22 protein-coding genes and 2 pseudogenes are annotated in these 44,295 nt (G+C 64.2%); 19 read left to right on the plus strand and 5 right to left on the minus strand.

The window, feature by feature from the left end; genetic code table 11:
- Positions 1–113: 113 nt before the first annotated feature.
- The 5 genes and pseudogenes from XnspCFBP7698_RS21920 to XnspCFBP7698_RS20610 form a co-directional block, all read right to left on the minus strand.
- Positions 114–392: pseudogene (locus tag XnspCFBP7698_RS21920) on the minus strand (hypothetical protein); the annotation flags it as partial.
- 690 nt (positions 393–1,082) lie between these two features.
- Positions 1,083–3,698 (minus strand): DEAD/DEAH box helicase, encoded by a 2,616-nt coding sequence (locus XnspCFBP7698_RS20595; RefSeq protein ID WP_104581466.1) that lies wholly within the window; start codon positions 3,696–3,698, stop codon positions 1,083–1,085.
- Positions 3,695–4,642 (minus strand): DUF1837 domain-containing protein, encoded by a 948-nt coding sequence (locus XnspCFBP7698_RS20600; protein WP_199680256.1) that lies wholly within the window; start codon positions 4,640–4,642, stop codon positions 3,695–3,697. Before XnspCFBP7698_RS20600 ends, XnspCFBP7698_RS20595 begins: the two co-directional genes overlap by 4 nt.
- 228 nt (positions 4,643–4,870) lie before the next feature.
- Complete coding sequence (locus XnspCFBP7698_RS20605; protein WP_146093272.1) at positions 4,871–5,281, minus strand: hypothetical protein; 411 nt, start codon at positions 5,279–5,281, stop codon at positions 4,871–4,873.
- A gap of 171 nt (positions 5,282–5,452) precedes the next feature.
- Complete coding sequence (locus XnspCFBP7698_RS20610) at positions 5,453–8,617, minus strand: TonB-dependent receptor (protein WP_199680257.1); 3,165 nt, start codon at positions 8,615–8,617, stop codon at positions 5,453–5,455.
- An 823-nt stretch (positions 8,618–9,440) separates the two neighbouring features.
- Here XnspCFBP7698_RS20610 and XnspCFBP7698_RS20625 point away from each other — a divergent pair.
- The 19 genes and pseudogenes from XnspCFBP7698_RS20625 to XnspCFBP7698_RS21825 all read left to right on the plus strand — a co-directional run.
- Positions 9,441–10,181 carry a flagellar motor protein gene (locus XnspCFBP7698_RS20625; protein ID WP_039565224.1) on the plus strand — a complete coding sequence of 247 codons (741 nt, stop codon included), beginning with the start codon at positions 9,441–9,443 and terminating at the stop codon, positions 10,179–10,181.
- A 6-nt stretch (positions 10,182–10,187) separates the two neighbouring features.
- Positions 10,188–11,162 carry a flagellar motor protein MotD gene (motD, locus tag XnspCFBP7698_RS20630; RefSeq protein ID WP_104581462.1) on the plus strand — a complete coding sequence of 325 codons (975 nt, stop codon included), beginning with the start codon at positions 10,188–10,190 and terminating at the stop codon, positions 11,160–11,162.
- A 1-nt stretch (position 11,163) separates the two neighbouring features.
- Complete coding sequence (locus XnspCFBP7698_RS20635; RefSeq protein WP_047696185.1) at positions 11,164–11,946, plus strand: ParA family protein; 783 nt, start codon at positions 11,164–11,166, stop codon at positions 11,944–11,946.
- Complete coding sequence (locus XnspCFBP7698_RS20640; RefSeq protein ID WP_104581461.1) at positions 11,943–13,238, plus strand: chemotaxis protein CheW; 1,296 nt, start codon at positions 11,943–11,945, stop codon at positions 13,236–13,238. The genes XnspCFBP7698_RS20635 and XnspCFBP7698_RS20640 overlap by 4 nt, the downstream gene beginning before the upstream one ends.
- A gap of 97 nt (positions 13,239–13,335) precedes the next feature.
- Positions 13,336–13,644 (plus strand): STAS domain-containing protein, encoded by a 309-nt coding sequence (locus tag XnspCFBP7698_RS20645; protein ID WP_039413671.1) that lies wholly within the window; start codon positions 13,336–13,338, stop codon positions 13,642–13,644.
- Entirely contained in the window at positions 13,641–14,006 is a 366-nt protein-coding gene (locus XnspCFBP7698_RS20650) for a response regulator (RefSeq protein ID WP_002806565.1), read from the plus strand. Before XnspCFBP7698_RS20645 ends, XnspCFBP7698_RS20650 begins: the two co-directional genes overlap by 4 nt.
- Positions 14,007–14,039: 33 nt before the next feature.
- Positions 14,040–16,043 (plus strand): chemotaxis protein CheA, encoded by a 2,004-nt coding sequence (locus XnspCFBP7698_RS20655; protein WP_104581460.1) that lies wholly within the window; start codon positions 14,040–14,042, stop codon positions 16,041–16,043.
- Positions 16,044–16,287: 244 nt separating this feature from the next.
- Entirely contained in the window at positions 16,288–18,552 is a 2,265-nt protein-coding gene (locus tag XnspCFBP7698_RS20660; RefSeq protein ID WP_104581459.1) for a methyl-accepting chemotaxis protein, read from the plus strand.
- Positions 18,553–18,855: 303 nt separating this feature from the next.
- On the plus strand, positions 18,856–21,126 hold the full coding sequence (locus XnspCFBP7698_RS20665) for a methyl-accepting chemotaxis protein (RefSeq protein ID WP_104581458.1): 2,271 nt from the start codon (positions 18,856–18,858) through the stop codon (positions 21,124–21,126).
- Positions 21,127–21,423: 297 nt separating this feature from the next.
- Positions 21,424–21,957: a hypothetical protein gene (locus XnspCFBP7698_RS20670; protein WP_104581457.1), complete on the plus strand. Its 534-nt coding sequence runs from the start codon at positions 21,424–21,426 to the stop codon at positions 21,955–21,957.
- Positions 21,958–22,267: 310 nt separating this feature from the next.
- Positions 22,268–24,445 carry a methyl-accepting chemotaxis protein gene (locus XnspCFBP7698_RS20675; protein WP_146093271.1) on the plus strand — a complete coding sequence of 726 codons (2,178 nt, stop codon included), beginning with the start codon at positions 22,268–22,270 and terminating at the stop codon, positions 24,443–24,445.
- Between the two features lie 198 nt (positions 24,446–24,643).
- Positions 24,644–27,247, plus strand: a pseudogene (locus XnspCFBP7698_RS20680) (methyl-accepting chemotaxis protein); the annotation flags it as partial.
- 347 nt (positions 27,248–27,594) lie between these two features.
- Positions 27,595–29,847 carry a methyl-accepting chemotaxis protein gene (locus XnspCFBP7698_RS20685; protein WP_104581456.1) on the plus strand — a complete coding sequence of 751 codons (2,253 nt, stop codon included), beginning with the start codon at positions 27,595–27,597 and terminating at the stop codon, positions 29,845–29,847.
- Positions 29,848–30,208: 361 nt separating this feature from the next.
- Positions 30,209–32,467: a methyl-accepting chemotaxis protein gene (locus tag XnspCFBP7698_RS20690; RefSeq protein ID WP_104581455.1), complete on the plus strand. Its 2,259-nt coding sequence runs from the start codon at positions 30,209–30,211 to the stop codon at positions 32,465–32,467.
- A gap of 107 nt (positions 32,468–32,574) precedes the next feature.
- A complete protein-coding gene (locus XnspCFBP7698_RS20695; RefSeq protein WP_104581454.1) occupies positions 32,575–35,046 on the plus strand; it encodes a methyl-accepting chemotaxis protein in 2,472 nt (823 codons plus the stop codon).
- A 635-nt stretch (positions 35,047–35,681) separates the two neighbouring features.
- A complete protein-coding gene (locus XnspCFBP7698_RS20700; protein ID WP_104581453.1) occupies positions 35,682–37,916 on the plus strand; it encodes a methyl-accepting chemotaxis protein in 2,235 nt (744 codons plus the stop codon).
- A 539-nt stretch (positions 37,917–38,455) separates the two neighbouring features.
- Positions 38,456–40,699: a methyl-accepting chemotaxis protein gene (locus XnspCFBP7698_RS20705; RefSeq protein WP_104581452.1), complete on the plus strand. Its 2,244-nt coding sequence runs from the start codon at positions 38,456–38,458 to the stop codon at positions 40,697–40,699.
- A gap of 452 nt (positions 40,700–41,151) precedes the next feature.
- Positions 41,152–43,824: a Cache 3/Cache 2 fusion domain-containing protein gene (locus XnspCFBP7698_RS20710; RefSeq protein WP_104581451.1), complete on the plus strand. Its 2,673-nt coding sequence runs from the start codon at positions 41,152–41,154 to the stop codon at positions 43,822–43,824.
- 269 nt (positions 43,825–44,093) lie between these two features.
- The coding region (locus XnspCFBP7698_RS21825) for a hypothetical protein (protein ID WP_158591108.1) at positions 44,094–44,295 on the plus strand (202 nt) is incomplete at its 3' end.

The raw sequence follows: 44,295 nt of genomic DNA on the forward strand, positions 1-44,295 counted from the left end.
ACAACCATGAGCGCCCCAACATGGCGCTCGGCGGTATCACGCCAGCAATGAAATTGGCGATGGCCGCCTAGCTCTACTTTTGGCGAACGCTCAAAGCGGGGGGATTACCCGGCGAGCCGGCGCAGCACCTCGCCCACATTCCACTGCAGGCGGTGAGCGAAGGCTGGCAATAGATCAACCGGCACAGATGCCGGCATGGATGGTGCGATAGACATGGCAACGCCCTCCTGGAACAACCCAAGAACCGCCGCCAACGGCGACGGGATGTCGGGAGGTTCGAAACCGCTCATAGCCGGCGGGCGTATTCCCCTTGCGGGTGTTGTATTAGCCGCCCTCCCGACACAGGCATTGCGTCGGCTTGCACCTGCAGGACGCAGGCACAAAAAACCCACCGGTTTGACGGAGGTGGGTACCGCTATGAGAGGAGTTTCGACGCTCCTTGGGCCTAGATTGCAAGTACGCGGTCTCGCGTGTCAATACACGCTGGCAGGTCTCGCGCGGCTGTGTGCGCCGCTAGCGCAGTTCAATACGGGCCACGCAAGCCGAGCGCCGTCGCCTGATAAGTGCACCTGAGCCCATCACGGACTGGATACGACAAAAAACGCAGACCCATCGTTAAGGCCTTCAACCTGCAGGTAATGCAGGTAACGCGGATGATCCGAGAGCCGGAGCGGCGCGCCCATACCGCCGCGCGGCAGGCTTGGGCGCGATGGTTTGGCGACTACCAGGCTGCAGTGGAAGTAAACCTGGAACCGTTGTTTCCATTACCTCCGTCCTATTTTTCCGTTATCGACCTGTTACGCAGCTTATGTAGGAGAACTTCTCGAGAGTGCCATCGATCCTAAATATCCAGAAACATCGGCCACCGTAGCCGTCTTCTAACACCTCAAAATGATCCACTCCGGCTCCGATCTTCTGCACGCTATCTATGTGCAGGGTAAGTAGCGCTCGTAGATCCACCTCGTCATCGGTTAGGACTCTATCACCCACTCTATATCTACCCAGCATTCCCTTAAAAAATTGAAGGGCATCCTTCTGTAGGACGAAGACCCTACTACCCACCTGCACAGACTTTGCGGCCATTAAACCCCCGAATTTTTCACACTATCGATGATTGATTGAACTTCCCTTACTATGATTACAGGTATATCAGACCCGACGATCAAATTAATGTTGTCACGCATCCAGTTAAGACATTCATTCTGATTCATCTGATCATTGGCAATGATATCATTAATTTCCACTGCACTCATTCGAGATAACCCCAGTTCCATCAATGACAGCATGGTCCGCGTTGAAACACCAAACTCTAGCGCCGTCCCTATGTCGATGTCATCACTCAACAAATCGGCACGATCCGCCTCTGCGAGGAAGAACTTTAGAACATCGACGTATGCCGCGATGTACTTGGGCGCCTTGAATCTGGCGACCTGCTCGACAAGCTCCATGGTCTCTCTGATGATCAAAGGTACTTTGACCTCCTTTCCCTTGCGGTTTAGGTAGTCAATTCGTTTCCTTATCATGTATCTGAGAGAGTATCCCCTAAGCCAGTCAAGAACTACGATCGAGTACACGGTTGTAGCAGAGGGAGGCTGAAACGCAGGGAATACGTGCTCGTTGATAGCACTCATAATCGCATTGAACCTTCCGTACGCCTTGTCGCTATCAGCTGGTTCAAGTAGCAGCAGCTCTTCTCTTCCCAAGAAACGTCTGAAGTACTGCAATAGCTTCTGGAGACCAAGGGCTGCAACGCCTGGGTGTCGGGAGATTAAATCTGCAGGAAGCTCAATCGCAGGAACCACCGACGCCAGGCTGCTGTTTAGTGCGAGGATATCGGCAGCGTCACGGCGCAACGCGAATGGGGCATCGAGGATTGATCCACTCCTCATATACACTTCCAGAAGATAGGATGAAACATGCTCGAGATCCGAATTATCGAGTATCTCTCTGTCCCCTGCATCTGGCCTTGCCCTTATGTACGCGTCGAGTTCGTTAACTCTATCCATTACTGCATCCGTTTCTCGCTCAATAGGATAGCGAGAGCGCTCTGGAACCCCGGAAGGCCAAGCATCAGAATCATTTGGGTCAATACAGACAATGTTTCCCTGAAACTCATTCCCCCAGCGACCGGCACGACCGGCCAGGTTCCAGAAGTCAGCTGCTCCCATAGGATGACTGCGCCCTTTGCGAGGGCCTCGTACGACGATTGTGCGGCAGGATAGATTTACTCCTTCAACCAATGTGGACGTGCAGACCAGAAATCTTAGCTTTCCGATGCGGAAGAGCTTCTCAATCTCCTGACGAAGAAGAGAAGGCATGTTTCCATAGTGGAACGCAACCCCTCGCTCTACCACATTGGCAAGCTGATACTCAGGATGAACTCCCTTTCGCGCAAGATCTGCAAGATTGGCAAGCTCCGAATCGATTACAGTATCGCTTTCGATTTGCTGGAAGATGAGCATCGCGATCTTTTCAGCATCCGCAGCACCATTCGCATACACCAGCGTCCCACCGCGATGACCGACTGCGGCCGCAATGGATGCAATCTTCTTCAATAGGCTAGTAGGCCTATTCTTAAGAATGAGACTTCCAATCGGAAGCATACCGGAGGGCGTTCTTAGATCAAGCATCCACTCCAATGGCTTGCCGGCGCACGGTGAGCACAGGATTATGTTCTGAAGAACTGTTGGGAAGTCGCTATCCACGGCGACCTTCTTGGCTATGGCCGGCGCGTCCTGTAACAGAATTCCGGGATTCTGGGTCGCGGGACTGATGAAAACAGCTCGCATGGATGGATTCCCTGATGCCACGCGCTCTATCGCCGATTGAAGAATGACCCCTCTCCCACCATCTCCGATCTTATGCGCCTCGTCTACCACGAGAAGATCAATCCGCAGACCATCTCCGACTGCATTTACCAAAAGGTGAAGCCGCTCCTGCGTAAAGATAAGAATGACCTTCTTTGCCTGCTTCAGAGGGACGATGTAGCTATCTTTGAGCGGCAACGATGCCACGTGAATTCTATCCGCAACCTCCATCTCGCTGACGAGTTCAATTATTGAAGACTCGACCTCTGAGACCAACGCCCGCGTCGGTGCGATATACACGGCAACGGTCGAATCGCTTGTCAACATCCGGTCGATCAGCCATTTGCGCACCAGAAACGTCTTTCCAGACGCGGTGGGCGCGGAAGCCGATAGCCAGGACGTCTCATCCGATGACGCCCCGCTCCAGAAGTCGCGCTGAAAGTCATTAACTGGCAACCACTTCCCCGTGAACTTTTCGAGGACGGTTGTCTCCATCTGCCTACGAAATGCTTCGAGGCGACTTGTAATTCCTAGACGGCCATCCAGTCTTGGGCTGATGAGCGCACGCTCTTCAGCGAGGGTGACCGCACGATGATTTGATAGTTTCTCAAGCAAGATCGCACCCGCGTCCCGCCAAGTTTTTCGTTCTGGGAGCAGCACAGCTGCCGTCGCGATCTTCAACGCTGTCTCTTCATGGCTCCGAATCCTTGACCGAGCGAGTATGCTCCCGGCCAAGAGCAAACGCTGCCAGTCGATAGGCTGGTAATCAGCCGAAGATTCCTTACTGGGGGAGAGTTCAAATTCCATCTCGACCATCTTCCGAGAGATGAGAGCAATTTCATCCCGGACACCATCCTCCACTAGCCAGTCCTGCAGTTCCGTTGCACTCATTTTGTGATCCCCAACGCGCGCAAGAATTCCCGTCTGAATGTGCTCACCTTGGGCACCGGCACACACAGAAGCTCTATCTCAAACTTCTCTATTTTTCTTTTTTCCACATGTTTCTTGGCCTGGATAAGCCAATCCTGGATGTCTAATTTTGCTTGCGCAGCGAGCTCTGCCGCAATAGCGCTGCCGTTCGCCTCTGGGTACATCGCCGAGTCGAACCCGACAAGCCCTATTCCGCAATAACGCACTCGATTAGACATAGTTGAGTTTTTGTCGAAGTATCGTTTGAACGCAGAAGTTAGTTCAGAATTACTGAGATCTGCTTTGTCGCTGAGGAGCACAAGATCTCTCTCTCGCTCCGCCTCTTCGCTCTCCTCTTGTGAAAGGAATGGGGCGAGTGAGCGAAGACATGCGGAAATTGCTGAACTAGGCGTGGCATAGACTTTGGACTCTCCCCAGTAGAGCTTGAGGACACCTTCATCTGTAACCCCTGCGTACACGCCGTCCGCACCGTGGTAGTGCATCTTCGAATCGGTCTTTAGATCCATCTTGCACAGCACTTGCGGAATTTTAAGATAATGCTGGGCGAGGACGTAGAGAAGCATCTCCCCACCCTCGCCACTATTATTCAAATCGGTAAATAGACTGCGGGCTTCAAAAAGAAGCGCATTCATCGCCGTAGAACTTTTGAATTCAGCGTCCCTCTTTCGCGCTGCCTCGATCTTAGCCCGCGGAATTGCGTAGTCCGTTAATACAAGACGAAGATACTCAACAAGTCGCGACACCTTGACCCGCCCGTTTGCATCAACTGAGAGGCAATGACAGCTCAAGCGCATCTCAGATCCTGCGATTGGTATAGACTTCTCTATCAGGGTCAGGTGCACATCCAGCTGATTCGCATCCCCAGATAGAATTGCCTCAAGGTCGCTTGATTTTAGTTCCGTCACTGGAAATCCCATAAATCCGTTAAGCACAGCCTAGCGCTATAAAACGTACGTGAAAAGGCCTGTTCCGCGACCCTATTCCGTCAATTCTTTGACGTTACAGGTCGGAAGATCATGCAGTGGCTATGAGCCGGCTCTTCTCAAAGCATATGTGTAGGCGGGAAAGGCGGTTTCAACCAAAAAGCGGTTCCAGGTGCACTTTTTCCAGAGACACATACGCCGGCAAGACCCTTAATTATAATCAGCCAGGCATTTATCTAGTGCCTCAGTGGCATCCTTTGCGTCACGAATGGCACCATGAAAAATCTGCGCCGCGGCATAGCGATAGTGCTGTGTCTGACCAGCCGGCTTATCGCCATCCATCGAAATTGCAGCCATGACTAGTGCACCGTCACTTATCCGCATCTCCACTGCGTGCCTCAAAGCATGGCCCAGCTCAGAGCAAATCTTTGTGCTCTTCTTTTCCCATGCACCGGGCGCAACAACAAGTCCTGCAATGCGCTTCTGGAGTGTGCCTGACGCCTGCTCAGCGTCCTGCTTGTAGGCGTCCATATTTTTGGCCACACCGTCGTACTCGATCTTGCCTTGGCCGTGTGCTGAAGATGCAGCCAAGAGCAAGAGAACCCTTGCAAATCTCTTCATGTGCTTCGCCTTCCGTAGGAAGCCGAAAGCGTATCTCAAGGGCTCCCTGCTTCGAAATAACGGTTCCGAAATAACGGTTCCAGGTTCACTTCCACCGCAGCCCGGCCATCGCCAAACCATCGCGCCCATACCGTCCACCACGCGGTAAGCATGGGCGCGACACGTTGGCGCCTAGAACTTATAGGTCAGCCCCAGATACGCCAGCCGGCCTGCGTAGCCGCCTGTATAGAAGCGCGCGCGGGTGTCCTCGCCCAGGTGCGAGCGGGACTCCTGCTTGGTCAGGTTCAGCACCGAGGCAGTGAGGCTGAGCGCCGGGGTGATGTTGTAGGCCGCGTTGACATCGATCTGGTAGTACGGCTCCTCAAAGACGTTCAACCCGTTGACCAGGCCCTGCACCAGTTCACCGCGACGGTTGTACGAGGCGCGCAGCAGCAGGCTGTCGGCTTCGTAGAACACGGTGAGGTTGGTCTGGTTCCTGGCGCTGCCCGGCATGGAGGTCTTGCCGACCTCGGTACCGTCTTCCAGCCGCACCGCCGCCTTGCTGGCATCGTTGTAGGTGTAGTTGAACTGCACACCGAGACCGAATGGCAGCGTGTGCTGCGCGTAGAGCTCCACACCCTGCGAGACCGCGTCCTGGCCGCCGGCCTGGGTGCTGTAGTTCTGCACGGTGACCGGTTGCCCGTCGACCATCATGTTCACGTCGCTGATCACGTCGACCGCAAAGTTCTCCACGTTCTTGCGGAACAGTCCCACACCTGCCACCGAGCCCGGCTGGAAATACCATTCCAGCCCCAGGTCGAACTGGTTGGCCTTGTACGGCTCCAGGTTCTTGTTGCTGCCCGAGCCATACCAGCCCTGTTCGCTGGCACCGCCGGTCAGGCGCCGGTCGGCCACGTACTCGGGACTGTAAAACTCCAGGCTGCCAGGCGCGGCGATGTCGTTGTAGCTGGGACGTGCGATCACTTTCGCGGCTGCCGCGCGCAGCAGCAGGTTTTCGGTCAGGTCGTAGGCCAGGTTGAAACTCGGCAGCACGTCGGTGTAGTTGCGGTCCAGCCCGCTGATCACGAACGACTCGGTGCGTTGCACGCTGTCGGCCAAACGCCAGTAGCCTTCGGTGCCGCAATAGGTATCGGCCGGCGCGCCGCCGGGGGTGCCGGCGCCCTGCTGGCAGGCCAGCGGATTACCGTCTGCGCCGTCGAAGAAATAGTCGTTGTAGGCGGTCACCTTGTCGGTGGACTCGGCACGCTGGCCGGTGCGCGCCACCCGCACGCCGACGTTGCCACGCAGCCGCTCGGTGTGGAAGTTGAGTTGCAGGTAGCTGGAATAGATCTCTTCGTCGACGTTGTAGACGAAGTTGTCTTCGCTGCGGGTCTGCATGGCGCCGTAGGTTTGGTTCAAGTAGCCGATGTAGCCCGGGAAGTTGATCGCCGGGAACGCGCTGGCGTTGACGCCGCCGGCCAGGTTGTCCTGCGCGAACAGCAGCCCCGGCGAGAACTGCGTGGCGATGGCATTGCAGCGCCCATTCCAATAACGGTTGTCGTAGTCGCCCGGGTCGGTGCCTGGGCACACCCAGTAGTTGTTGCCGGTACTGCGGTGGATGCCGCCGTCGCGACGTTTGATGCCGAACTGCAGCGAGTCGAAGACCTCGCCGTCGAAATGCCAGGTGGTATCGATCTGCGCGTACTGCTGCTGGTTGGTGTTGCGGGTCCAGGACGAACCGGTCGAGCCCAGGTCGACCTGCAGGATGCCGTCGCGCAGGTTCTGCATCAGCTCCGGCGAGAACGTCATGCTCGGTGTGCCGGTCAGGTCCCAGGCGCTGGCGAAGTTGCCGTTGGTCCAGCTGCCGTCGGCGTTCTGCAGGCGCGGCTTGATCGGCAGGGAAAACTGCAGCTCCGGCCCGCCCTTGGCCCAGGTGCGGCCGGCCTTGAACGCCACGTCCACCTGCTCGCCACGCCATTCGCCGCCCAGGTCCACCGTCTGCGACTGCGATTTTTCGATGTTGTAGCTGCCGGTGATCTGCGGCGTCGGCACCGTGCAGTCGTCCGAGCCCCAGCCGCCCGGCGGCAGGCCGGCCGCGGCGGCCTCGGCCTCGCTGCAGTAGTAGGTCTTGCCCGGACGCAGGCTGTAGGCGGCGCCAGTGACGATGGTGCCGCTGGGGTCGAACTGCAGCCGGTCGAGCAGACGGCCGCCGCGCCAATTGCCGTCGCCGTTATAACGGGCGATGTTCCACTCGGGAATCTTGATGGTATTGGTCTGCGAGTCTTGCGACAGGTCGAAGCGGAAGTAGTTCGCGGTCAGGGTCAGGTCGTCGGTCGGCTTGAACTGCAAGGTTAGCTGCCCGCCCTTGCGCTCGCGCTCCTCGCGTTTGGCGCCCAGGCTGACCGCCGTCGGCATCATGAAACCGGTGGCGTAATTGCCGTCCTGGTTCCAGAAGCCGGTCCCGCCCCACCAATTGGCATTGAAGTCCGACGGATTGCCGTTGACGTCGACCGCCGGGCCGCCTTCGTCGCGCCCGTACCACTGCCAGCTCTCGGTACTGGCATCGAGCGTACGTGCGGTGCGCTTTTGCTGCGTGTAGCCAACGAAGACACCGAAGCGGTCTTCCTTGTCGTGCCACGAGTAGGAACCGGAGAACTGGCCGTCGGTGTTCTTGCTGGTATCGGACCAGGTGCCCTCGGCAGAGACGAAGCCGGAGTTTGGCTCCAGTTCCAGCGGGCGCCGCGTCTGCAGGATCACCGTGCCGCCGATGCCGCCTTCGTCGATGCGCGCTTCCGGGGTCTTGTACAACTCCGCGCTGCCCAGCAGGTTCGACGGCAGCAGCGTGTAGTTGAACGAGCGCGTCGGGTCGCCGTTGGACTCGGCGGTGGCGATGTAGTTGCCGTTCAATTCGGTCAGCACCAGCTCCGAGGACAGGCCACGCACACTGACGTTCTTGCCCTCGCCGCCGTCGCGGCTGATGACCACGCCGGGCACGCGCTGCAGCGCATCGGCCACGTTCTTGTCGGGGAACTTGCCCACGTCCTCGGCGGTGATCACATCGACCACGGCGTTGGCGTTGCGCTTCTGCTCCAGGCTTTTTTCGATCGCGTAGCGGTAGCCGGTCACCGTCACTGCGTCCAGGTCCGTGGCCTGCACCTCGGCCTGCACCTCGGCCTGGCCCGTGGGCGCCGGCGTGCCGTCGGCCTGCTGGGCGGCGGCGGTGGAGGCGGCGCTCGCGAACAAGGCGATGGCGATACCGGCGGACAGCGTGCTGCGGTGGCGTGCGAATGGCATGCAGTTCATTTCGATCATGCTCTCCCAAAGGTGATCGGCTCCGGCGGATTTCTGTCGATCCAACGATCGGACAAGAACGCCGCGCGAAGTGACACAGACATATCCGGCGCCGTTGCAGCGACCCGGCCCCCTCCTCTTGCGTCCGCTTCTGCGCGGGCGCAATTAGATCGTTCTAATGCAGTGGGAAACTAAGTACCACAGCCCCTGCAGCAACGCATTCTGCCGCGCAACAGGCCCGCGGCGCTTTAAGACATCCACGACCTGCAGAGCTCGCCACGCTTGCATGCTGCACAGCACAGCCTGCCGCCTGCAGCAGCAGCTCGATCGCGCCAGCAAAACGCGCTCGCCCGCAACCGGGCGCAAGCGGTTTTCCCTAACGTCACCTAACCAAAGGCTCCTCGAAATCACACCAACAACGTGCCGAGGCACCAGCGTGGCCGGGGATTGGCGGAGAGCGGCACACGGATGTGCCGCGACGGCGCGTCAGACAGGATGTCTGTCGCGCCGAAAAGCCAGTCCCCGGCCGCGCTGGTGCCCCTTACCGAAGCCGACAGCTGATAGTCCGCGCCTGGACGTACCCTCACCCCAACCCATCTCCCGCAGGAGAGAGGCTTTAGTGCCGCGCCGGACTCAGGACTCCTCGAAATCACACCAGTAAAGTGCCGAGGCAGCAGTGTGGCCGGAGATCGGCGGAGAGCGGCACGGGAATGCGCTGCGACGGCGAGTCAGACAGGATGTCTGTCGAGCCGAGGAACCGATCCCCGGCCGCGCATACCGCACGCAACGAAGCCGGCAATTAAAGGCCCACACCCCAGAACGACAACTTTCTGGCGCCCCAACCCGGCGCATCTATCAAGTCCGCCGCACTTGGGCCGATACCCCATGCATGGACAGATTGAGCATCATCGGACTGGTGCTGGCGATCGTGGCGATCGTCGGCGGCAGCGTGTTGAAGGGCGCCGGCATTTCGTCGCTGTGGTCGCCGGCTGCCTTCGTGATCGTGATCGTCGGCACCGTGGCGGCGATCCTGCTGCATACCTCGCCGGCAGTTTTCCGGCGCGCGTTCAAGATTCTGCGTTGGGTGGTGCAGCCGCCGGCCAGCGACCGGCCGCAGCTTGTCGCGCGGATCGTGGAATGGAGCAACATCGCGCGTCGCCAGGGCCTGCTGGGCCTGGAAGACCAGCTGCCGCGCCAGAGCGACGCCTTCCTGCGCAAGGGGCTGCAGATGCTGGTCGATGGCGTGGAGCCCGAAGCCATGCGCCACATGCTCGAGATCGAAGTGGACAACCAGGAGCGTCAGGATCTTGCCGCGGCCAAGGTGTTCGAGGGCATGGGCATCTACGCCCCCACCCTGGGCATCATCGGCGCGGTGCTCGGGCTGATGGCGGTGATGAAGAACCTGGCCGACCCGGCCATGCTCGGGCACGGCATCGCCGCGGCCTTCACTGCCACCATCTACGGCATCGCCTCGGCCAACCTGCTGTTCCTGCCGGTGGCCGCCAAGCTCAAGAGCGTGATCCATTGCAGCACCAACGAGCGCGAAATGGCGATCGAAGGGCTGATTGCGATCGCCCAGGGCGAGAACCCGCGCAACATCGAATCGAAATTGGCAGGCTACTTGCATTAACTCGTTATGGCCCGTCGTCGCAAACACCACGAAGAACATGGCAACCACGAAGCGTGGGCGATTCCGTATGCCGATCTGATGACGCTGTTGCTGGCGTTTTTCGTGGTGATGTACGCCATCTCCTCGCTCAACGAAGGCAAATACAAGGTCATGGCGCAGGCATTGACCAGCGCCTTCGGCGGCTCGTCCAATGCCGCCAGCCCGGTGCAACTGGGCAAGACCCAGACCCTGGGCGCCGACTACGACCGGCCGTCGGTGATCAAGGCTGGCGCGCCGATGGCCGCCTCCAACGGTCCCACCGACCCCACCCTGCTGCCGTCGATGGCCGCGCAGATGCGCATGCCGGTGTCGTTGCGCAACCAGGCGCAGCTGGCGCGTGCGCAACGCCAGATGGATGCGGTGGCCCAGCAACTGGGCAAGACGCTGGCGCCGCTGATCGACAAGCAACTCATCACCATTCGCCGCAACGATCTGTGGATCGAGGTGGAGATCAACAGCGACATCCTGTTCGGCACCGGCTCGGCCACCCTGGCCGGCGGTGCGCGCGGCACCATGTCCACGCTTGCGGCGGTGCTGCGCGATGCGCCCAATGGCGTGCGTGTGGAGGGCTACACCGACAACCAGCCCATCGCCACCGCGCAATTTCCGTCCAACTGGGAGCTGTCGGCGGCGCGCGCGGCCAGCGTGGTGCACCTATTTGCCGACGATGGCATCGCCCCGCAACGATTGGCGATGGTGGGCTATGGAGAATTCCGCGCACGTGCCGATAACTCAACTGAGGCGGGACGGAATGCGAACCGGCGTGTGGTGTTGATCATCCTCGCTGACTCAGCTGGCTCACTCGCACCCGATCCGCCATCGCAGTTGCATGCGACCGCCGCCGGGGCGCCAAAGCTACCCAAGTCTGACGGCGGCCAAACGGCCGTCACCACCGAAAGCGGCACAAGTTCCGTCCCCGCCGTAATTCAAGGAGTGCAGTGAGATGCGTATCTGGGCAATCGCCAACCAAAAGGGCGGCGTCGGCAAGACCACCACGACGCTGGCACTGGGTCGCGGCCTGGCTGCGCTCGGCCACCGGGTGTTGTTGATCGACCTCGATCCGCACTCCTCGCTCACCCGCGCGTTCGGCGTGGCGATCGACCCGCCGCCGCGCGGGGTGCTTGACCTGTTCGGCACCCCGCCGAGCGATCTTGCCAGCCTGGCGCACGACAGCAGCATCCCCGGCCTGTCGTATGTCTGCGCGCAAGCCGCACTGGCCACCCTGGAACGCCGCAGCGCCAACCAGCCCGGCCTGGGCCTGGCACTGCAGAACGCCATGACCCGCCATGCCGGCCAGCACGATTACATCCTGCTCGACTGCCCGCCCACGCTCGGCCTGCTGATGATCAATGCATTGGCCGCCTGCGACCGCGTGGTGGTACCGACCCAGGCCGAGCCGCTCGCGCTGCATGGCCTGGCCAGCATGGTGCGTACGGCCGACATGGTGCAGCGTTCGCGCCGCCGCGAGTTGCCGGTGTCGATCCTGCCGACCCTGTTCGACCGCCGCACCCGCGCCGGCACCGAGACGCTCAAGGAAATGCAGGCCACCTACGGCCCGGTCGTCTGGGAAGACGCGGTGCCGGTGGACACCCGAATCTGCAATGCCGCTGCACTGACCGTCCCGGCCACCGGTGGCGACTATCAGGGCCGTGGCCTGTCCGCCTATCGCCGCGCGCTGGAATGGGTGCTGGCCGATGACGCGATGCGTATGGAGCAAGCCGCATGAGCAACCACACCGCCAACGGTGAGCTGGACGACTATCTGGAAGGCCTGCTGCACGATGCCGGCGTGGAAGCGCCCGCCGCCGTGGCAGTGACCAGCGCGGCCGAGCCGCCGGTGATGCTGGCCGCGAGCGACGAAAACACCGTGGCCCTGGCCGACGCACCGGTGGCCATCACCGCCACCCCGGAGGTGATCGCCGCCGACCTGCTGGCCGACATGCATTCGGATCCGGCCTTCGGTGCGCCCGTGGTTGCCGCGCCCAGCGCCGCCGACATCGCTGCCGATTTCCTGGCCGAGATGGACGCCGACCCGGCCTTCGGTCCGCCGGTGGTTGCCGGCCCCAGTGCCGCCGACATCGCCGCCGATTTCCTGGCCGAGATGGACGCCGACCCGGCCTTCGGTCCGCCGGTGGTTGCCGGCCCCAGTGCCGCCGACATCGCTGCCGACTTCCTGGCGGAGATGGACGCCGACCCGGCCTTCGGTCCGCCGGTGGTTGCCGGCCCCAGTGCCGCCGACATCGCTGCCGATTTCCTGGCCGAGATGGATGCCGACCCGGCTTTTGCCGAGGCGGCCCCCAGCGCGTTCATGAGCACGGCCGATCTGATGGCCGAAATGGATGCCGATCCTGCCTTCGGCGCGCCGGGCTCCGCGGTCGATCTGCTCACTGCCGACCTGCTCGCAGAAATGGATGCCGACCCGGCGTTCGGGCTGGACGCCGCACCTGCCGTTGCACCCACGCCCGCGCCGGCACCCATCCCGCGTGCAGCGCCGGCACCGCCGCGCGCCGCACCCGGCCCGGTCTATCCGCAAGGCCTGCAGGCGCTGCTGGCCCCCGGCCAGGCCGACACGATCCACGCCGAACGCCGTGCCAGCGAACGCAGCACCCGCTGGCTGCGTCTGCGCTGCGGCGAACAGACCTATGCGCTGGAACTGCTCAAGGTGCAGGAAGTGGTACTACCGGTCCCGTTGCTGCCGCTGCGCGGCACGCCCAGCGCGATGCTCGGCATCATGAACCTGCGTGGCCAGGTGGTGCCGGTGATCGACCTGGGCATCCATTTGGGCTCCACGCCGGTGGACATGGACCTGCAAACGCGTGTGGTGGTGCTGGAAGAAAACGGCGAAACCATGGGCCTGCGCGTGTCGGCCGTGGAAGATGTCACCAGCCTGACCGATCAGCAGATCGAGCCGCCGGACAACGCCCGCCTGTGCCGCATTTCCAACAACCTGTTCCGCGGTGTCGCGCGCCTGGGCCATCAGCCGATGATCCTGCTCGATGCCACGCACCTGCTGCATTGATACGCAGCTTGCACAATCTGGCGTGTTGCCGATTCACCGTTAAAGCTTTTCCGCCTTCCGCCGTTAGTACGCATAGAACCATCCGTTCGGAGCAACAATGAGCACAGTGACATTGGGTGAGGATCTCGGCATCGAGACCAGCGCCGACCTCAAGCAGAAGCTTGCCGGATTCCTCACCCAGGACGGCGACCTGGTGCTTGATGCCGGTGAAGTCCGGCGTATCCACACCGCCAGCGTGCAGTTGCTCTGCGCCTTTGTGCAGAGCCGCCGCCAGGCCGGTCTGCACACCGAGTTCGATGGCTGCAACGACACTTTTAGAGATGCGGCACGTCTGCTCGGCGTCACCGACGCACTGGGGCTTTCCGCATCCAATGACAACCTGAAATCTGTGGAGAACGCCGCATGAGCGCACGTATCTTGGTGGTGGACGATTCGGCGTCGATGCGCCAGATGGTCTCTTTCGCCCTCACCTCTGCCGGCTTTGCCGTCGAAGAAGCCGAAGACGGCGCCGTTGCGCTGGGCCGCGCGAAGGGCCAGCGCTTCAATGCGGTGGTCACCGACGTCAACATGCCCAACATGGACGGCATCTCGCTGATTCGCGAGCTGCGCCAGCTGCCGGACTACAAGTTCACCCCGATGCTGATGCTCACCACCGAGTCGGCGGCCGACAAGAAGTCCGAAGGCAAGGCGGCCGGTGCCACCGGCTGGCTGGTCAAGCCGTTCAATCCGGAACAGCTGATCGCCACCGTCCAGAAGGTTCTGGGTTAATTCCTTTTCGCTTCACTTTCGGATTTCACGCCCATGAGCATGGACCTGCAACGTTTCCACGCCACCTTTTTCGAGGAAAGCCGCGAAGGGCTCGATGCGATGGAGGCCGGGCTGCTGTCCCTTGAAGAGGGCAACCGCGACCCGGAAATCATCAACTCGGTGTTCCGTGCCGCGCACTCCATCAAGGGCGGCGCTGCCACGTTCGGGTTCGAGGCCGTGGCCGGCCTGACCCACGTGCTGGAGACGCTGCTGGACGAGTTGCGCTCCAACAAGCGCCAGCTCGAACCCAATGCGGTCGATGCCATGCTCGGCTCGGTCGACGTGCTGCGCGCCCTGCTGCGCGAAGCCGAACACGGCACGCCGGCCGACCCGGCCGCGGTCAAGGCCGTGCATACGCGCTTGAACGCCGTTCTGGCCGGCGAAGCCCCGGCAGCCGCCACGGTTGCCAAGCCGAAGGAAGAAGAGCCCGAAGCCTGGCACATCGGCTTCACCCCGGCGCCGTCGCTGTTCATGAGCGGCAACGATCCACTGCGCATCATCCGCGAGCTGGAGCATCTGGGCCCGCTGCAGATTGCCGCACGCCTGGAGCGCATACCCGGCTTTGAAAACATCGACCCGCTGGAAGCCTATCTGGCGTGGGATCTGGGCCTGATCGGCAAGATCCCGCGCAGCAAGATCGAAGACACCTTTGCCTGGGTCGTGGACGACTGCGAACTGGACATCCGCCCGATGGCGGTGCCCGGCCCGCCGCCGAGCCTGGCCGTGGATGCACCGGCCGCACCGGTGGCCGCCGCAGCTCCGGCCGCTGCCGCCGAACCGGTGGCCGTTGCTGCCGCAACGCCGGCCAAGGCTGCGGCTGCCGAAGCGGAAAGCTCGATCCGCGTCAGCGTCGACAAGGTCGATGCGCTGATCAACCTGGTCGGCGAACTCGTGATTACCCAGGCCATGCTCAAGCAGGTCTCCACCGGCCTGGACCCGGCGCATGCCGAGCGTCTGTTTGCCGGCCTGGATCTGCTCGAACGCAATACCCGTGACCTGCAGGAAGCGGTCATTGGCGTGCGCATGCTGCCCGTCGATGCGGTGTTCCGTCGCTTCCCGCGGCTGGTGCGCGACCTGTCCAGCCGTCTCGGCAAGCAGGTGCGCCTGCGCACGATCGGCGAAGGCACGGAACTGGACAAGGGCCTGATCGAAAAGATCGCCGACCCGCTCGTCCACCTGGTGCGCAACTCGATCGACCACGGTCTGGAAATGCCCGATGCGCGTCGCGCCTCCGGCAAGGACGAGACCGGCACCATCACGCTGGCGGCCTCGCATCAGGGCGGCCACATCGTGATCGAGGTCAGCGACGACGGCCGTGGCCTCAACCGCGCCAAGATCCTGGAAAAAGCCGCCGAACGCGGCATTGCCGTGCCGGACAACCCGACCGATTCGCAGGTGTGGGACCTGATCTTCGCACCCGGCTTCTCCACCGCCGATGCGGTCACCGACCTGTCCGGCCGTGGCGTGGGCATGGACGTGGTCCGCCGCAACATCCAGGGCCTGGGCGGCGAAGTGCAGCTGGAAAGCAATGCCGGCAGCGGCACCCGCGTGCTGATCCGTCTGCCGCTGACCCTGGCCATCCTGGACGGCATGACCGTGTCAGTGGCTGGCGAAACGCTGATCCTGCCGCTGGCCTATGTGCTCGAAGCCCTGCAGCCGGCCGCCGAAGACATCCGCTCGATGGCCGGCGACGGCCGTGTGTTGCGGGTCCGCGGCGAGTATCTGCCGATCTTGTCCCTCACCAACTACTACGGCTTCGGCGGGCAGCAGTCCTCGCAGGAACCGCTGGTGGTGGTGGTGGAAGGCGACGGCCAGAAGATCGCGCTGGAAGTGGACGAACTGCTCGGCCAGCAACAGGTCGTGGTCAAGAACATCGAAAACAACTACCGCCGCATCCCGGGCGTCTCCGGCGCCACCATCCTCGGCGATGGCCGGGTGTCGCTGATCGTGGATATCGGTGGCCTGGTGCGCTCGCTGAAAGTGCCGCAGGCCGCGTAACGCAATACCTTGCGGCAGGGACGCCGCAGTGCAAGGCTCCACGAGACGGCCGCCCAGCGGCCGGACCCGGAGCGATCGCCGGCAGTATGGGGACTGCCGGCATCAGTGACACCCGTCCGGCCCGACACGACCGACGGAGATTCTGGCCCTTTGTCCGGATCTTTCGACTCTGCCATCGTCTTTGGCCCGCCTAGTGACGGGCGCCCACGAGGCCAGTCGTTCTCTGCAACACGAGAAGACCACTATGAACTGGTTCCGCAATCTTGCCGTTGCCCGCAAGCTGGCCGTGGCGTTTTCCTTTACCGCATTGATCACCCTGAGCCTGGGCGTGTTTGCGCTTGCGCGCATGCAGTCGAGCGCGCACCTGTTGCGCGAGATCGGCAACGTGTGGGCGCCGGCAGTGCAGCAGCTGAGCGAAATGCGCGCGCTGCTTGGCGAATTCCGCACCTACGAGCTGGCCCAGCTGGCGCACGCCGACGACCCGAAGGCGGTGCAGAATTATTTCGAACGCATGGACAAGGCGCGTGCCGACGTGGACGCCGCGCAGAGCGCCTATGCCAAGACCACCACGCCGGGCAAGGAGACCGAGTTGTATGGCGAGGTCAAACAGAAGCTGGCCGATTACTACAAGGCCAATGCTGCGCTCAGTGCCGCCGTGCGTGCCGGAGATGTGGTCACCGCAAACAGCGTGTCCGATGAGCAATCGCGGCCGGCGCGGCGCGAGCTGTTCGCCAAGCTGGTGGAGCTCACCAAGTTCAATACCGCACACATGACTAACGAGATCGATCAGGCCGAAGCAGCCTATCGACGCTCGGTACAGGTGATGGTTGCAGCGATGACCCTGGCGGTGCTGCTGGCCGCGTTTGCGGGCTGGTTCATTGCCCGCAGCATCGCCGGCCCGCTCGGCCGTGCGACCCGCGTGGCCGGTGCCATCGCCCAGGGCAAGCTGGATAACGTCATCCAGGTCGATAGCCGCGACGAAGCCGGGCAATTGCTGCACAGCATGCAGGGCATGCAGCAACAGTTGCAGGCCGTGCTGGCCGCCCAGTCGGAGATGGCGCAACGCCATGACGCCGGACAGATCAGCTACCGCATGGATCCGCAGGCATTTCCCGGCGATTTCGGCACGATGGTGCACGACACCAACAGCCTGGTCGGCGCGCACGTGACCCTGCAGACCAGTCTGGCGCAGATCATGTCGCGCTACGCCATCGGCGACCTGAGCCAGGACATGCAGCGCCTGCCCGGCGAAAAGGCCGTGCTCAGCGACACCATGGATACCGTCAAGGCCAATCTTTCGGCGATGAACCGCGAGATCAAGACGCTGGCGCAGGCCGCCGCCAACGGCGATTTCAGCGTGCGCGGCGATGCGCAGCGCTTCCAGTACGACTTCCACGCCATGGTGGACAGCCTCAACCAGCTGATGGCCACCGCCGACGCCAACCTGGCCTCGCTGTCCAAGGTGCTGCAGGCCATTGCCGCCGGCGATCTGAGCGAACGCATGCACGGGCAGTTCCATGGCGTGTTCGCGCAGATGCGCGACGACGCCAATGCCACCACCGAGCAGCTGTCGGGCATCGTCGGGCGCATCCAGCACGCCACCACCTCGATCAATACCGCCGCCAGCGAAATCGCCGCCGGCAACCAGGATCTGTCGCAGCGCACCGAGCAGCAGGCGGCCAACCTGGAAGAAACCGCCGCCTCGATGGAAGAGCTCACCTCCACTGTCAAACAGAATGCCGAGCATGCACGCCAGGCGAACCAGTTGGCGATCGGCGCGGCGGCGGTCGCCTCCCAGGGCGGCAGCGTGGTGGCGCAGGTGGTGACCACCATGTCCGGGATTGAAGTCTCTTCGAAGAAGATCGCCGAGATCATCAGCGTCATCGACGGCATCGCCTTCCAGACCAACATCCTGGCGTTGAACGCGGCGGTGGAAGCCGCGCGTGCCGGCGAACAGGGGCGTGGATTTGCGGTGGTGGCCTCGGAGGTGCGCACGCTGGCGCAGCGCAGCGCCGGCGCCGCGAAGGAGATCAAGCACCTGATCGACGATTCGGTGAGCAAGGTGACCGAAGGCTCGGCGCTGGTGGACCAAGCCGGCAAGACCATGGCCGACATCGTGGCCAGCGTGCAACGCGTCACCGACATCATGGGCGAGATCTCCGCCGCCTCGCAGGAGCAATCGTCCGGGATCGAGCAGGTCAACCTCACCGTGACCCAGATGGATGAAGCCACCCAGCAGAACGCGGCGCTGGTGGAAGAAGCCACCGCCGCCGCACGCGCAATGGAAGAACAGGCCGGCCAGCTGTCCGACGCGGTGGCGATCTTCAAGCTTCAGCCCACCGCCGCCGTGGCGACGGCAGTGGCCCGCCCCGCTCCGTCGCCGGTCAAGGCCGTCAAAAAGCCAGCCGACAAGCGTGCCGCGGCCGCCACGCCGACAGCCACTACGCGTCCGGCGCGCCCGGCCCTGGCAGCGGCTGCCAACGGCGACACCAGCTGGCACGAGTTCTGACGCCCGCGCCCGCCTCGGCGGCCACTGCAGCCTTCACGATCAAGCCCCGGCAGCGATGCCGGGGCTTGATGGTTTCTGCGGGGATGCAGTGACCCATCCTTCTCTCCCCACGCGCGCCGATCATCGACGCCGCACATCTCGCTGGGCGCGGCCTACGCGCGCGCCCAGCGCGCCGCTGCAGCGCCGATTGCACTCGCCACACGACTGAACGCGAGCATGCTGCAGTGCAGCATCAGGACTTAAGAATTCAGGCTAGCGCACGCTACCGGTGTATCTCTTTCCCACCCTCCCCAAGAGAACACCATGACATTCCTGCATTCCCTGACCGTCGGGCGACGCCTGGCGTTGGCATTCGCGTTGCTGATCGTGCTGCTGGCCGGCTCCACCACCCTGGCCTTGTACGAATTCAAGACCGTCAAGAACCAGGTCTCCATCATCATCGAGGTCAACAACCGCAAGGCCGCGTTGCTCAACCAGATGCGTGAAAGCAACATGCTTGGCGAGCGCTACATGCGCGACTTCATGCTGGCGACGCCGCAGCAGTTGCCCGCCGTCGATGCCCAGCTCAAGGCCAACCGCACGCATTACGCGCAGCTGTGGGACGCGCTCAAGCAGCTGCCCACCGACGCCGACGGCATGCGCGCACGCCAGGCCATCGAAGACAGCCTGACCGCGGCGCGCGCCACCAACAACCGCCTGCTCGGCATGGTGCGCGAGGGCAACCTGGACGGTGCCAAGCAACTGTTGAACGGCCAGGCGCAACCGTTGCTGGAACGCCGCTCCAAGGCGATTGCCGCAGCGGTGCAACTGCAGAACCAGCAGAATGCCGCCGGCGCCGACACCATCCTGAGCAGCGTCGCGCTGGCCAACCGTGCCCTGATTGCGTTCGGCCTGGTGTCCGCTGGCCTGGCGGCCGCACTGGCGTGGCTGATCTCGCGCAGCCTGGTACGCCCGCTCCGGCAGGCCACGCAGGTCGCCGAGGCGATCGCACACGGTGAACTGGACAACCCGATCGGCCCGCAACCCGGCGATGAGCCTGGTCAATTATTGACCAGCATGCGTGGCATGCAGGATCAGCTCAAGGCCGTGGCCGCCGCACAGCAGGAAATGGCACGCCGGCACGAGGCAGGCCAGCTCAGCTTCCGCATGGACCAGGACGCCTTCCCCGGCGAATACGGCAGCATGGTGCGTGACACCAACGCCCTGGTCGAATCGCACATTGCAGTGAAGATGCGGCTGGCGCAGATCATGTCGCGCTACGCCATTGGTGACCTGAGCCAGGACATGGACCGCCTGCCCGGCGAAAAGGCCGTGCTCAGCGACACCATGGATGCGGTCAAGCGCAATCTTTCGGCAATGAACGACGAAATCAAGCTGCTGGCGCAGGCCGCGGCCAATGGCGATTTCAGCGTGCGTGGCGATACGCAGCGCTTTCAGCACGATTTTCTGGCGATGGTGCAGAGCCTCAACCAGTTGATGGCCACCGCCGACGGCAATCTGGGTGCGTTGTCCAAGGTGCTGCAGGCCATTGCCGGCGGCGACCTGACCGAGCGCATGCACGGCCAGTTCCATGGCGTGTTCGCGCAGATGCGCGATGACGCCAACGCCACCACCGAGCAGTTGTCCGGCATCGTCGGACGCATCCAGCACGCCACCGCTTCGATCAATACTGCGGCCGGCGAAATTGCCGCCGGCAACAACGATCTGTCGCAACGCACCGAACAGCAGGCCGCCAACCTGGAAGAAACCGCTGCCTCGATGGAAGAGCTCACCTCCACCGTCAGGCAGAATGCCGAAGGTGCCCGCCAGGCCAACCAGCTCGCCATTGGCGCCGCCGCTGTCGCCTCGCAGGGCGGCGCCGTGGTCGACAAGGTCGTGGCGACCATGGCCGACATCGAGATCTCGTCCAGGAAGATCGCCGACATCATCAGCGTGATCGACGGCATCGCCTTCCAGACCAACATCCTGGCCTTGAATGCGGCGGTGGAAGCGGCGCGCGCCGGCGACCAGGGCCGCGGCTTTGCGGTGGTGGCCTCGGAAGTGCGCACCTTGGCGCAGCGCTCTGCCGGTGCAGCGAAAGAGATCAAACACCTGATCGACGACTCGGTCGGCAAGGTGGCCGAAGGCGCGGCGCTGGTGGACCAGGCCGGCACCACCATGAGCGAGATCGTGGCCAGCGTGCAGCGCGTCACCGACATCATGGGCGAGATCTCCGCCGCCTCGCAGGAACAGTCGGCCGGGATCGAACAGGTCAACCTCACCGTGGCCCAGATGGACGAGGCCACCCAGCAGAATGCCGCGCTGGTGGAAGAAGCCACGGCGGCCGCGCGGGCGATGGAAGAACAGGCCGGCCAGCTGGCCGATGCCGTGTCGATCTTCAAGACCAATCCCGGCGCAACGCAGCCGGCGGCGACGCACCGCCCTGCCCCGCGACACCTGGCAAGCGTCGCCTCGACGGTCGCTCCCCGGCAGCCCGGACCTGCGGCAGCCAGGCCTGCAGCCAGATCCGCCGCGGCGCAGCGGCCGGCCTTGGCAGTCGCTGCCGACAACGATGCGAGCTGGCGCGAGTTTTAAGTTCAGGGCTGCTGAACCCCTCTCCCCCGGGAGCGGGGTTGGGGTGAGGGGACGGCCCGACGCGACAGCACCAGACAGCGCACAACCCGGCGCTTCACGATCCGTCGAAACGCCCCGGCCACCCCCGGGGCGTTCTGCTATCCGGACACAGGACCCCATCGCCGGGCACTTCACCAAGCCAACAATTCACCACGCTGCAGTGCCGTTGGTCGAAAGGTGATCAAGCACAAGCGTCTGCGGCCGATACACATGGCACTGAGGGCCGCATCGCCCGCGCATCGTTGAAGGACGTCCCGCATGCACACCGCCAATCCCATCCGCTCTGCCCGCAACGTGCTGGGCGCCGTGTTTGCCGTTGCCGTGCTGGCCGCGGGCGTGTCGTTGCCGCCCTCCTTCGCCGCGCCGGCCGCCCCGGTGTCCGTCTTGCTCGACAACGTGCCGGTCAGCGCACTGCAGTCGCTTGCCGTGGACCTGGTGCAGCTGCGCAACGATCAGCGTGCCCAGCTGGCCGCAGCGCAGGACCCGGCGCGCGTGCAGGCCTACGACGAGCGTCTGGGCAACCTGCGCCAACGCATCGCACGCCATGCGGGCTATTTCCAGGCCAGCGCGCCGCAGGGCGAACAGGCGCGTCAGTTTGCAGTGGTGCAGCAGCAGCTGGGCCAGTATCTGGCGCAGCACCGCCAGGCCAATCGCGCCCTGCATGACGGCGATCTGCACGATGCCCAGGCCCTGGCGCTGGGCCATGCCGGCGACACCCGCCAGCTGCTGTGGACCGAACTGCAGAACCTGCAGGCCTCGATCACCCCCGTCGGCGCGTCGCCGCGGCACTGAGCTCGCCCGGTGCGCGGCCAGGCGGCCGCCCACCCTGCATCGCTGTCTGCCAGCCCCCACGCTGCGCATGCCATGCGCTCTGTCCTGCAGAGCGACGTGTGCGATGTGCGGTGCGATGTGCGGTACGTCGCGCCTGAGCGCGTGCATTGGCGCAGGGCATCGCGTCGGTCGAACGCTCGAGCGCCCGGATGGCGCTGAAATCGGCTGTGCACCGCGCTAGCACAAACAGCGTCACGCGGTGCTCAACATTTTTCCCACTGGGTCGCTATTCGACTTATCCCGGTCACTATCCTCTCGCTGGATACCTGTCATGACGTTCAAGAGCTCGCTCGCAAAGACGTTGGCCAATGTGCCGCTCAAGCGCAAATTCCTCGCCCAGACGGCGCTGGTTGCGCTGGGCATCATCATCCTGGCCGTGATCGCGGCACGCATGCAGTACGTGGATCTCACCGACACCCGTCGCGACGGCCTCAAGAGCCAGATCGAGATGGCGATCGCGGTGGTCAACGGCTATGCCGAGCGCGCGCAAAAGGGCGAGATGGACGTGGACGCCGCCAAGAAGGCTGCGCTGCACACCTTGTCGACCATGCGTGCACGCGGTGGTGTGGATTACATCTATGTCACCGACCAGGCGCCGGTGATGCTGATGCATCCCACCCGTCCGGATCTCAATGGCAAGCCGCTCAACGACGTGCTCAGCCCCGACGGCAAGCGCATCTTTCCCGCGTTCGTGACCGCCGCGCAGGCCGGCGGCGGCTATGTCGATTACACCTGGGCCAAGCCCGGGCAGAAGGACCCGGTGCAGAAGACCTCCTACGCGGCGCTGTACAAGCCGTGGGGCTGGGTGATCGGCACCGGTGTCTACCTGGACGATACCCAGTCGCAGGCGCTGGCCTTCACCGGCATCGTGACGCTGGCCGGTGCCGTGCTGGTGCTGCTCAACCTGCTGGTGGGCTGGATGATCGGCAACTCGATCCTGGAGCCGGTCTCGCGTGCCCTGGCAGCGATCAAGGGCGTGGCGCGCGGCGACCTGAGCGTGCGTACCGCCGAGCATGGCAATGACGAAATCGGCCAGATGCTCAAGGCCACCGACGACATGGTGCATACCCTGGAGCGCTTCTCCGCGCAGACCAAGGTGATGATGCACATGCACGCCGGCGACGACGTCACCCACCGCATGCCGACCGACTTCCCGGGCGTCTACGGCGAACTGGCGGCCGGCATCAACACCATGATCTTCGAGCATCTGGATGCCATCGTCGATGCCATCGGCATCCTCAACGAATACGCGCAGGGCGACCTGTCGCGCGACGCCGCGCGCCTGCCGGGTACGCGTGCAGTGCTGCACGAAGCCATGGATGCAGCCAAGGCCAGCCTGCTGGCGATCAATAACGAGATCAAGCGCCTGGCGCAGGCCGCCGCCAACGGCGATTTCAGCCAACGTGGCGATGCCGCGCGCTTCAAGCACGATTCGGCGCGCATGATCAACGACCTCAACGCCATGATGGAGGTCAGCGACCGCAATCTGGGCAAGCTGTCCGAGCTGCTGACCGCACTGGCCGAGGGCGACCTGACCGCACGCATGGACGGCGAGTTCCACGGTGTGTTTGCGCGCATGCGTGACGATGCCAACACCACCGCCACCCAGCTGGCCGGCATCGTCGGGCGCATCCAGCAGGCCGCCGCCTCCATCACCGGTTCGGCCAGCGAGATCGCTGCCGGCAACAACGACCTGTCCCAGCGCACCGAGCAGCAGGCCGCCAACCTGGAAGAAACCGCCGCCTCGATGGAAGAGCTCACCTCCACCGTCAAGCAGAACGCCGAAAGCGCGCGCCAGGCCAACCAGCTGGCGATCGGTGCCGCCGGCGTGGCCTCGCAGGGCGGCCAGGTGGTGAGCCAGGTGGTGGAGACCATGTCCGGCATCGAACACTCTTCGAAGAAGATCGCCGAGATCATCAGCGTCATCGACGGCATTGCGTTCCAGACCAATATCCTGGCGCTCAACGCCGCGGTGGAAGCGGCACGCGCCGGCGAACAGGGGCGTGGGTTTGCGGTGGTGGCCTCGGAAGTACGCACCCTGGCGCAGCGCTCTGCCGGTGCGGCCAAGGAGATCAAGCACCTGATCGACGATTCGGTCGGCAAGGTCGCGCAGGGCTCGGCGCTGGTGGACCAGGCCGGCAAGACCATGGCCGAGATCGTGTCCTCGGTGCAACGCGTCACCGACATCATGAGCGAGATCTCGGCCGCTTCGCAGGAACAGTCCGCCGGCATCGAGCAGGTCAATCTCACCGTCACCCAGATGGATGAGAGCACCCAGCAGAACGCCGCACTGGTGGAAGAAGCCACCGCCGCAGCCAATGCGATGCAGCAGCAGGCGCAGCAACTGGACGATGCGGTGTCGATCTTCCGGGTGGTGGCGACCACGGCCAGCTCCCACGGCAGTGTAGGTGCACGCGCACCCAAGCGCGTGGCGCTGGCCGCCTACTAGCCGCGGCCGACGGGGGTCGCGCGCGCGTGAGCTCCAGTGGGCGCGCACTGCGCGCCCGGATGGCAGCCGGCGCACGCACCATGCCGGGTTCTGATCGCAGCTATACCTGCCCGGCGGTCGAACAGCAGGTGCGCTGCCTGCTTCGCCTGCAGATTCCCCGCCCCGGCGGGGCCTTCTCCCTTTTCCGCGGCCACACCCATGACTTCGCTTTCCACGCACTCACGTTTCGGCGGACGCCTGGCGTATCGCCTGATGTTCGGCACTGCGGTCATTGCGTCGTTGTGCTTCGGGCTGACCGCGGCCATCACCTACTGGCAAAGCAGCGGCGCATTGAGTACATCGGCGCAGGCCACGATGCAGAACGCTGCGCGCTACCAGGCCGAGCAGATCGGCAGCGAACTGGGTCAGGCGCTGACCACCGGTCAATCCCTGGCCACCACCTTGCTGGTGCAACGCGCCAACGGTGGCATCAGCCGCGACACCGCCGCCGCGGTGGTGCACGATCAATTGCAGGACCATCCCGAATGGGTGGGCATGGGCACCTTGTGGGAAGCGCAGGCCTTCGATGGCAAGGACAGCGCCTTCGCCAATGCCCAGGGCCACGACGCCACCGGCCGTTTCATGACCTACTGGGGACGCGACGGCCACACCCTGGTGCGTGAGCCGCTCACCGACTACGAAACCCCCGGCCTGGGTGACTGGAATCTCAAGCCGCGCGCCCTGCTGCGGCAGACCGTGGCCGAACCGTACGATTACAAGATCGGCGGCAAGACCGTGCTGATGACCACCTTGTCCACGCCCATCCTGCAGGACGGTACCTACCTGGGCGCAGTGACGGTGGACGTGGCACTGGCAGCGTTGCAACAGCGCCTGGGCGCCCTGCGCCCGATGGACAGCGGGTATGTGGAGCTGCTGTCGCCCGCCGGCGTGGTGCTGTCCTCGCGCGACAGCACGCGCATCGGCAAGCCGCTGACCGATGCACGGCACCGCACCATGCTGGAGGCCATCAAGGCTGGCAAGGATTCGGTCGATTTCACCCCCGACGCGGCCGGCATGGTCAGTGCCTATGTGCCGCTGCAGATCGGCAAGGCGCAGGAACGTTTCGCGCTGGGCGTGGTGGTGCCGTACGCGGCCATCATGCAGCAGGCGCATCGCCTGCTGTGGACGATCCTGCTGGTGGGGCTGGGTTCGGCGGTGGTGCTCAGCGGCGCGCTGTTCCTGCTGTTGCGTCGCCAGGTGGTGCGTCCGCTGGAGTCGGCGGTGGGCGTGGCCGACGCGATCGCCTCGGGCAAGCTCGACAACCAGATCGCCGTGCAACGCCAGGATGAAGTGGGCCGGCTGATGGGCGCGATGCAGCGCATGCAGAACGATCTGCGCGCGCGCATCGAGCGCGACACCGCCGTCGCCAACGAAAACCTGCGTATCCGCACCGCGCTGGAGCACTCCGAGATGGAAGTGCTGCTGTCCGACGAACACCACAATGCGGTGTTCATCACCGAAGCGCTGCACACCTCGTTCAAGCATGGCGAAGCGGCTTTCCATGCCAAGGGCCAGGCCGGTTTCAGTGCCGATGCGGTGGTCGGCAAGCCGCTGGAGTACGTGTTCGGCACCGACGCCGATGGCAGGGCGCGCACGCAGCGATTGCAGCAATTGCAGTCCACCGTGTCCGAGCGTTACACCTTCGGCCCGGTGACCCTGGACCTGACCATGACTCCGCTGTACGCGCCGGACGGCCATCGCAGCGGCAGCATGCTGCTGTGGCGCAACGTCAGTGCCGAAGTGAGCACGCAAAAAGAAGTGGCCGCACTGGTGCAGTCTGCCTTGATGGGCGACTTCGGTCAGCGCCTGGCGCTGGATGACAAGCACGGCTTCTATCTGGAATTCGGCCGTCAGCTCAACGGCTTGCTGGAAACCACCTCGCAGGGGCTGGAGCGCATTTCCAGCCTGCTCAGCGCATTGGCCGAAGGCGACCTCAGCGTGCGCATGGATGGGCAGTTCGCAGGCGTGTTTGCACGCATGCGTGACGATGCCAATGCCACGGTGGCGCAGCTCACCAGCATCGTCTCCGGTATCCAGACCTCGGCCACGCAGATCAATGCCGCAGCCAGCGAGATCGCCGCCGGCAACAGCGACCTGTCGCAACGTACCGAGCAACAGGCCGCCAACCTGGAAGAAACCGCTGCCTCGATGGAAGAACTCACCTCCACCGTCAGGCAGAACGCCGAGCATGCGCGCCAGGCCAACCAACTGGCCATCGGCGCGGCCGATGTCGCCGCGCATGGCGGCGCGGTGGTGGCGCAGGTGGTCACCACCATGTCCGGCATCGAGGTCTCTTCGAAGAAGATCGCCGAGATCATCAGCGTGATCGACGGCATCGCCTTCCAGACCAACATCCTGGCCCTGAACGCGGCGGTCGAAGCCGCCCGTGCCGGCGAACAGGGCCGCGGCTTTGCAGTGGTGGCCTCGGAGGTGCGCACGCTGGCGCAGCGCTCTGCCGGCGCCGCGAAGGAGATCAAGCACCTGATCGACGATTCGGTCCACAAGGTGAGCGAAGGCTCGCATCTGGTGCACCAGGCCGGCACCACCATGGCCGAGATCGTGGCCAGCGTGCAGCGCGTCACCGACATCATGGGCGAGATCTCCGCCGCCTCGCAGGAGCAGTCTGCCGGCATCGAGCAGGTCAACCTCACCGTCACCCAGATGGATGAAGCCACCCAGCAGAACGCCGCACTGGTGGAAGAAGCCACCGCCGCCGCGCGTGCGATGGAAGAACAGGCCGGCCAGCTCGCGCAGGCGGTGTCGCGTTTCACGCTTGCCGATACGGCCCCAGCCACCGCATCGACCGGCCGGCCCACGCTCGCCTCCATCGCCGCCCACCCTGCACCCAGGCCATCGCGCCCACGGGTCTGAACCGCCTGCGGTCGTGCCCGGCCACGGGCGCGGCAGCTGCGCTGTGTGAGACGTCACGATGACCTGCCGCGCACGGCATGGTTAGACGCCGCACCGCGTCTTTCGCGGCGCGCTTCATCGCAAATCGGCACGCGGCGCGTCGCCGAACACGCCGCGTTCATCCTTGCAAAGTAAAGAATCCGGGCCCCGGGCCGTTAGCGTGCAGGACACACATCGCCTTGCATCGCCCGGAGTACATGATGAACAAGTTCAACGATTGGCCCATCCGCCGCAAACTGATGTTTGCGTTCTGCCTGAGTGCCGTGCTCACCGCCCTGCTGGGTGGGTTGGGCTTCTCGCGCATGAAGCAAATGCAGCAGCAGGCCGTGCTGATCAATGAAAATGTCGTGCCGGTGCTGAGCAGGCTGTCGGAACTGCGCGCCTTCGGTGGCGAATTCCGCATCTACGAGTCGGGCCAGTTCGTCAATCTGGATAATCCCGAGCGCTACGCCTACTTTCTCACCCGCATGGACGAGATCCAGGCCAGCTACCTCCAGACACAGAAGGCACTGGAGGCCAAGGTCGGCGCCGGCTCCCCGCTGAAGGCCGGCTACGACAAGCTGGCCAAGGAAAGCGCAAGTTACTTCGAGGCCAACAAGACACTGCGTGCGCTGTACAAGCAGCCCGACTACGCCGCGGCGATCCTGGCGAACAAGCAGTCCGGCGACATCCGCAAGGTGCTGTTCCAGACCATCGACAAGATGTACGCCGAGCAGTCCACTGCACTGGCCAACATGGTTGCGGCCAGCAGCGCCTCGTTCAAGCTGACCAGTGCGGTGCTGCTGATCGGCACCTTGCTGATGGCGGCCCTGTCGGTGACCTTTGGCTGGTTGATTGCACGCAGCATCACCAACCCGCTGTCCAGGGCGCTGGGCGCCATCCAGGCAGTGTCGCGGGGCGATCTCAGCGTGCAGATCGGCAAGACCAGCAAGGACGAAATCGGCCAGATGCTGGACGCCACCGGCGGCATGACCCTGATGCTGCGCCGCTTCTCCGACGAGACCGCGCGCATGTCGCACCTGCATGCGGCCGAAGACATCACCCACCGCATGCCGGAAGATTTCCCCGGCGTGTACGGCACGCTGGCCGGCGGCATCAACACCATGATCTTCGAACATCTGGATGCCATCACCGACTCGGTGCGCATCCTCAACCAGTACGCACAAGGCGACCTGACCCAGGACGCCCGCCGTCTGCCGGCCAGCCGCGCGATCCTGCACGAAGCGATGGATGCGGCCAAGGCCAGCCTGTTGTCGATCAACACCGAGATCAAGCAGCTGGCGCAAGCCGCTGCGGCTGGCGATTTCAGCGCCCGCGGCGATGCGGCACGCTTCAAGTACGACTTCGCGGTGATGGTGGCGGATCTGAACTCGATGATGGAAGTCAGCGATCGCAACCTGGGCAAGCTGTCGCAGCTGCTGGGCGCGGTGGCCGATGGCGACCTGACCGCACGCATGGATGGCGAATTCCATGGGGTGTTCGCGCGTCTGCGTGACGATGCCAACGCCACCGTGCAACGCCTGACCGACATCGTGGGCCGCATCAAGCACTCCACCCTGGCCATCAATACGGCGGCCGGCGAAATCGCCGCGGGCAATCAGGATCTGTCGCAGCGTACCGAACAACAGGCCGCCAACCTGGAAGAAACCGCCGCCTCGATGGAGGAGCTCACCTCCACCGTCAAACAAAATGCCGAACACGCGCGTCAGGCAAACCAGCTAGCGATCGGTGCGGCAGGCGTGGCATCGCATGGCGGGAGCGTGGTCGGCCAGGTGGTCACCACCATGTCCGGCATCGAAACCTCGTCCAAGAAGATCGCCGAGATCATCAGCGTCATCGACGGCATCGCCTTCCAGACCAACATCCTGGCCTTGAATGCGGCCGTGGAAGCGGCGCGTGCCGGCGAACAGGGCCGCGGTTTTGCGGTCGTGGCTTCGGAAGTGCGCACGCTGGCGCAGCGTTCGGCCGGTGCCGCCAAGGAAATCAAGAGCCTGATCGACGACTCGGTGAGCAAGGTGGCCGAAGGCTCGGCGCTGGTGAACCAGGCCGGCAGCACCATGAGCGAGATCGTCTCCTCGGTGCAGCGCGTCACCGACATCATGAGCGAGATCTCCGCCGCCTCGCAGGAACAGTCGGCCGGCATCGAGCAGGTCAACCAGACCGTGACCCACATGGACGAGGCCACCCAGCAGAACGCCGCACTGGTGGAAGAAGCCACCGCCGCCGCGCGCTCGATGGAAGAACAGGCACAGCAGCTCACCGAAGCGGTGGCCTTGTTCCGCCTGTCGGCCGAGCTGGAAGCGGTGACCCGCGCCACGCCGGTGGTGCGCCACATCACCGCCAAGCGACCGGCTGCGGTCAGCACGCCGGTCGCAGCGCGTGCGGCGCGTCCTGCAGCGCGTAGCGCGGTTGCAGCGGCGCCGTCCAGCGAGTCGGATTGGGCGGAATTCTAAGCCCCAGTTTCAATGCGAGTTTCATCAAAGCCGCGCTCGCAGGAGCGCGGCTTTTTTATTGGCTACATGCGCAGCAAAGCGGACCCGGCAGTCAATCAAGCCAATACGTTTATTTCGAGCACATTCAATTACTGTACTAAATCAACTGCAGAGCTCGCCAGTTACTTCCCCACTTAATCGATATATAGAACGGACACATCCTTGAAGCCACCCACGGCACCGACCTGGTTATACATTTTCCATTACCCAGGTATAAAGTATTTGCACAATGCCGCCGTTATTCGTCTTAGCGACATGTCACGCAGCAGGCTGTGGCGTCACCGGGTCGCTCCTTCCATCTCGAGCCTTCCAGGACTTTGTCATGACTGCATTACTCCAGCGGTACAACGTAGGCCCGCGCCTGGCGGCGGCATTTGCCGTGCTGATCGTGCTGTCCGGCCTGATTGCCTTCATCGGTTATCGCGGCCTGTCATCGGCACGCGCCCTGGTCGACGACATCGTGCACCAGAACATGGTGAAGATCCGGCTGTCCAACGACATGATCAACGCCAATTTCATTATCGGCATGCAGCTGCGCAATGTGGTGCTGCCCACCACCGATGAAGAGAATCGCCAGTTCATCGCCATCATCCAGTCGGCACGTGCCGATTACAACAAGGCGCGCGAAGCGCTGTATGCCATGCCGCCCTCGGACCAGGGCAAGGTGTTGCGCGCCGAGATCGATGCGCGCCGTGCCGAGGTCAAGGTGTTGAACGACAAGGTGATGGACCTGGTGATGACCGGCCATAGCGACGAAGCCCTGCCCTTGCTGCTCACCAAGGCCGCGCCGGCCATGCAGGGCTGGCAGGACAAGATCGCCGAGAACATCGCACTGCAGGACAAGATGGCCGCCGACGCATCGGTTGTTGCGCTGAAGTCGATGGACGACTCGCGCAAGCTGCTGATCGGCGGCACGCTGCTGGTGGTGCTGCTGAGCGGCACCCTGGGCCTGTTGATCACCCGCAGCCTCACCGCACCGTTGAGCCGCGCCACCCGCGCAGCCGAATCGATTGCCGGCGGCCAGCTGGACAACGACGTCGACACCCCGTTCAACGACGAAACCGGCCGACTGCTCAAGGCCATGCACAAGATGCAGCAGCAGCTGCGCAACCTGCTGGCCGCGCAGACCGACATGGCCCGCCGCCACGACGAAGGCCAGATCAGCTTCCGCATCGATGCCGATGCGTTCCCGGGGGAATACGGCCGCATGGCCAGCGACACCAACAACCTGGTGGCCTCGCATATCGCGGTGAAGATGAAACTGGCGCAGATCATGGGCCGCTATGCCATTGGCGACCTCAGCGAAGACATGGACAAGCTGCCCGGCGAGAAGGCTGTGCTCACCGAGACCATGGAGCAGGTCAAGCTCAACCTGGGCGCGATGAACACGCAGATCAAGCACCTGGCGCAGGCCGCGGCCAATGGCGACTTCAGCGCACGCGGCGATGCCGAGCGCTTCCAGTACGATTTCCGGGTCATGGTGGAAAGCCTCAACACCTTGATGTCCACCGCCGACGGCAACCTGCAGTCGCTATCCGGTCTGTTGCAGTCCATTGCCGCAGGCGACCTGACCGCGCGCATGAGCGGCGACTTCCACGGGGTGTTTGCGCAGATGCGCGACGATGCCAATGCCACCGCCGTGCAGCTGGCCGAGATCGTCACCGGCATCAAGGCGTCGGCCATCTCGATCAAGGGTGCCGCCAGCGAAATCGCCGCCGGCAACCAGGACCTGTCCCAGCGCACCGAGCAGCAGGCCGCCAATCTGGAAGAAACTGCCGCCTCGATGGAAGAGCTCACCTCCACTGTCAAACAGAATGCCGAAAGCGCACGCCAGGCCAACCAGCTGGCGATCGGTGCGGCCGGCGTGGCCTCGCAGGGTGGCGAGATCGTCAGCAAGGTGGTCGAGACCATGAGTGGCATCGAAGCCTCCTCCAGGAAGATCGCGGACATCATCTCGGTCATCGACGGCATCGCGTTCCAGACCAACATCCTGGCCTTGAACGCAGCGGTGGAAGCCGCACGCGCCGGCGAACAGGGCCGCGGCTTTGCGGTGGTGGCCTCGGAAGTGCGCACCCTGGCGCAACGCTCCTCGGGCGCGGCCAAGGAGATCAAGGACCTCATCGACGACTCAGTGCAGCGCGTGGCCGACGGCTCGGTGCTGGTGCACGACGCCGGCAAGACCATGGGCGAGATCGTCTCCAGCGTGCAGCGCGTCACCGACATCATGGGCGAGATTTCCGCCGCCTCGCAGGAGCAGTCCTCGGGCATCGAGCAGGTCAACCAGACCGTCACCCAGATGGACGAAACCACCCAGCAAAACGCCGCCCTGGTGGAAGAAGCCACCGCCGCGGCGCGTGCACTGGAAGAACAGGCGGTCGGGCTGACCGAGGCCGTGGCGGTGTTCAAGACCGACGCCGGCCATGCATCGGCGCCGCCGTCGCCGGTGCGTGCGGTCCCGTCGCGGCCGGCGGTGAGTGCCGTGCTCAAGGCGCAGGTTGCCGCGGCCGGGCGCACTGCTGCGTCCAAACCGCGCGTGGTGGTCACCGCGTCCAGCAACGACACCAGCTGGCAGGAGTTCTGAGCAAGCGAGCAGGACTGGCTGAACGGTTCCGGTCGGCAGCGATGCCGGCCGGCTCAAGGCATAACTGGTATCGGCCGATAGCCTGCGTACGCCCATGAGACGCATCGATGACCACTTCGCCCGCGCAGTTGCCGCAGCCCCATCCCCCTTCCCCGCGCCGCTGGACCAGCCGCTGGGATGATCTGGCCATCGCCAGAAAACTCGGCGCGATCGGTGTGCTGGCGCTGGTGGGGCTGATCATTCCGGTTCTGCTGTACAGCGGCAAGCTCAATGAAAGCGTCACCATCAGCAGCAACGAATTACGCAGCTATGGCCCGCTCGGACAGATGCTGGGCCTGATCACCGACCTGCATGCGGCCCATGTCGACAGCGGCAGCGCCGCCAGCGCGGCATCCAGCCGGGCCGAACGCGACCTGCAGCAACTGCTTGTGACCACGGCGGCAATGCCCGGCTTCGAACGCAGCCAGAAACAACTGCTGGCGCTGCAACAACGCCATCTCGCCAGTGCCGACGCCAACGCCTATGCCGGCGTGAGCGAACAGGCCTTCGCTGCGCTCGACGCCTTGCGCGACGACAGCCAGCTGGTCTACACCCCGTATATCGAAAGCTACCACCTGGTGGTGGCCACGCTGATCTACAGCCCCGATGCCACCGAATCGCTGACCCGCCTGGATGCGGCCAGCGATCCATCGCAGGCCGGCGACAGCCGCGCCATGCTGCGCGAGCAGCTCAACCAGCTGCAGCGGCACCACGTGCGCTTCCGCCATGAGCTGGACAAGGCAATGGGCCTGCTGGAACAGCCCGACCCCGCCCTGGCCGATGCGGCCCGCACCGAAGCCACGCGCGCCACTGCAGCACTGGCGGCGCTGGCCACCGCGCTGGACGGCAGCGACACCCAGGCCGACACGCAATGGAATGCTGCGCTCGATGCACTTGGCCAGGCCATGCAGGACCTCAGCAGCACCTCGCTGCAGGCCTTGCAGCGGCAGTCCCAGCGGCACCTGGCGGATGCGCGCAATGCCATGTGGCAGGCCATCGCCGGGCTGTCGCTGCTTGCGCTGCTGATCGCCACGCTGTGCTGGTACACCCTGTCCCGGCTCACCCGCAACGTGCGCCGCGCCGCGGCAGTGGCGGCCAACATCGCGCGCGGCGAGCTGGACGAGCGCATCGTGGCGCCCAGCCACGACGAGACCGGCCAGCTGCTCGACAACATGCGCAGGATGCAGGAGCAGCTGCAGCGCGTGCTGGCGGCACAGAGCGAGATGGCGCAGCGCCATGACGCCGGCCAGATCAGCTACCGCATGCAGGCCGACAGCTTCCCCGGCGCCTACGCCACCATGGTGCACGACACCAATGCGCTGGTCGGCTCGCATGTCGCGGTGACGTTGCAGCTGGCGCAGATCATGTCGCGCTACGCCATCGGCGACCTGAGTCAGGACATGGACCGCCTGCCCGGCGAAAAGGCCGTGCTCACCGACACCATGGACACGGTCAAGCGCAATCTCTCGGCAATGAACAGCGAGATCAGGTTGCTGGCCCAGGCCGCCGCCAACGGTGATTTCAGCGTGCGCGGCGACGCGCAGCGCTTCCAGTACGATTTCCGCGCCATGGTCGACAGCCTCAATCAGCTGATGGCCACGGCCGATGCCAATCTACAGTCGCTTTCCACGGTGCTGCAGGCGATTGCCGCCGGCGACCTCACCACCCGCATGCACGGCGATTTCCATGGCGTGTTCGCACGCATGCGCGACGATGCCAATGCCACGGTGACCCAGCTGGCCGATATCGTCGGGCGCATCCAGCGCTCCACCGACGCCATCAACGAGGCCGCCAGCGAGATCGCGTCGGGCAATCAGGATCTTTCGCAGCGTACCGAGCAACAGGCCGCCAACCTGGAAGAAACCGCCGCCTCGATGGAGGAGCTCACCTCCACCGTGCGCAACAACGCCGAGCATGCCCGCCGCGCCAATCAGCTGGTGGTCGGCGCCGCCTCGGTGGCATCGCAGGGGGGCGAGGTGGTTGGCCAGGTGGTCGGCACCATGGCCGGCATCCAGGCGGCTTCCAAGAAGATTGCCGACATCATCGGCGTCATCGACGGCATCGCGTTCCAGACCAACATCCTGGCACTGAATGCCGCCGTGGAAGCGGCGCGTGCCGGTGAACAGGGGCGCGGCTTCGCCGTGGTGGCCTCGGAAGTGCGCACCCTCGCCCAGCGTTCTGCCGGTGCAGCGAAGGAAATCAAGCAGCTGATCGACGACTCGGTCAGCCGGGTGGACCACGGCAATCAGCTGGTCGGCCAGGCCGGCCGCACCATGCAGGACATCGTCGACTCGGTGCGCAACGTCACCACGATCATGCAGGAGATCAGCGAGGCCTCGCAGCAGCAGTCGCAAGGCATCGAACAGGTTGGCCAGACCATCGCGCAGATGGACCAGGCCACCCAACAGAACGCAGCGCTGGTGGAAGAAGCCACCGCCGCGGCACGCTCGATGGAAGAACAGGCGCAGCAACTGCGTGATGCGGTCTCGGTGTTCCAGCTGCAGGCGGCCGCACCGGCGCGCCTGGGGCAGGCGGCCTGAAAACGGCCAGGCGCGGGCCACGGCATCCGTCGATGGCCCGGCCCCTGCGACCCACGCGTTGACCGACGACACTGCCGCCTGACATGGCACCGGCTGCCGTGGACGTGATGTTGGTCGGCACGCAGGCAGCGCGCCTGCGGCCGCCATCGCGCACCGCGATGGCTCCGATGCTGCGCCCTTCAGCAATTGCGCCAGCGCGCCGCTTACCTCACCGGTGACTCCGGCGCGCCGCCTCCCTCGCTTCGCCCTCGCCTCGCCGGTGCATTCACCCGGCACCACACCTGCCTGCACACAGCCATCACGCCCGACGCGTGATCGAGCGGTGAATTGCCCGCGCGCGCAACGCCTGGCGGTCATCCAGATAGCGGCCTTTCCAGCCCGCGTGTGCACGCCCGCCTCACCTCGGTGACGGCTGCCCGTACACGGCCACGCAAGCGAGTTCAGGGGCCGCGGCAGTCGCCGTTACCGACCACAAGCATGCAGACCTGCCCCGCAACCGATTGCCGCGTGAGACCTCTCACCAGCACCGACGGAGGGCTGGGTGCCTGCCTGCCATGGCCCGGCTCGACGTAGTGATCTACGCGACCTGGCCGATGCGCATTCCCCCTTCCCGCCCATTGCCTCGAGATTTCAACATGATCGCTCTTCTACAACGGTACAACGTCGGCAAGCGCCTCACCTTCGCCTTCGGCACGCTGATCCTGCTGTCCTGCGGCCTGGTCGCCACCGGGCTGTACACGGTGGCGCAAGCACGCGAGCGCATCGACACCGTGGTCAACCGCAACATCACGATCATGCAGCACCTGCAGGACATGACCAACGCCAGCTCGGCGGTTGCCGTGCAACTGCGCAACATCGTGTTGCCCACCTCCGAGGCGGACAACCTGCGCTTTGCCGGCATCATCAAGGACAAGCTCGCCGCCTATGAAGACAGCCGCAGCACGCTGTACCTGTTTTCTGCATCGCCGGAGGCCACCGCCCTGCGACAGAAGATCGACCAGGCCAGCGAGGCGGCCAACAAGCTCAATGCGCAGGTCGCGGCGCTGGGCTTGAGCGGAAAGCCCGACGAAGCACTGGCACTGCTGCTGCAGAAAGCTGCGCCGGCCACCGAGCAGTGGCAGGACGCACTGGCCGGCTACTCGGCGTTGCAGCGCCGTCGCGCCACCGAAGCCTATGAAGCCGCCACCACGGCCATGGCACGCGGCCGTGCGATGCTGATCGGCGGCGGCCTGGCGGTGGTGTTGATCAGCGGCCTGCTGGGTTGGGCGATCACCCGCAGCCTGGTGCGTCCGCTGACCCAGGCCACGCGCGCCGCCGAGGCCATTGCCAACGGTAGCCTCGATAACGATGTGCGCACCCAGGCCAACGATGAAACCGGCCGCCTGTTGCAGGCCATGGACAAGATGCAGGACCAGGTGCGCAACCTGATCACCGCGCAGCTGGACATGGCCAAGCGCCACGACGAAGGCCAGATCAGCTTCCGCATGGATGCCGGCGCGTTCCCGGGCGACTTCGGGCGCATGGCCAACGACACCAACGAGCTGGTCGCCGCGCACATCAAGGTCAAGATGCAGACCATTCACCTGGTGGAACGCTATGCCATCGGCGATCTGAGCGAAGACATGCCGCAATTGCCCGGCGAAAAGGCCGCGATCACCACCGCGATGAATCAGGTCAAGCACAACCTGTCCACGATGAATCACGAGATCAAGCACCTGGCCCAGGCGGCGGCCAATGGCGACTTCAGCGCACGCGGCAATGCCGAGCAGTTCCAGTACGACTTCCGCCTCATGGTGGAAAGCCTCAACCACCTGATGGCCACCGCCGACGGCAACCTGCAGTCGCTATCGGGCCTGTTGCAATCGATCGCCGCCGGCGACCTGACCGCACGCATGAGCGGTCAGTATCAGGGTGTGTTCGCGCAGATGCGCGACGACGCCAATGCCACCGCCGAACAGCTGGCCAACATCGTCGGCCGCATCCAGGAAGCAGCCGGTGCGATCGGCCTGGCCTCCGGCGAAATCGCCACCGGCAACCAGGACCTGTCGCAACGCACCGAGCAACAGGCGGCCAACCTGGAAGAAACCGCTGCCTCGATGGAAGAGCTCACCTCCACCGTCAAGCAGAATGCCGAACACGCCAGCCAGGCCAACCAGCTCGCCATCGGCGCCGCTGCGGTCGCCTCGCAAGGCGGCGACGTGGTGGCCAACGTGGTCACCACCATGTCCGATATCCAGGCCTCGTCCAAGAAGATCGCCGAGATCATCAGCGTGATCGACGGCATCGCCTTCCAGACCAACATCCTGGCACTGAATGCCGCAGTGGAAGCGGCACGTGCCGGTGAGCAGGGCCGTGGCTTTGCGGTGGTCGCCTCCGAGGTGCGCACCCTCGCCCAGCGCTCGGCCAGTGCGGCAAAGGAGATCAAGCACCTGATCGACGACTCGGTGGACAAGGTCGCGCAAGGCGCCACGCTGGTCGACCAGGCCGGCACCACCATGGCCGACATCGTCGCCAGCGTGCAGCGCGTCACCAACATCATGGGCGAGATTTCCTCGGCCTCGCAGGAGCAGTACGCCGGGATCGAGCAGGTCAACCAGACCGTGACCCAGATGGACGAAACCACCCAGCAGAACGCCGCGCTGGTGGAAGAAGCCACAGCCGCCGCCCGCGCAATGGAAGAGCAGGCACAGCAGCTCACCGAAGCGGTGGCCGTGTTCAAGGTGCACAACGGCAACCACGCTGCGCGCGTCCTCGCCCGTCAACCCATCAAACCGGCAGCATCGTCTTGCCCGCCGCGTCTGCGCAGCACCGCGCGAGCGCCCGCGTCCGCTCTGGCCACGACAGGCAGCGACGACTGGCGCGAGTTCTGAGCCATTGCTACCGCGCAATGACTCCCGTCTTGCTCCCTGACGGCCGGCCTGGCGCTCCCAGGTCGGCCTTCGGTTTGTCTGGAGCAGCCGCGCACCACGTGCACCCCAGAGCACCGCTGTCCGCCCGACGTCGATGAGCTGTGCCGCGCCGAGATACGACGACACCTCCTGGACCGATCCCAGTGCAGCCTCGTCGCGCATTGCCACAGCGCGGCCCGTCTCTGCGGCGGCAACGCGGCCGGTACACCCGCGTGAAATCCTTCTACACATCCAGCTGGACTCGCGTTGTCGTTTCCACCTGAAAAGCTGCCTCCTGACAGCGCTCCAGGGGTCGCTCCCGACAGCCGGACACCAACTCCCTACCCGGTCTACACACGGCCATCACGTGCCTGATCCAGGGATTTACCCCGGAAAAGCAGACACATCAACGGCGCAGCGCCCGGGCCGTTACTGGAACACGCAAGGCATCCATCGCCCGCAACTCTGCGGTGCACGCTTTCAGCTCTTGCCGCTCGCCCATCCATTCATCAGGCCATTCCATGACTTCTTTTTTGCACCGCTTCAACGTCGGCAAACGCCTCTCGCTGGCATTCGGCATCTTGATCCTGCTGTCGTGCGCATTGATTGCCGCTGGCCTGTACACGCTCGGCCAGGCACGCGAGCGGCTGGACACCATCGTCAACCGCAACATGGCGATGATCCAGTACGCCACCGACATGTTGGACGCCAATGCCACCATTTCGTTGAATCTGCGCAACATCGTGCTGCCGACCACTGCCCAGCAGAGCCGTGAGTTCGGTGAAACGATCGACGCCCAGCGTGTGCGTTACAAGGAGCTGCGCGAAAAACTCTACGCTTTCCCTGCCGATGCACATGACCAGCAACTGCGTGATGTCCTGGACAAGACACGCGAGCAGGCGTTGTCTCACAACCAGCAAGTGCGCGAACTGGGCACCGCCGGCAAGGTCGACGAAGCCATGCCGATCCTCATCCAGCGCGCCGCGCCGGCCACGCAGCGCTGGCAGGATGCAATCAGGACGTATTCCAACGCACAGCGCGAAAGCAGCCAGGTAGCCTATGCACAAGCCAACGACGCCATGGCGCGTGGCCGCCGCCTGTTGATCTGCGGTGGCGTGGGTGTGGTCCTGCTCAGCGTTCTGCTGGCCTGGATCATCACCCGCAGCCTCACTGGCCCACTGAACCGCGCGACCCGCGCCGCCGAAGCGATCGCCAACGGCCGGCTCGACAACGCCGTGCACACCGATGCAAGTGACGAGACCGGCCGCCTGCTGCAGGCCATGGACGCCATGCAATCGCAGGTGCGCAACCTCATCACCGCCCAGCTGGACATGGCCAAGCGCCACGATGCCGGCCAGATCAGTTTCCGCATGGACGCCGGCGTGTTCCCGGGCGACTTCGGCCGCATGGCCGGCGACACCAACACCCTGGTCGACAGCCACATCCAGCTCACCACACGCCTTGCGCAGATCATGGGCCGCTACGCCATCGGCGACCTGAGCGACGACATGGACCAGCTGCCGGGCGAAAAGGCCACCCTCACCGACACCATGGCGCAGGTCAAAGCCAATCTGACAGCGATGAACCAGCAGATCAAACAGCTGGCAACGGCCGCAGCCGATGGCGATTTCAGTGCGCGCGGCGACGCGGCGCAGTTCCAGTACGACTTCCGCATCATGGTCGAAAGCCTCAACCAGCTGATGGCCACCGCCGACGGCAGCCTGCAATCGCTGTCGGGCATGCTGCAGGCGATTGCCGCCGGCGACCTCACCGCACGCATGGACGGCGACTTCAAGGGCGTCTTCGCGCAGATGCGCGACGATGCCAATGCCACCGCCACCCAGTTGGCCGGCATCGTCGGGCATATCCAGACCTCGGCGGTGTCGATCAATGCCGCTGCCAGCGAAATTGCCGCCGGCAACAACGACCTGTCGCAGCGCACCGAACAACAGGCCGCCAACCTGGAAGAAACCGCAGCGTCCATGGAGGAGCTCACCTCGACCGTCAAGCAGAACGCCGAAGGCGCACGGCAGGCCAATCAGCTGGCCATCGGCGCGGCCAGTGTCGCTTCGCAAGGTGGCGAAGTGGTCGGCAAGGTGGTCGACACCATGGCCGGCATCCAGGCCTCGTCGAAGAAGATCGCCGACATCATCTCCGTCATCGATGGCATCGCCTTCCAGACCAATATCCTGGCCTTGAACGCAGCGGTGGAAGCGGCGCGCGCCGGCGAACAGGGCCGCGGCTTTGCGGTGGTGGCCTCGGAAGTGCGCACCTTGGCGCAGCGTTCTTCGGCGGCCGCCAAGGAGATCAAGGACCTGATCGGCGACTCCGTGCAACGTGTGGCCGATGGCTCGCAGCTGGTGGACCAGGCCGGCCGCACCATGGCCGAGATCGTGGCGTCGGTGCAGCGCGTCACCGACATCATGAGCGAGATCTCCGCTGCATCGCAGGAACAGTCGGCCGGCATCGAGCAGGTCAACCTCACCGTCACCCAGATGGACGAGGCCACCCAGCAAAACGCTGCACTGGTGGAAGAAGCCACCGCCGCTGCCCGCGCGATGGAAGAACAGGCCCAGCAGCTGACCGAAGCGGTGGCGGTGTTCAAGATCGAGCGCCATCCGCCGCTTGCCGCTCGCAGTGCGCCGGTTGGCCACGCAGGTGCCGTGCCGCGTCGCATACCGCGCCCGGTGCTGGCTTCCACCTCCACCCGCAGCAGCGCCGGCGCTGCAGCCACCACCACGATTGGCGAATGGCAGGAGTTCTGAGCCATTGATCGGCCTGACGTGCGCCGCGCACTCCCCCGGCACGGTGCGTCAACCGGCCTGACCGCGCGGTACGACAGCACCACTCGCCGGCATCGGGTGGCGGCCGCCGGCCATTAAGCAGCTCCGCAACCCGTTCGCCGCACCACACAGCATTCGAGAGCGTTCGATTCGCCAACTGCGAATCTTGCGGGCCGCTTCCCTGGCGAGGGGAAGCGGCCCTTTTTTTGGGTTGCCACACTCGGTCGCTGACCGAGCCAGACGCGCCAATATTCATGCATTCATAACAAATGCCAGAATCGCTCAGGACACTGAAAGCGATTTCATACACTGGAAACTTAACGCACTGCCCCGTTTTATGCAGATTTCGGCATAAAACATCAATTTCAAGCATAGGCGGCCGCTATCAGGTTCACGCATCCGTAACGCCCTCCCCCGGGCAAGGTCGATTCCTCATGCATTTCTTCAACCGGCTGTCCGTCGGCACACGGCTTTCTGCCCTCCTCACCGTGGTCATTGCCATTTCGCTCGGCCTGCTGGCCATGACCATCTACCGGCAATCGGCCGGCGACATCGAAGCGCAGGTCAAGGCCGAGCTGCGTTCGAGCACGCGCCTGATGCAGCAGTCGGTAGGCATGTACGACGTCACCCTGACCGAAGGCACCCAGCGTCTGGGCAGCGTGTTCGACGACATGCTGCCGCGTGGCGCACGCCAGCTGGAGACCTCCCGCACCGTCACCATCGGCGAGCAGCACACGCCATCGCTGCAGGCCGGCACGCAGGTCCTGAATCTCAACTTCGAGGCAGTGGACCGCTTTGCGCAGGCCACCGGCGGCGTTGCGACCATCTTCGCGCGCACCGGCGACGACTTCGTGCGCATCACCACCTCGCTGCGCAACAAGCAGAACGAGCGCGTGATCGGCACCCTGCTCGACCGCAAGGGCAAGGCCTACGCCGCACTGTCCGAAGGCAAGCCCTTCACTGGCCAGGCACAGCTGTTCGGCGAGCAGTACATGACCCACTACGCACCGCTGCGCAACGACGCCGGCGAAGTGATCGGCGCGCTGTTCGTCGGTCGCAACTACACCCAGGGCCTGGCCGCACTCAAGGCGCAGGTCAGCGCGACCACGCTGGGCCAGGACGGGTATTTCGTCATCGCCGACATGGCACCGGGCGAACGCCAGGGCCAGATCATCGCCGCACCGCCCGGTACGCCTGCGACCTTGTCGGCGCTGGTGCCGGCCGACCAGCAGGCCGCGCTGCAGTCGGTCCTGGACGGCAAGCAGCCCAGCGCCAACCTGCAACTGCGCGATGCCAAGGGCAACAGCCAGGCCTTCGAAGTCACCGCACAGCGTTATGCACCGTGGCAGTGGGCGGTGATCGGCACCCAGCCGCGCAGCGCCATCGACGGCCCGCTCAACGAACTGCTGGGCAGCATGCTGCTGTTTTCGCTGGTGGTGCTGGCCTTGTGCATCGCGGTGGTGTTCATCGCCGCGCGCAAGATGGTCACCCGCCCGCTGGCGGCAGTGGAACGCGTGCTCGGCGACGTTGCCGCTGGCCGCCTGGACAACCCCATCGAGATCGACCGCCACGATGAACTCGGCCGCCTGCTGCTCAGCGCCCGCACCATGCGCGACGACCTGCGCGCACGCCTGGAACGCGACCACCTGATCGCCAGCGAGGCGCTGCGCGTGCGTACCGCGCTGGACGATGTCAGCACCAACGTGATGATCGCCGATGCCGATCGCCGCATCATCTATGTCAATCGTCCGCTGCAGCGCATGCTCAAGAGCGTGCAGGACGAGCTGCGCCGCGACCTGCCCAACTTCGACGCCGATGCCCTGATCAATGCCAGCATCGACCAGTTCCATCGCAAGCCCGAGCACCAGGCGCGCATGCTCGACCAGCTCACCAGCACGCACGTGGCACAGATCCATGTCGGCGGCCGCACCATGCGTCTGGTGGTCAGCCCCGTGCTTGGCGCCGCCGGCGAGCGCATGGGGTTTGTGGTCGAGTGGGCCGACCGCACCCAGGAAGTCCAGGTAGAACAGGAAGTGGCCCGCATCGTGCAGGCCGCCGCCGCCGGCGACCTGAGCGAGCGTGTCAGCCTCGACGGCAAACAGGGCTTCCTGCTGTTGCTTGCCCAGCAACTCAACGCCCTGCTGGACAACAACGCCGACGGCCTGTCGCGCGTCTCCGCGTTGCTCTCTTCGCTGTCGCAAGGCGATCTGACCGCGCGCATGGACGGCAACCTGCAAGGCGTGTTCGCCACCATCCGCGACGACGCCAATGCCACCGCCGACCAGCTGGCCGGCATCGTGCGCCGGATCAAGGACTCGTCGCTGGCGATCAACTCCGCGGCCACTGAAATCGCCACCGGCAACGGCGACCTGTCGCGCCGCACCGAACAGCAGGCTGCTGCGCTGGAAGAAACCGCCGCCTCGATGGAAGAGCTCACCGCCACCGTCAAGCAGAACGCCGACAATGCCGACCAGGCCAACCGCCTGGTGCTGGATGCCGCCGGCGTGGCGGCCAAGGGCGGCGACGTGGTCGGCCGCGTGGTCAGCACCATGGCCGACATCGACACCTCGTCCAAGAAGATCGCCGAGATCATCAGCGTCATCGACGGCATCGCCTTCCAGACCAACATCCTGGCCTTGAACGCCGCCGTGGAAGCCGCCCGTGCCGGCGAACAGGGCCGTGGCTTTGCCGTGGTCGCCAGCGAAGTACGCACGCTGGCCCAGCGCTCGGCCGGCGCCGCCAAGGAGATCAAGCACCTGATCGAAGATTCGGTGACCCGCATCGGTAACGGCGCTGCACTGGCCTCCGAAGCCGGCAGCACCATGCAGCAAGTGGTGAGCTCGGTGCAGCGCGTCACCGACATCATGGGCGAAATCACCAGCGCCTCGCGCGAGCAGGCCGCCGGCATCACCCAGGTCAACCAGACCGTCACCCAGATGGACGAAACCACCCAGCAGAACGCCGCCCTGGTGGAAGAAGCAACCGCAGCCGCACGCGCAATGGAAGACCAGGCCGCGCAGCTGGTGGACGCAGTGGCTGTGTTCCGGCTCGAACAGGAAGATCGCCTGAGCACCCTACTGGCCAACGCACGTCACGCCTACAGCTGATTCAGGGCACCACAACGACGCACGCGTGCAGAGCGCCATGCTGCAAGGACGTACTTGCAGCGTGTCCTGGGATGGTGGGCGGGCGGGCCAGGATCCAGCAGCAAAGGCGCAGATGATCCGCTCTGCGTCTTTGCTGCCGGGATCAGGCAATCATGTAGCGACATCTGCATCGTGCGTGTAGCGATCGCTTGGCTGTCTTCAAGTCCGGTCGGGGGCGCGGCGCCCTCACCGCTCGCGGGACACGCCGTGAATCCGTCCGTGGAGGCTCGGTGGCGGCATCCATGCCGCCACACGGTCCCGCAATCGGCGAGGACACCACGCCAGACAGTTGGCTGGTGGTTTTACTGAAGAGCGAAGACACCGCATCGCATGGGCTGCTGGTTGCTCTGCTGATAGCTCTGCACACCGACCAACACGACTGGTCCTTGCCCGCCCACCGTCGCGGGACCCTTGGCGGCATGGATGCCGCCA

Source organism: Xanthomonas sp. CFBP 7698 (assembly GCF_003600855.1).
GTDB lineage: Bacteria > Pseudomonadota > Gammaproteobacteria > Xanthomonadales > Xanthomonadaceae > Xanthomonas > Xanthomonas cannabis.

Coding starts and splice junctions, on each gene's coding strand:
- XnspCFBP7698_RS20595 (WP_104581466.1), bottom strand. CDS start 3,698: ATGAGTGCAACGGAACTGCAGGACTGGCTAGTGGAGGATGGTGTCCGG.
- XnspCFBP7698_RS20605 (WP_146093272.1), bottom strand. CDS start 5,281: ATGAAGAGATTTGCAAGGGTTCTCTTGCTCTTGGCTGCATCTTCAGCA.
- XnspCFBP7698_RS20625 (WP_039565224.1), top strand. CDS start 9,441: ATGGACAGATTGAGCATCATCGGACTGGTGCTGGCGATCGTGGCGATC.
- motD (WP_104581462.1), top strand. CDS start 10,188: ATGGCCCGTCGTCGCAAACACCACGAAGAACATGGCAACCACGAAGCG.
- XnspCFBP7698_RS20635 (WP_047696185.1), top strand. CDS start 11,164: ATGCGTATCTGGGCAATCGCCAACCAAAAGGGCGGCGTCGGCAAGACC.
- XnspCFBP7698_RS20640 (WP_104581461.1), top strand. CDS start 11,943: ATGAGCAACCACACCGCCAACGGTGAGCTGGACGACTATCTGGAAGGC.
- XnspCFBP7698_RS20645 (WP_039413671.1), top strand. CDS start 13,336: ATGAGCACAGTGACATTGGGTGAGGATCTCGGCATCGAGACCAGCGCC.
- XnspCFBP7698_RS20650 (WP_002806565.1), top strand. CDS start 13,641: ATGAGCGCACGTATCTTGGTGGTGGACGATTCGGCGTCGATGCGCCAG.
- XnspCFBP7698_RS20655 (WP_104581460.1), top strand. CDS start 14,040: ATGAGCATGGACCTGCAACGTTTCCACGCCACCTTTTTCGAGGAAAGC.
- XnspCFBP7698_RS20660 (WP_104581459.1), top strand. CDS start 16,288: ATGAACTGGTTCCGCAATCTTGCCGTTGCCCGCAAGCTGGCCGTGGCG.
- XnspCFBP7698_RS20665 (WP_104581458.1), top strand. CDS start 18,856: ATGACATTCCTGCATTCCCTGACCGTCGGGCGACGCCTGGCGTTGGCA.
- XnspCFBP7698_RS20670 (WP_104581457.1), top strand. CDS start 21,424: ATGCACACCGCCAATCCCATCCGCTCTGCCCGCAACGTGCTGGGCGCC.
- XnspCFBP7698_RS20675 (WP_146093271.1), top strand. CDS start 22,268: ATGACGTTCAAGAGCTCGCTCGCAAAGACGTTGGCCAATGTGCCGCTC.
- XnspCFBP7698_RS20685 (WP_104581456.1), top strand. CDS start 27,595: ATGAACAAGTTCAACGATTGGCCCATCCGCCGCAAACTGATGTTTGCG.
- XnspCFBP7698_RS20690 (WP_104581455.1), top strand. CDS start 30,209: ATGACTGCATTACTCCAGCGGTACAACGTAGGCCCGCGCCTGGCGGCG.
- XnspCFBP7698_RS20695 (WP_104581454.1), top strand. CDS start 32,575: ATGACCACTTCGCCCGCGCAGTTGCCGCAGCCCCATCCCCCTTCCCCG.
- XnspCFBP7698_RS20700 (WP_104581453.1), top strand. CDS start 35,682: ATGATCGCTCTTCTACAACGGTACAACGTCGGCAAGCGCCTCACCTTC.
- XnspCFBP7698_RS20705 (WP_104581452.1), top strand. CDS start 38,456: ATGACTTCTTTTTTGCACCGCTTCAACGTCGGCAAACGCCTCTCGCTG.
- XnspCFBP7698_RS20710 (WP_104581451.1), top strand. CDS start 41,152: ATGCATTTCTTCAACCGGCTGTCCGTCGGCACACGGCTTTCTGCCCTC.